The sequence below is a fragment of the Mariprofundus erugo genome (genome assembly GCF_005818865.1).
Taxonomy (GTDB): domain Bacteria; phylum Pseudomonadota; class Zetaproteobacteria; order Mariprofundales; family Mariprofundaceae; genus Mariprofundus; species Mariprofundus erugo.
In genome coordinates this window covers 1-57,671 of record NZ_VBRY01000008.1, presented here as the reverse complement: position 1 = coordinate 57,671, position 57,671 = coordinate 1, and the positions used below count along the sequence as shown (strand labels likewise).

At 54.7% G+C, this 57,671-nt stretch carries 52 protein-coding genes and 1 pseudogene (1 of these 53 running past the window's edge); 35 read left to right on the top strand and 18 right to left on the bottom strand.

Going from position 1 to position 57,671, the window contains the following annotated elements:
* The 4 genes in view from FEF65_RS09250 to FEF65_RS09235 are tightly spaced (at most 10 nt apart) and all read left to right on the top strand, a layout consistent with a single transcriptional unit that may run on beyond the window.
* Positions 1-422: the 3' portion of a FliA/WhiG family RNA polymerase sigma factor gene (locus FEF65_RS09250; RefSeq protein ID WP_138239529.1), read on the top strand. Its footprint begins 310 nt before the window's first position; 422 of the gene's 732 nt are visible here — the last part of the coding sequence; the start codon falls outside the window, past its left edge; its stop codon occupies positions 420-422.
* Between the two features lie 3 nt (positions 423-425).
* Positions 426-944, top strand: a complete 519-nt coding sequence (locus FEF65_RS09245) for a hypothetical protein (protein ID WP_138239528.1) — start codon at positions 426-428, stop codon at positions 942-944.
* A 10-nt stretch (positions 945-954) separates the two neighbouring features.
* A complete protein-coding gene (locus FEF65_RS09240) occupies positions 955-1,716 on the top strand; it encodes a hypothetical protein (protein ID WP_138239527.1) in 762 nt (253 codons plus the stop codon).
* A 1-nt stretch (position 1,717) separates the two neighbouring features.
* Positions 1,718-2,011: an EscU/YscU/HrcU family type III secretion system export apparatus switch protein gene (locus tag FEF65_RS09235; RefSeq protein WP_138239526.1), complete on the top strand. Its 294-nt coding sequence runs from the start codon at positions 1,718-1,720 to the stop codon at positions 2,009-2,011.
* Between the two features lie 80 nt (positions 2,012-2,091).
* Here the strand turns inward: FEF65_RS09235 and FEF65_RS09230 are convergent, their stop codons facing one another.
* From FEF65_RS09230 to FEF65_RS09200, 7 genes are all read right to left on the bottom strand, one after another.
* Entirely contained in the window at positions 2,092-4,110 is a 2,019-nt protein-coding gene (locus FEF65_RS09230; RefSeq protein WP_138239525.1) for a PAS domain S-box protein, read from the bottom strand.
* Between the two features lie 3 nt (positions 4,111-4,113).
* Positions 4,114-4,431, bottom strand: a complete 318-nt coding sequence (locus FEF65_RS09225; RefSeq protein ID WP_202978173.1) for a circadian clock KaiB family protein — start codon at positions 4,429-4,431, stop codon at positions 4,114-4,116.
* A complete protein-coding gene (kaiC, locus tag FEF65_RS09220; RefSeq protein ID WP_138239523.1) occupies positions 4,424-6,133 on the bottom strand; it encodes a circadian clock protein KaiC in 1,710 nt (569 codons plus the stop codon). Before kaiC ends, FEF65_RS09225 begins: the two co-directional genes overlap by 8 nt.
* Positions 6,134-6,292: 159 nt before the next feature.
* Positions 6,293-7,102 carry a 4-hydroxy-tetrahydrodipicolinate reductase gene (dapB, locus tag FEF65_RS09215; RefSeq protein WP_138239522.1) on the bottom strand — a complete coding sequence of 270 codons (810 nt, stop codon included), beginning with the start codon at positions 7,100-7,102 and terminating at the stop codon, positions 6,293-6,295.
* Positions 7,099-8,244, bottom strand: coding sequence for a molecular chaperone DnaJ (gene dnaJ / locus FEF65_RS09210; RefSeq protein WP_138239521.1), 1,146 nt, complete (start codon positions 8,242-8,244; stop codon positions 7,099-7,101). Before dnaJ ends, dapB begins: the two co-directional genes overlap by 4 nt.
* A gap of 234 nt (positions 8,245-8,478) precedes the next feature.
* The gene (dnaK, locus tag FEF65_RS09205; RefSeq protein ID WP_138239520.1) at positions 8,479-10,401 is read right to left on the bottom strand and encodes a molecular chaperone DnaK; all 1,923 of its coding nucleotides are present in this window, start codon (positions 10,399-10,401) and stop codon (positions 8,479-8,481) included.
* A 106-nt stretch (positions 10,402-10,507) separates the two neighbouring features.
* Positions 10,508-11,065 carry a nucleotide exchange factor GrpE gene (locus FEF65_RS09200; protein ID WP_138239519.1) on the bottom strand — a complete coding sequence of 186 codons (558 nt, stop codon included), beginning with the start codon at positions 11,063-11,065 and terminating at the stop codon, positions 10,508-10,510.
* A gap of 173 nt (positions 11,066-11,238) precedes the next feature.
* Here FEF65_RS09200 and FEF65_RS09195 point away from each other — a divergent pair, with 173 nt between their 5' ends.
* Positions 11,239-11,703 carry a L,D-transpeptidase gene (locus FEF65_RS09195; protein ID WP_138239518.1) on the top strand — a complete coding sequence of 155 codons (465 nt, stop codon included), beginning with the start codon at positions 11,239-11,241 and terminating at the stop codon, positions 11,701-11,703.
* Positions 11,704-11,741: 38 nt separating this feature from the next.
* Positions 11,742-14,618: a proline dehydrogenase family protein gene (locus tag FEF65_RS09190; RefSeq protein ID WP_138239517.1), complete on the top strand. Its 2,877-nt coding sequence runs from the start codon at positions 11,742-11,744 to the stop codon at positions 14,616-14,618.
* Positions 14,619-14,828: 210 nt separating this feature from the next.
* Here the strand turns inward: FEF65_RS09190 and FEF65_RS09185 are convergent, their stop codons facing one another.
* Positions 14,829-15,944 (bottom strand): S1C family serine protease, encoded by a 1,116-nt coding sequence (locus tag FEF65_RS09185; RefSeq protein WP_238701310.1) that lies wholly within the window; start codon positions 15,942-15,944, stop codon positions 14,829-14,831.
* Between the two features lie 515 nt (positions 15,945-16,459).
* On the opposite strand from FEF65_RS09185, the gene FEF65_RS09180 reads away from it, so the two are divergent.
* Both FEF65_RS09180 and oadA read left to right on the top strand, forming a co-directional pair.
* A complete protein-coding gene (locus FEF65_RS09180) occupies positions 16,460-17,878 on the top strand; it encodes an acetyl-CoA carboxylase biotin carboxylase subunit (RefSeq protein WP_138239515.1) in 1,419 nt (472 codons plus the stop codon).
* A gap of 70 nt (positions 17,879-17,948) precedes the next feature.
* A complete protein-coding gene (gene oadA / locus FEF65_RS09175) occupies positions 17,949-19,799 on the top strand; it encodes a sodium-extruding oxaloacetate decarboxylase subunit alpha (RefSeq protein ID WP_138239514.1) in 1,851 nt (616 codons plus the stop codon).
* A gap of 17 nt (positions 19,800-19,816) precedes the next feature.
* Here oadA and FEF65_RS13405 read toward each other — a convergent pair whose 3' ends face one another.
* The 6 genes from FEF65_RS13405 to FEF65_RS09150 all read right to left on the bottom strand — a co-directional run bounded on the left by FEF65_RS13405 (position 19,817) and on the right by FEF65_RS09150 (position 23,888).
* Positions 19,817-20,047, bottom strand: coding sequence for a hypothetical protein (locus FEF65_RS13405; RefSeq protein ID WP_161595217.1), 231 nt, complete (start codon positions 20,045-20,047; stop codon positions 19,817-19,819).
* A gap of 947 nt (positions 20,048-20,994) precedes the next feature.
* Positions 20,995-21,453: a response regulator gene (locus tag FEF65_RS09170; RefSeq protein WP_138239513.1), complete on the bottom strand. Its 459-nt coding sequence runs from the start codon at positions 21,451-21,453 to the stop codon at positions 20,995-20,997.
* Complete coding sequence (locus FEF65_RS09165; protein ID WP_138239512.1) at positions 21,450-21,890, bottom strand: DNA-binding transcriptional response regulator; 441 nt, start codon at positions 21,888-21,890, stop codon at positions 21,450-21,452. The genes FEF65_RS09170 and FEF65_RS09165 overlap by 4 nt, the downstream gene beginning before the upstream one ends.
* Before the next feature lie 253 nt (positions 21,891-22,143).
* Positions 22,144-22,410, bottom strand: a complete 267-nt coding sequence (locus FEF65_RS09160) for an ATP synthase subunit c family protein (protein ID WP_138239511.1) — start codon at positions 22,408-22,410, stop codon at positions 22,144-22,146.
* Between the two features lie 95 nt (positions 22,411-22,505).
* Positions 22,506-23,150: a response regulator gene (locus FEF65_RS09155; protein ID WP_138239510.1), complete on the bottom strand. Its 645-nt coding sequence runs from the start codon at positions 23,148-23,150 to the stop codon at positions 22,506-22,508.
* Positions 23,151-23,423: 273 nt separating this feature from the next.
* Entirely contained in the window at positions 23,424-23,888 is a 465-nt protein-coding gene (locus FEF65_RS09150; protein WP_138239509.1) for an aminoacyl-tRNA deacylase, read from the bottom strand.
* Positions 23,889-24,088: 200 nt separating this feature from the next.
* Here FEF65_RS09150 and FEF65_RS09145 point away from each other — a divergent pair, with 200 nt between their 5' ends.
* Positions 24,089-25,102, top strand: a complete 1,014-nt coding sequence (locus tag FEF65_RS09145) for an ABC transporter substrate-binding protein (protein ID WP_138239508.1) — start codon at positions 24,089-24,091, stop codon at positions 25,100-25,102.
* On the top strand, positions 25,103-27,661 hold the full coding sequence (locus tag FEF65_RS09140) for an ATP-binding protein (protein WP_138239507.1): 2,559 nt from the start codon (positions 25,103-25,105) through the stop codon (positions 27,659-27,661).
* Here FEF65_RS09140 and FEF65_RS09135 read toward each other — a convergent pair.
* Together FEF65_RS09135 and FEF65_RS09130 are read right to left on the bottom strand one after the other, a co-directional pair.
* Positions 27,644-28,876, bottom strand: coding sequence for a DNA polymerase IV (locus FEF65_RS09135; RefSeq protein ID WP_138239506.1), 1,233 nt, complete (start codon positions 28,874-28,876; stop codon positions 27,644-27,646). The genes FEF65_RS09140 and FEF65_RS09135 overlap by 18 nt on opposite strands.
* A gap of 44 nt (positions 28,877-28,920) precedes the next feature.
* A complete protein-coding gene (locus FEF65_RS09130; RefSeq protein WP_138239505.1) occupies positions 28,921-29,493 on the bottom strand; it encodes a LexA family protein in 573 nt (190 codons plus the stop codon).
* A gap of 240 nt (positions 29,494-29,733) precedes the next feature.
* On the opposite strand from FEF65_RS09130, the gene FEF65_RS09125 reads away from it, so the two are divergent.
* Genes FEF65_RS09125 through fliW form a run of 12 tightly spaced genes read left to right on the top strand, consistent with a single transcriptional unit; the run spans position 29,734 to position 38,282 of the window.
* On the top strand, positions 29,734-30,477 hold the full coding sequence (locus FEF65_RS09125) for a flagellar hook-basal body protein (RefSeq protein ID WP_138239504.1): 744 nt from the start codon (positions 29,734-29,736) through the stop codon (positions 30,475-30,477).
* Positions 30,478-30,522: 45 nt separating this feature from the next.
* Positions 30,523-31,311, top strand: a complete 789-nt coding sequence (gene flgG, locus FEF65_RS09120) for a flagellar basal-body rod protein FlgG (RefSeq protein WP_138239503.1) — start codon at positions 30,523-30,525, stop codon at positions 31,309-31,311.
* 3 nt (positions 31,312-31,314) lie between these two features.
* Positions 31,315-32,010 carry a flagellar basal body P-ring formation chaperone FlgA gene (gene flgA, locus FEF65_RS09115; RefSeq protein ID WP_138239502.1) on the top strand — a complete coding sequence of 232 codons (696 nt, stop codon included), beginning with the start codon at positions 31,315-31,317 and terminating at the stop codon, positions 32,008-32,010.
* Entirely contained in the window at positions 32,007-32,702 is a 696-nt protein-coding gene (locus FEF65_RS09110; RefSeq protein ID WP_138239501.1) for a flagellar basal body L-ring protein FlgH, read from the top strand. The genes flgA and FEF65_RS09110 overlap by 4 nt, the downstream gene beginning before the upstream one ends.
* Entirely contained in the window at positions 32,690-33,808 is a 1,119-nt protein-coding gene (locus tag FEF65_RS09105) for a flagellar basal body P-ring protein FlgI (RefSeq protein WP_138239500.1), read from the top strand. Before FEF65_RS09110 ends, FEF65_RS09105 begins: the two co-directional genes overlap by 13 nt.
* Positions 33,808-34,275 carry a rod-binding protein gene (locus tag FEF65_RS09100; protein ID WP_138239499.1) on the top strand — a complete coding sequence of 156 codons (468 nt, stop codon included), beginning with the start codon at positions 33,808-33,810 and terminating at the stop codon, positions 34,273-34,275. Before FEF65_RS09105 ends, FEF65_RS09100 begins: the two co-directional genes overlap by 1 nt.
* On the top strand, positions 34,262-34,549 hold the full coding sequence (flgM, locus tag FEF65_RS09095; RefSeq protein ID WP_138239498.1) for a flagellar biosynthesis anti-sigma factor FlgM: 288 nt from the start codon (positions 34,262-34,264) through the stop codon (positions 34,547-34,549). The genes FEF65_RS09100 and flgM overlap by 14 nt, the downstream gene beginning before the upstream one ends.
* Positions 34,540-34,998 carry a flagellar export chaperone FlgN gene (gene flgN / locus FEF65_RS09090; protein ID WP_170304436.1) on the top strand — a complete coding sequence of 153 codons (459 nt, stop codon included), beginning with the start codon at positions 34,540-34,542 and terminating at the stop codon, positions 34,996-34,998. The genes flgM and flgN overlap by 10 nt, the downstream gene beginning before the upstream one ends.
* Entirely contained in the window at positions 34,995-36,728 is a 1,734-nt protein-coding gene (gene flgK / locus FEF65_RS09085) for a flagellar hook-associated protein FlgK (RefSeq protein WP_138239497.1), read from the top strand. The genes flgN and flgK overlap by 4 nt, the downstream gene beginning before the upstream one ends.
* Positions 36,725-37,606 carry a flagellin N-terminal helical domain-containing protein gene (locus FEF65_RS09080; protein WP_138239496.1) on the top strand — a complete coding sequence of 294 codons (882 nt, stop codon included), beginning with the start codon at positions 36,725-36,727 and terminating at the stop codon, positions 37,604-37,606. Before flgK ends, FEF65_RS09080 begins: the two co-directional genes overlap by 4 nt.
* A 6-nt stretch (positions 37,607-37,612) precedes the next feature.
* A complete protein-coding gene (locus FEF65_RS09075; RefSeq protein WP_138239495.1) occupies positions 37,613-37,879 on the top strand; it encodes a carbon storage regulator in 267 nt (88 codons plus the stop codon).
* Entirely contained in the window at positions 37,839-38,282 is a 444-nt protein-coding gene (gene fliW, locus FEF65_RS09070) for a flagellar assembly protein FliW (protein ID WP_238701309.1), read from the top strand. Before FEF65_RS09075 ends, fliW begins: the two co-directional genes overlap by 41 nt.
* Before the next feature lie 58 nt (positions 38,283-38,340).
* Here the strand turns inward: fliW and FEF65_RS09065 are convergent, their stop codons facing one another.
* On the bottom strand, positions 38,341-38,976 hold the full coding sequence (locus tag FEF65_RS09065) for a class I SAM-dependent methyltransferase (protein ID WP_238701308.1): 636 nt from the start codon (positions 38,974-38,976) through the stop codon (positions 38,341-38,343).
* A gap of 135 nt (positions 38,977-39,111) precedes the next feature.
* Between FEF65_RS09065 and FEF65_RS09060 the strand changes: the two genes are divergently transcribed.
* The 3 genes from FEF65_RS09060 (at position 39,112) to FEF65_RS09050 (ending at position 42,478) form a co-directional block, all read left to right on the top strand.
* Positions 39,112-40,467 (top strand): YihY family inner membrane protein, encoded by a 1,356-nt coding sequence (locus tag FEF65_RS09060; RefSeq protein ID WP_238701307.1) that lies wholly within the window; start codon positions 39,112-39,114, stop codon positions 40,465-40,467.
* A 12-nt stretch (positions 40,468-40,479) separates the two neighbouring features.
* The gene (locus tag FEF65_RS09055) at positions 40,480-41,607 is read left to right on the top strand and encodes a M24 family metallopeptidase (RefSeq protein WP_138239493.1); all 1,128 of its coding nucleotides are present in this window, start codon (positions 40,480-40,482) and stop codon (positions 41,605-41,607) included.
* Positions 41,608-41,872: 265 nt separating this feature from the next.
* On the top strand, positions 41,873-42,478 hold the full coding sequence (locus FEF65_RS09050; protein ID WP_138239492.1) for a MarC family protein: 606 nt from the start codon (positions 41,873-41,875) through the stop codon (positions 42,476-42,478).
* A gap of 1,879 nt (positions 42,479-44,357) precedes the next feature.
* Here FEF65_RS09050 and carA read toward each other — a convergent pair.
* Entirely contained in the window at positions 44,358-45,473 is a 1,116-nt protein-coding gene (carA, locus tag FEF65_RS09040) for a glutamine-hydrolyzing carbamoyl-phosphate synthase small subunit (protein WP_138239490.1), read from the bottom strand.
* Positions 45,474-45,786: 313 nt separating this feature from the next.
* On the opposite strand from carA, the gene FEF65_RS09035 reads away from it, so the two are divergent.
* From FEF65_RS09035 to FEF65_RS08990, 10 genes and pseudogenes are all read left to right on the top strand, one after another.
* Positions 45,787-46,593, top strand: coding sequence for an inositol monophosphatase family protein (locus FEF65_RS09035; RefSeq protein ID WP_138239489.1), 807 nt, complete (start codon positions 45,787-45,789; stop codon positions 46,591-46,593).
* Between the two features lie 130 nt (positions 46,594-46,723).
* The gene (glpX, locus tag FEF65_RS09030; protein WP_138239488.1) at positions 46,724-47,677 is read left to right on the top strand and encodes a class II fructose-bisphosphatase; all 954 of its coding nucleotides are present in this window, start codon (positions 46,724-46,726) and stop codon (positions 47,675-47,677) included.
* A gap of 120 nt (positions 47,678-47,797) precedes the next feature.
* Positions 47,798-49,792, top strand: a complete 1,995-nt coding sequence (gene tkt, locus FEF65_RS09025; protein ID WP_138239487.1) for a transketolase — start codon at positions 47,798-47,800, stop codon at positions 49,790-49,792.
* Positions 49,793-49,819: 27 nt separating this feature from the next.
* Entirely contained in the window at positions 49,820-50,824 is a 1,005-nt protein-coding gene (gap, locus tag FEF65_RS09020; RefSeq protein WP_138239486.1) for a type I glyceraldehyde-3-phosphate dehydrogenase, read from the top strand.
* A gap of 164 nt (positions 50,825-50,988) precedes the next feature.
* On the top strand, positions 50,989-52,167 hold the full coding sequence (locus tag FEF65_RS09015) for a phosphoglycerate kinase (protein WP_138239485.1): 1,179 nt from the start codon (positions 50,989-50,991) through the stop codon (positions 52,165-52,167).
* A complete protein-coding gene (gene pyk, locus FEF65_RS09010) occupies positions 52,168-53,628 on the top strand; it encodes a pyruvate kinase (RefSeq protein WP_138239484.1) in 1,461 nt (486 codons plus the stop codon).
* 74 nt (positions 53,629-53,702) lie between these two features.
* Positions 53,703-54,740: a class II fructose-bisphosphate aldolase gene (fba, locus tag FEF65_RS09005; protein WP_138239483.1), complete on the top strand. Its 1,038-nt coding sequence runs from the start codon at positions 53,703-53,705 to the stop codon at positions 54,738-54,740.
* Positions 54,741-55,261: 521 nt separating this feature from the next.
* Positions 55,262-56,524 carry an AAA family ATPase gene (locus tag FEF65_RS09000; RefSeq protein ID WP_138239612.1) on the top strand — a complete coding sequence of 421 codons (1,263 nt, stop codon included), beginning with the start codon at positions 55,262-55,264 and terminating at the stop codon, positions 56,522-56,524.
* On the top strand, positions 56,518-57,171 hold the full coding sequence (locus FEF65_RS08995) for an RloB family protein (protein ID WP_138239482.1): 654 nt from the start codon (positions 56,518-56,520) through the stop codon (positions 57,169-57,171). Before FEF65_RS09000 ends, FEF65_RS08995 begins: the two co-directional genes overlap by 7 nt.
* Positions 57,172-57,501: 330 nt before the next feature.
* Positions 57,502-57,671, top strand: a pseudogene (locus tag FEF65_RS08990) (IS256 family transposase); the annotation flags it as partial.

The window sequence follows — 57,671 nt, the reverse complement described above, 5'->3', positions numbered from 1 at the left end:
TCTACGAGCTGGAGCAGCGCTACGGACGTCCGGCAGAAGAAGAGGAGATTGCCAGGCATCTCAATATTTCACTGGCCGAGTATCGCGAGCGTCTGAACCATGTGCGCAGCATGTCGGTTATTCACTTCGATGATTTGCCGGTGAACAATGACCATGAGGATGAAGTCAGTATTCTTGAAACTCTGGCCGGAGATCCGTCGGAAACACCCGAAGCACGCAACACACTCATTGAGTTCGTTGAGCAGTTGGCCGATGCCATCAGTAAACTGCCACCACGTGAACATATTCTGATCACCCTCTACTACTATGAGGAGCTGACGATGAAAGAGGTTGCGCTGATTCTCGGCCTGACCGAATCGCGTGTATCGCAGGTTCACTCGCAAATGGTCCTGCGCCTGCGCGGACTGATGGGACTGGAATAGGCGATGGAAGCACTCCTATCAAGGCTGCCGCAATCAGCCAGCGATCTGATCGGGCTGGCCGTCGACCTGGCCCTGATCATCGCCATCGGGCTGCTTTGGCTGACCTGGTATCGCAATGGCAAACGGCAACAGCGGCTGGAGCAGATGCTCGGCTCCGCCGCAGCACAACTGGAGGAGGCCACACGCCATCTGTCCGAAGCCACAGAAACCATGCAGCAGCTCAAGGCGGCGCAACAAGAAATGACACCCCCACCGCCCCGTCAGGCAGCGCGCGCATACGGACGGGAACCGGCAAGGAGTCCGGCTGCCAGCGAGCGCCCGGCTCCGCCGCCGGTCAGGGAAACACCACTTGCCCCGCCACCACAGCACAGCACCCAGGCAACCATGATTTTACGTATGCACCGTGAGGGTGAGACAGCAGAAACCATTGCTGAAAGGCTGAATATGCCGCTGGCGCAGGTGCGACTGATGCTTAAGTTACATACAGCATCGACCACAGCCGGCCAGCGAGCAGACGTATAACCCGCTTTCGATGAAGCTCCCCGCGATCGTCGCCCAGACTGTCAGCCAGAACATCCGGCCTGCCGGTCCAACCGGCGCCCTGCCATGGGCCAATGGCACCATCCTCAGCGGCCGCCTTGAACCCGGCCAGGGCGGCATGGCCACCCTGATCATTGCATCCCAGCGATTTCAGGCCACGCTCCCGTCAACCCTGCCAGCCAATATGCCGGCAGGGCAGATCTGGCTTGAACTGCTCAACCGGGATGAACCGGCACGCTTCCGTATTCTCAGCCGCCAGCAGGCGGTGTCGGAGATTGCCGAGAAACTGGCTGAGCTGGCTTCAAGCCGTTCAACAGATAGTGCCACCCCCGTGCAGAGACATCAGTCACAATCCTCATGGGCATGGCAGGATCATCACCCCCTGCATGGCTATGAGTCTGATAACGGACAACGTCTGATGCTGGATGAACGTGACAGCCATCAACCGCGTGGCATGATCGAGCGTCAAAATGACGAGCATGGCTTCGCGCTGCATGGCCGTATCGACCTTGAGCAGCTGGGAACCCTCTACTTCATGTTGCAACAGCAACAGGGGGGCGTGCCACAACTTAAACTGCGCGCCACCCGGAGTGACAGCTTCAACCTGCTGCGCCTGCCATTTGCCGAATGGATCGCATCACTGCAAACAGCCATCCATGCTGACCAGAACGGCCTGCGCCAACAGCTCAACAGTGAGCTCTCCCATGGCGATGAGCCCCTGCTGATGCCACGCATCGCCAACCGGCAGGCCTGATATGAAAAAAGCGCAACCGGACAGAAAGGCAGCTGTCGCACTCAGCTATGATCCCCTTTCCGGACAGGCGCCGAAGGTGCTGGCTTCCGGTTACGGTGTACTGGCGGAAAAAATACTGGAAATCGCCAGTGAGCATCATATTCATGTTCACCGCGATGATACCCTCAGTCAGCTGCTGGCCCGGGTTCCCGCCGGCACAGAGATTCCCGAAGAGGCCTACCAGCTGGTCGCAGAGCTGCTGGCTTTCCTCTATCAGACCGATCAGCGGCTGGCGAAAAAGGTGAAGCGCCCATAATCCTGTGCATCACCCGGTGCATCATCCGGCGCATATGGCATCATGCCGCCACCTGTAATATGGACCGGCATCCGGAAAAATCACACAGACGGCAATGAGCCGGCCAACACATCCCGGATCACCTGACTCAACCTGCTGGCAGAATAGGGCTTGCTGATGATGATATCGCTACTGCCGGAGTAGCCATTCACCAGGGCAGCGCTTTTATCGTAACCGGTGACAAGAATGACCTTAAGATCCGGATTTAACTGCCTCAATTCACGCACCAGCTCTCTGCCACCCAGTTTCGGCATCACCACATCGCTGATCAGCAGCACAATCTCACTCCTGTGGGCCTGAAACTGCTCAATCGCCTGTAGACCATCAGATGCCGTAACCACCTGATAGCGCAAACTTTCCAGCAACTCACACGCGACCGTCAACACCCGTTCATCATCATCCACCAGTAAAATGGTCTCTCCATTTCCCTTGCACACAGAAGTATCGACGCTATCCGGTGCCTTCACCGGAATCTGCGACAATGGCAGGAAAATACGCATCGTTGTTCCGGATGGCGCCGCCTGCGAGGTCAACACATCCACAAAGCCGCCATGGGTTTTAACCGCACCATACACCATCGCCAGCCCGAGTCCGGTTCCCTTTCCCTGCTCCTTGGTCGTAAAAAACGGTTCAAACAGATGCTCGACATGCTCCGCCGCGATACCGGTGCCGTTATCCGCAACGGCCAGACAGGCATATCGCCCCGGCTGACACCCCTCCCGCCCTTCGACGAAATCGGCATCGACATCGATACACTGCAATGAAACAGAAACAGCAGGGTTTGGAGCAGCCCGCACAGCATCAATCGCATTATTGACCAGGTTCATCAATACCTGCTGCAGCTGGTTCACATCACCCTTAACCTGTATCTCCTCATCACAGAGTTGCAAACTGAAATCAATATTTTCAGGCAGTGACACCTGCACAAGTTTGACGATCTCCTTCAAAAAGGGCACCACTGAGAACGGCACCATAGAAACAACCGCCTTACGTGAAAATGCAAGTAACTGCTTGATGGTGGCTGAAGCGGCATAGGCAAGTGTTTCCACACTTTCAAGACGGGCCACGACTCCGGGCATCATCCTTGCCTCTTTTCTTGCCAGATAAAGGTTGCCAATCATGGCCGCAAGTGAGTTATTGAAATCATGGGCGATACCACCGACCAGCGTACCAATCGCTTCCATTTTCTGTGCCTGACGAAGTTGATTCTGCAGCCCCTCAAACTCCTCCAGATTCTGCTGCAAACCGACAAAATGGCTGATATGTCCATCCCTGTTTCTGATCGGGGAAATAGTCAGCATGACAGGATAGGTTTTGCCGCTCTTTTTTCTGTTGATCAACTTTCCCTGCCAGTTTTCACCGGCGGTAATCGCTTGCCACATTTTGCGATAGAAACGGAGGTCCTGCGCCCCGCTTTTGAACATGCGTGGATTCTGCCCCACCACCTCATCTTCGCTATAGCCTGTAATATCGAGCAAGGCATTGTTCACATAGACAATCGTACCATCAGGGTCGGTAATGATCACCGACTCACCGGCCTGTTCAATGGCTTCAGAAAACAGCCGCAGCTTCTCCTCGGCACGGTGAACACGTGTCAGATCCGTGACCAGCAGTAACATAAAGTTCTGCTGCTGATAATGAACCGGCGCTTTCGACAATAATACGGTCACCCTGTCACCGTCTGTGCTGACCAGATGCAGTTCTGTCTCAGCAACCCCGTCACTGCTCAGAACAGCCGCAGCTTTCGCCTGCTCATCCGCACCGATCAGTGAGATAAAATTGCGTCCGCGCAACTGATCGGCAGAGATACCCACAAGCTCCGAAAAAAACGGATTACTGTGCATGATGCGACCGTCGTTATCACAGGTCAGGCCACCGCCATGCATCATCTCAAAAAAGGTCATATACGGCTCTTCCGCTCCCGGCAGGGCCATCACGGTATGATTACTCAGAATTGCATCCACACCGCCGCTTTTTAACGCATCCAGCGCACTCTTTGCCTGCTCAACCCATTGCCGGAGTTCGGCATTCTCCCGCTCCAGAGCCTCGATTTTCTTCACGAATTACTCCCTGGCTTTCAGCTGCAACCCGACCAGTACCTTACCGGTATCGGAAAGATCACCGACCACCTTGCGCACCGGCGTTGGCAACCGGCGCACGAGCGTCGGCACCGCGATGATTTCATCGCCTTCGGCCAGATGCGGATCGACCAGAAGATCCACCACCTCCAGCTCATAACATGGAGCAAGATGTGACTCGCATATCTCCCTGAGATTACTGATCGCAAGCACCGAGCGTGGCGATTGGCCAACCACATAAAGACGCAGCTTCCAGCCGGCGGTTGAGACCGGACAGGGCACATCAGCCTCAGATTCACTCATCATCACTGACTCCTGCACTACGCCGCTCCGAGACCTGATGAATTAACATCTCTGTTTCGCTGGACTGGATCGCCTCCAGCTGCCATTTACGCTCCAGTGACTGCTTCTCCGCCTCGAATTCCGCCATCAGTGCCGACACACGTGCCTGCATGGTTTTATAGCGACTCTCGAGCTCCAGTCGCTGCTGCTCCTCTGTCGTCTTGCGATCTTTTGCGGCCTGAGCCTGCCTGACCTGCATCAGATAGCGCTCCGAGCCTGTCACTACCTCTCCGGCAGCGTTCAGCATCACATCCTTCAGGGAGACGCCACCATGGGTAATCAGAAACTCCCTGATCTGGTTGGAGTTTCTCGCCCCGCGTGACTTGATGACATAGAGCCCACGGGAACGTTCACCGGACGACTCCATACTGCGCAGCTGGATCCAGGCATCCATCAGACTCGATATTGAAGAGGATGTCGTTTCCCCCGCCTCTTCCGAGGCCCATGTCAGCGTGGTAAACAGCATGGTGACACCGCGCGCTTTCAACTGATCAATTGTACGCTGCAACATCCGCTTCACCGCCAGGGATGAAGAGTCAATATGCAGGGCTGTAATCGGATCGATTACCACCAGTGCCGGTTCAAACAGGCGAACCTGGCGCATTAGCACCGCCATCTGCATCTCCAGTCCGTAGACTGAGGGGCGATTGGCCACAAAGGCCAGCAGACCGTGATCAAGCCACTGCTGCAGATCGATGTTCAGGGATTTAAGATTACGCATGATTTGCGCCGGTGATTCCTCCAGCGCAAGATAAAGGGTTTTCTCGCCACGGCCACAGGCCGCGTCGACAAACTGACCGGCTATCGTTGATTTGCCTGAACCACTGCCACCGGATACAAGTAAGGTAGAGCCATAATAGATACCGCCTCCGAGCATCTGGTCGAGCCTGGTAATACCGCTTGGAAACACTCTGTTACTGACCGGATAGTCCAGGCTGTACTGATTGATCGGCATGCAGACAATCCCCGTATCATCAATCAGAAACGGATATTCATCAGCGCCATGTCCCGAGCCTCTGTATTTGGTAATACGCAGCATCCGGGTTGCCACCTGATCGGTCACACGCAGGTCCAGCAACACAACACAGTCGGCCAGATACTCCTCGATCCCCCGACGGGTCAGGCTCTGCTCACCTTTTTCAGTGGTAATCACAGCCGTGATCCCCTGTTCTTTAAGCCAGCATAGCAATCGTTTGAATTCGGCTCTCAGAATCGACTGGTCCTGAAAAGCGGAAAACAGATTCTCCACTGCATCAAGTACAATGCGTTTGGCCGCGACCGCCTGAATGGCCGCGCCAATACGAATAAACAGTGGCTCCAGGTCATATTCGCCGGCTTCATGCAAGGTGTGAGCATCGATATCAATGGGCAGAATTTTCAGCTTACCGGCTGCCACCATCGGCTGCAGAGCAAGCCCGATCGAGGCAACATTGCCGATAATATCTTCACTGCGTTCTTCGAAACTGACAAACACCCCTGGCTCATGAAACAATTGAATACCATGAGCAAGAAATTCGATACCGAACAGTGATTTACCCGAACCGGCCGAGCCACAGATCAGAGTCGATCGCCCGGCAGGCAAGCCTCCGTCGGCGATACGGTCAAAACCGGTAATACCGGTTGGACATTTTTTTAACTGATTTACAGACGATAATTGATTCATGCAGCGCAAACTCCCGACAATGATGCCCCGTATCCGGGCCTGTCATCCTGTGCAGCAGCAATCAGCCAATGTATGTACGCAACCCGCCTGTACCCACACAACACTACTTAAATGCAACTCTGGCAATATTCAGCAAATCCAGTGCCAGAATCGTTACACTCAGTCGTTAAGTCCCAGCACGTCCTTCATATCATAGATGCCGGCAGACTGAGCCGTCAACCAGATCGCCGCACGTACGGCACCCCGGGCAAACACCATGCGGTCGGAGGCAATATGATTGATCTCGATGCGCTCCTCCTCGGCAATAAACATCGCCTTGTGCTCACCGACGATCGAACCACCGCGTGCGACTGAAAAACCGATCGTGCCGGCTTTGCGAGCCCCGGTAATGCCTTCCCGGGAAAGTACGGCCACATCATCAAGTGCCACCCCGCGACCGGCTGCAAGCGATTTGCCCATAGCCAGCGCCGTTCCACTCGGTGCATCCACCTTATGACGATGATGCGCCTCGAATATCTCGGCATCATAGGATTCATCCAGAACAGCTGCGGCCTTCTCGATCAGATTCAGCGCCAGCGTGACACCAACCGAGTAGTTCGCAGCCATGACAACCGGTGAATCCGCAAGCGTCTCATGCAGCTGCTGCAGCTGGGCTGCATCAAAACCGGTCGTTCCGATGACCATGCCCATACCACGGGCCGCCACAAATGCAGCATACGCAAGTGTTGCGGCCGGTGCGGTGAAATCGATCAGCAGATCGGCATCGGCACAGAGAGCGATATCATCGACAATCCTGACCCCCAGCGTTTCGATACCGGCCAGCTCGCCCGCATCACGCCCGATAAAAGGAGAACCGGCACGCTCGGTGGCACCGGCAAGCTCTGCCCCGGCGGCCTCGCTGACCGCCCTGACCAGCATCCGCCCCATACGGCCGGAAGCACCTACAATGACAATACGTACCGCACTCATGCTTTATTCTCGCCTGAGAGTTCATCCCAGAACTCCTTGACCTTGCCAAGGAATGAAGAGCGATCCGGATAGACCTCATCGCCCGCCTCGGAAGCAAACTGGCGCAGCAGCTCCTCCTGACGTCCGCTGAGTTTCTTCGGCACGGCAATATTCACCCGCACATAGAGATCACCCTTCTGACCCGATGCCCGGATGTCCGGCACACCGTGGCCACGCAGACGGAAGACACGCCCGCCTTCGGTGCCGGCAGGAATTCTGATCTTCACACGGCCGCCCAGTGTCGGTGCATCCACTTCGGCTCCGAGCGTCGCCTGAGGGAAGGTAACCGGCATGGTACAATAGAGATCGGCACCATCACGCTCAAAGATCGAGTGAGCCTTAAGTGCGATGACGATATAGAGATCGCCCGACGGCATTCCCTGCTTGCCAACCTCACCCTCACCGGTCACACGAACCTGAGCCCCTTCGTACACGCCGGCCGGAATCTTGACCTTGAGCTTTTTGTTTACCTTGACGCGACCGGCCCCACCGCAACTGATGCAGGGTGATTCAATACGGGTGCCACTGCCGTGACAGGTCGGACAGGTACGGCGAACGGCAAAAAAGCCCTGCTGCATCTGCACCTGGCCATGACCACCACAGGTCGAACACGGTACCGGGTTGGTACCCGGACGGGCACCACTGCCATGACAGGTGTCGCAGGTGGCATGCTTGGGAATATCAAGCTCAACCTCTTTGCCAGAAGCTGCCTCTTCAAGGGTCAGGTTCAGGTTGTAGCGCAGATCGGCACCACGGGATGAACGCTGCCCGCCACCGGAAAACACATCACCGAACACATCACCGAAAAGGTCACCGAAATCACGGAAGGCATGCGAATCCTGGAAGCCGCCACGACCCCAGAAGTCATGCATCTGATCATCAACACCGGCATGGCCATACTGATCGTAGCGCGCCCGTTTGGTCGCATCGGACAGCACTTCATAGGCCTCGGTCAGCTCACGGAATTTCTCCGCTGCCTGCTCATCATCCGGATTACGATCCGGGTGATACTTCATAGCCAGCTTGCGATATGCCCGCTTTATTGTGTTCTCATCGGTGCCCTTGGCTACACCAAGTACCTCATAATAATCGCGTTTCGACACTCTAGCTCCCAGTCATGCTTTCAAATCTTGTCTGCTCATCACCGCAAAGGGCGCGAAGGTACGCAAAACAAACGGATCATCCATCCACATGCAGATCAACATTCATCCTGCCCGGTGTAATCAACCCCTGCATTCCTTTCGCATCCTTTACGGCTCAAATGTTCTGCAAACAGCCATAAAGTAAAAAGAGCGGCGAGCTTACACCCGCCGCTCCCTTGATAACACCCTTACAACTTACTTTCTCTCTTTGTCGTCCACGACTTCAGCATCGACCACATCGGCGTCGCGCGCTGCATTACCACTGTCAGCAGCACCTGCTGCTGCCTCGGCGGCACCGCCCTCATCCTGCTGCATATGCTGATAGATCGCCTCACCCAGCTTCTGGGACTTCTCGGCCAGATTCTGCTCGGCTTTCTCGATCGCAGCAGCATCTTCGCTTTCGATCGCCGTCTTCAGCTCGCCCAGTGCATCCTCGATCTGCTTGCGGGTTGCCTCATCCACCTTGTCACCATGCTCCTTAAGGGAGCGCTCGGTTGAATAAACAAGGGCATCTGCACGGTTTTTAGCCTCGATCTGCTCACGCTTCTTCTTGTCTTCCTCGGCATGAGCCTCGGCATCGCGCTGCATCTTCTCAACCTCTTCCTTGGACAGACCGGAACCGGATTCGATACGAATCGAGGTCTCCTTACCGGTACCCTTATCCTTGGCATGCACATGCATGATGCCGTTGGAGTCCACATCGAAGGTCACCTCGATCTGCGGCATGCCACGTGGTGCCGGTGCAATACCTTCCAGATTGAACAGACCCAGCTGTTTGTTGGCCGAGAAGATATCGCGCTCGCCCTGTGCCACCTTGATGGTCACTGCAGTCTGATTGTCGGCAGCAGTGGTATAGGTCTGGCTCTTCTTGGTTGGAATCGTGGTGTTCTTTTCGATGATCTTGTTGAACAGACCACCTTCCACCTCGATACCGAGAGAGAGCGGGGTTACGTCCAGCAGCAGTACGTCGGTCACTTCACCGGTCAGTACAGCGCCCTGAATGGCAGCACCGATCGCAACCACTTCATCCGGATTCACACCCTTGTGCGGCTCGCGACCGAAGAAAGCCTGAACCTTCTCCTGCACCAGCGGCATACGGGTCTGACCACCGACCAGTACGACCTCATGAATGTCCGAGGCCTTGACGCCGGCATCCTTCAGAGCCTGACGGCAAGGAGCCAGCGAACGCTCAACCAGGTCACTGACCAGACTTTCAAACTTGGCACGGGTGACCTTGATCAACAGATGCTTCGGACCTGATGCGTCGGCGGTAATAAATGGCAGGTTCACTTCGGTCTGCTGGCTGGAAGAGAGCTCGATCTTGGCCTTTTCAGCCGCCTCTTTCAGACGCTGCAGCGCCAGCTTGTCGGCAGTCAGATCAACACCGTGCTCCTTCTGGAACTCACCGGCCAGATACTTGATCAGTACCTGATCGAAATCCTCACCACCGAGGAAGGTATCACCGTTGGTCGATTTCACTTCGAATACGCCGTCACCGATTTCCAGTACGGAGATATCGAATGTACCACCACCCAGATCGTATACGGCAATCAGGTGATTCTCTTCTGTTTTGTCGAGACCATAGGCCAGCGCGGAAGCGGTCGGCTCATTGACGATACGCAATACATTCAGACCGGCAATCGCACCGGCATCCTTGGTTGCCTGACGCTGTGAATCGTTAAAGTAGGCCGGCACGGTAATCACCGCATCGCGCACGGTCTCACCGAGATAATCCTCAGCCGTCTTCTTCATCTTCTGCAGTACGATCGCACTGATCTCCTGCGGACTCATCTTCTTGCCGTCCACCTCAACCCATGCATCACCGTTGTCTGCCTTGACGATTGGATAGGAAACAAGATCACGATGATGTTTGGTCTCGGATGCGTCGAATTTGCGACCGATCAGGCGCTTCACAGCATAAAAGGTCTTGTCAGGGTTGGTGACCATCTGACGCTTTGCCGGTGCACCGACCAGACGCTCGCCATCCTTGGTAAAAGCCACCACGGACGGAGTCGTGTTATCACCCTCACTATTAGGGATGACTTTCGCCTTGCCACCCTCCATCACCGAAACACATGAGTTAGTTGTGCCAAGGTCAATACCGATCACTTTAGCCATTGTATTCTATTCTCCTATACCCGACTGGGGAACTTTGAAAAAAATTTTCTGTGAAATCGTTTATGGGGTCAGCCGGTCAGGACTTCAACCCCGGTCTATCAACTGATTATTTGGCAGATCCGCTCGACACCAGTACACGGGCCGGCCTGATCAGACGACCATGCAGACTGTAGCCGGGCACATGCTGGGCAATCACCGTCCCCTCAGGCTCCTCACTCGGCATCTGTGAAAGTGCCTCGTGACGGTGCGGATCAAACTTTTCACCTACTGCATCGATTCGCTCAACATGAAAACGGCGCATCATGTCATGCCAGCTGTTCAGGGTCAGTTGCACCCCTTCACGCATACCTGCTTCGTTCCCCTCTTCCACACCCAGGGCACGCTCAAGATTATCCACCACATCAAGCAGACCGGTGGCAAATTTTTCAATACCGAACTTGTGTGCATCTTCGACCTGCCGTTCTCCCCGCTTGCGCAGGTTTTCCATCTCGGCATGGGTCCGCAACAGCTTGTCCTTCAGTTCGGCAATTTCCAGGGCCAGTTGCTCAACCACATCCACTTCGCTCTCCGCACCATTCACGGATTCAGCCGCCTGTGCTGCTTCAGCAACATCTGCCGGCACTTCGCCGCTCTCACTCTGCCGGCCCTTATTCTCTTCGCTCAAGATCATTGCCTCCTAAATGTACTCATAACCCGACAAGCCTTTTCATCACTCCCAATCGCAATCCGGCGACATAAGACCTGCAACGAAAGCCTGTATAGGGACAGCCATTTCGGCTTTCAAGGCCACACCATCAAACAGATGGCATCAGAGAGAGGGATAGCTACACTGCGGCCATGATCCAGATCTGTGTATCCGAACAGATGCTTTACCACCGTCGCCGCACAGGGGTCTGGTACAGTTACCCCGTATCGACCGCGGCCAATGGCACCGGCAACCGCAAAAACAGCCTGCAAACACCGCTCGGCCGCCATCGTATCGAGGCCAAAATCGGCGCTGGTATGCCCCCCCTTACCGCTTTCCGGGCACGAAAAGCATGTGGTATTTTCGATCCTTGCCGCGATGACCCGAAGCTCGACTGGATATTGTCGCGCATCATCCGGCTCGGAGGCTGTGAAACCGGTCGCAACCGGCGTGGCGCCGTTGATACCTTCTCGCGCTATATCTACATCCACGGCACCCATGATGAAGAGAGGCTGGGAACCCCTGCCTCGCACGGCTGCATCCGCATGGCCAACGACGATATCATCGAACTGTTTGAACATGTTGCACTTAAGGAGGCGGTCATCATCCGCGCCTGACCATTCCGGTCCGTATAAAATCCACCTACAATGGCAACATGTTACCGAGCCCCGAACAGGACCATTCTGCCGGCGGAGAGTTCCTCCACCGCCTTGAGACTGAGCCACCCCATGGCTCACGTGTGGAACAGCATCTGCTGCAACTGGCAGCTGCCGCCTGCCAGAACAGAGAGCTGCTGACAGCCATACTCCGTTTTGTCGATGTGTTGCCGGCCCTTGAGAGTAACAGGGCCATTGCGGAGCATCTGGGCCGCTACTTCGCCCATATCAGTACCCCTCTGCCCCCCCTGCTCAAACGGATACTGCGTCATGCCGATCATGGACTGCTTCCCCTGCTGACCGCTCCGCTCGTACGTACACTGGCCAGCCAACTCGGACAACGGTTTATCGCCTGCAGCAATGCGCAACAGGCTCTTGCCACCCTCACACGCCTGCACCAAAACGGCCGCCAGTGCTCACTGGACCTTTTGGGCGAGCAGGTACTCTCGGAGCAGGAGGCTGATCAGCATGCCGCACAATATCTGTCACTGATTCAAACACTGGCCCCTGAACTGACGCGCTCTGGTATACCACTGCACCTGTCGCTGAAAGTATCATCTTTCGATTCTCAACTGAGTCCCGAAGCCGCCAGCGCAAGTGTGGCCCGTATTGTCACCCGACTCACCCCGATTGTCGCTGCCGTGCGAGCCCATGGCGGTGTGCTCATCCTGGACATGGAGCACTACGAAACACGTGAAATCACACTGTCGGTGCTGCGTACCCTGCTGACCCAGTTCACCGGCTTTCACGGGCTTGGTATTGCCATGCAAGCCTACCTGATCGATTGTGAAGAAGAGCTGACCCGGCTGATTGACTGGGCCGAAACCGGCAATCACCGCCTGCATATCCGCCTTGTGCGCGGTGCCTACTGGGACAGGGAGGTCACGGTTGCCATACAAAACGGCTGGCCAATCCCCGTCTGGCCGGACAAGGCGCAGACAGATGCCAGCTTTGCCCGCTGCCTGAAACTGCTGATGAGCCGCCATCCGGTGGTGCACCCGGCCATTGCCACCCACAACCGCGCCAGTATCGCACTGGCGCTGGAGCTGATCCGCTCACACCACCTTGCCCGCGATGCTTATGAGTTTCAGATGCTCTATGGCATGGGGGAGCAGATTCAGCACGTACTTGTCGCCATGCAACAACCGCTGACGATTTATACGCCGGTCGGCGAAATTGTGCCGGGCATGGCCTATCTGGTTCGCCGGATTCTTGAAAACAGTGCCAATGAATCGCTGCTAAGCGATATATTGCGGACAGAAGAGAGCCCCCATAGAGAAACAGATACAGCTGCACCGAAAACAGGTCTGTTCGCACGACAGCCACCCTGGCGCTTCTGCAGCGAAAGCGAGCGCACCGGACTCGGAGAGGCCATCCGCAACCTGCACGCAGATGCAGGCTGGCACAGGCCGATGCTGATCGATGGCTGCGCAGTGCAGTCAGACAGGCAGATCGTTTCGCGCAACCCGTCCGCGCCGGATGAAATGATCGGTACGGTTGCTGCCGCCACTCTCCGGCACGCAGATCTTGCCGTGGAAGCTGCGACTGCAGCCCTGCCGGGCTGGTCGGCCGAAGGTGTTGAGGTACGAGCCGGCATACTGCGCCGCGCTGCCACCCTGTTTGCCGCACAACGCCTGCAACTGACAGCACTGGAGATACTTGAAGCGGGCAAAACCTGGCGTGAGGCCGATGCCGATGTCTGTGAAGCCATCGACTTTCTGCACTACTATGCCGACTGTGCCGAAAGCATGGCTGCCGGTCACTGTTTCGATGTCATCGGCGAGCGCAATCGCTACCAATATCGACCATGCGGTGTCGCCGCCATCATTCCCCCGTGGAACTTCCCGCTGGCGATTGCCACCGGCATGACTGCAGCAGCACTGGTGACCGGCAACACCGTTGTGCTCAAGCCGGCCAGCGATACCCCGCTGCTTGCAGGTGAACTGGTTCAGCTACTGCATCAGGCAGGTGTGCCGGGTGGCGCCCTTCACTACCTGCCCGGCCATGGCAGCGAAGTCGGTGAACACCTGGTCAAACACCCGGACATTCACCTGATCGCTTTCACCGGCTCCCTTGAAGTCGGCCTGCATATCAACCAGGTGGCAGCAGAACAGGCGGCCACCGGCGGTCATATCAAGCGCATCATCTGTGAGCTTGGCGGTAAAAACGCCATCATTGTGGATGATGACGCCGACATCGATGCTGCCATCGCCGGCATTATGGCCAGCGCCTTCGGCTATAGTGGTCAGAAATGCTCAGCCTGCTCACGCGTAATCATCGTCGGCCATCACTATGAACGTGTCATCGAACGACTGGCTCTGGCCACCGGATCACTGATCACAGGTGCGGCCGAACAACCGGAAACATCGCTCGGACCGGTTATATCCATCACCGCAGCCAACCGCATCCGGGCCGTGATTGAGGACGCACGCACACGCCTGCGCCCCGTTGTGATCAGGCAGCCCGCGCCTGGCCCCTGCTTTGTCGGCCCCGCGATTTTTGCCGATGTGCCGGCTGATGATCCGCTGGCGCAGGAGGAGATCTTCGGTCCGGTCCTGGCCATCACAGCAGCCGCCACATTCGCCGAAGCCATCCGGCTGGCCAATCACAGCCGCTATGCTCTCACCGGTGGTGTCTATTCACGCCACCCCGAACACCTTGCCATGGCTGAACGCGAGTTTGCGGCGGGCAACCTGTACCTCAATCGCACCATTACCGGTGCGCTTGTGGGCAGACAGCCATTCGGGGGATTCAAACTCAGCGGCACCGGCTACAAGGCTGGCGGTCCTGATTATCTGCTGCAGTATGTACAGGCCCGTCATATCAGTGAAAACACCACCCGTCATGGCTTTACACCCGCCAACCGGGATCACTGAGTTCAGGAGCATCTGCAAGTAACTACGTCCGGTCGTGATTCAGATGATCCTTTACTGATGACTTCGCAAGAAGTCATCAGTGCGCCCATGGACGGGCGCGCAAATCAGATACTTGCGATGCAAGCATCTGATTTGCAAGGAAAGTGAAAATCACACTTTTCGCTTTCCGTGGAGAAAAAAGGCCAGGATGGACTTTTTGCGAGACCATCTTTACTGCAGTACCGCATCCACATCCGTGATGTTACCACGACGCCAGATCTGCAAATGAACGCGTGCACCTCTTTCATAATCGCTCAACGCAGCCTGTAGTCCTGCCACCGATTTCACTGCCTTGCCATTGATCGACAGCAGAATATCACCGGGGATCAATTCACCCCGATCATTCCGTTCACTGCCGCGCAAACCGGCTTTTTCCGCCGCCGAGCCGGGCTCAATACCCAACACCACCACACCCTCTACCCCCAGCTGACGGGCAGCCAACCGGTTGATCCCGGGATCCATCATAATCCCCAGACCCGGAGGCTCATATTTTCCATGGGCAATCAGCTCCGGCACCACCCGGTTCACCGTATCGACCGGCACGGCAAATCCGATACCGGCATAGGCACCGGAGGGGCTGTAAATCGCCGTATTAATGCCGATCAGACGGCCGGCACTATCCAGCAACGGTCCGCCGGAGTTGCCCGGATTGATCGCTGCATCCGTCTGAATCAGGTGTTCGATGGTGGCTCCGTTCTCTTCGGAAAGCGATCGATCGAGTGCCGACACCAGCCCGCCGGTCAGCGTATAATCAAGGCCAAACGGGTTACCGATCGCAAACACCTTCTGCCCCACCTTCAGGTCATGGCTGCTACCGATCGGCACCGGTGGCGGACGATCAAACGGCACATTGATGCGCAGTACGGCCAAATCCTGTGAAGGGCTGGCACCGACCAGTACGGCATGGTAACTGCGACCGTCGTTGAGCCGGACAATCGCCTCCGAAGCCCCCTCAATCACATGGTTGTTGGTGACGATATGGCCAAGATCATCCCAGACAAATCCGGAGCCACTCCCTTTCGGCACCGTGAATATATTACGACTCCAGAAATCACGTACGCGCTTTTTGGTGGAGATAAACACAACGGCCGGACTGGTCTTTTCAAAAATTTCGATGGTCGCCTGTTCATCCTGCGCCAGCGCCCCGCGTGCCGTCACAGCTCTTGGCTCGGCTCCGAGACCTGCAACCCGGCTCTCAAGCAGTGGCAGAAACTGCCAGACCACCAGCACCAGGATCACGCACCCCGTCAGCCACTTTAATCGATGCAGGAGAGGATCTGTTGGCATGGTTTCACCTCCGGTCAACCGCATGGGCACCACCGCCTTCATAGCCGCTATTGCGGCCCATCCGGCCCGATAGCAGGACAGCCAGACATCCCCTGCCAGCATTTCATGCGGTGCTGTTACAAGGAACAAGTATTCATAGCGAATGCAGGAATCGCAAGAGCGATGGCTGATCAGGGCAGGTGCACACAAAACACCGCTACCTGCAGCGCAATATGATGGGAACGCAAAGGCAAATGCGCGGCCTGACCAGCACGAAATCGAAACATTCAGGTGCTCGATTTAACTCGCGACATCGTACGGCTCACCGGGAGGCGGCATAGCCGTCCAATCCGGCTATGCCGCCGGATTGTGGCATTAGTCCATGACCTGTATCGAAGCGATGAATTCATCAGCGCTTTCTCAAGCTTGCACCCGCCACCATCTGCCGCTGCCAGGGACGTCCAAAATGGCAGCCTGTTTGCCCAAACAGCCATCCGCCGCTATCATCCAGCCCCCAAACAGGAAGGAGCTCTGCCTTGTTCAAACGCGTTTTAGTAGCCAATCGTGGTGAGTGTGCCATTCGAATCATCCGTTCGTGCCGCGAACTGGGTATCGAATCTGTTGCCATCTATTCAGAAGCCGATGCGCATGCCCTGCATGTAAAAAAGGCCGACCGTGCCGTCATGATCGGCCCTGATCCGGTCAAGAGTTATCTGAACATCCATCGAATCGTCAATGTGGCGCTGGATTCCGGTTGTGACGCCGTTCACCCGGGATACGGTTTCCTGTCTGAAAACGAGGATTTTGCCCGCGCTGTCACCGAGGCAGGCATCACCTATATCGGCCCTTCCCCCGATGCGATCCGTGATATGGGCAGCAAAACCAAAGCCCGTGAAACAATGATTGCTGCCGGTGTGCCGGTCATCCCGGGTTCCGACGGTGAGCTGCAGAGCATTGAGCAGGCACTTGAGCTGGCTCATGGCATGGGCTACCCGGTGATGCTCAAGGCTGCAGCCGGTGGTGGTGGTCGCGGCATTCGTCGCTGTGATAATGATGAGCAGCTGCGTGAGTACTATATTGTCACCCAGCGCGAAGCGATGGCGGCCTTCGGCTCGGATGTACTGTTCATGGAAAAGTGCATCATTGAACCGCATCATATCGAGTTCCAGATTCTGGCTGACAGTCACGGCCATATCGTGCATCTGTTTGAACGTGACTGCTCCATCCAGCGCCGTAATCAGAAGCTGATCGAGATTGCTCCGAGCAACTTCCTGACCCCTGAACTGCGTCAGCAGATGGGCGAAGTCGCCATCAAGGCCGCCCGCGCTGTTAACTATGTCAATGCAGGCACGGTCGAGTTCCTCGTCGACAAGGATCGCAACTTCTGGTTCATGGAGATGAATACCCGTCTGCAGGTGGAGCACACCATCACCGAAACGATTACCGGTGTGGACATCGTCTCCCAGCAGATCGCTATTGCCGCAGGTGAACCGCTGCCATTCACCCAGGAAGAGCTGAGCTTCCGTGGTTTTGCCATTGAATTCCGTATCAATGCAGAAGATCCGAAAAACCAGTTCCTGCCCACCCCCGGTCGCATTACCCGCTACATTTCACCCGGCGGCATGGGCGTACGAGTGGATGGCTGCGTTTATGCCGGCTACGAAATCCCGCCCTATTATGATTCAATGTGCGCCAAACTGACGGTTTCCGGCCTCGACTGGAAAACCACCGTGATGCGTGCCCAGCGTGCACTCGGCGAGTACGATATTCGCGGCATGAAAACGACGCTGCCGTTTTATCGTACGATTGCCTCTTCCGAGGTCTTTATGACGGGAGAGTTTGATACAGGCTTTATGGACAAACACCCCGAACTGCTTGACTACAAGGCATATGAACGCCGTGAGGATATCGCTGCAGCCGTTGCCATGGCCATCGCGGTACATGCCGGCCTGTAACCATGCCCTCTCTTCACAGCACGCCAATCACACCTGATGCCAAAATGAGTTTTCTGGAAGGTATAACAATATGAATGCAAAGAAAAAACTGGCGATTACCGAACTGGCCCTGCGCGATGGTCATCAGTCGCTGCTGGCCACCCGCATGCGTCTGGATGACATGCTGCCGATTTGTGAAAAGCTGGATGCCATCGGCTACTGGTCCATTGAAGCATGGGGCGGCGCCACATTTGATACCTGTCTTCGTTACCTGAAAGAGGGCCCATGGGTACGTCTGCGTGAGCTGAACAAGGCACTGCCGAACACACCGATCCAGATGCTGCTGCGTGGCCAGAACCTGCTTGGCTATCGCCACTATGCTGATGACGTCGTGAAAAAGTTTGTCGATATGGCTGCAGCCAATGGTGTGGATGTATTCCGCGTATTCGATGCCATGAATGATCTGCGCAACGTGCGCACCGCCGTCAATCAGGTGAAGGCCAATAACAAGCATGCCGAAGGTACCATCTGCTACACCACCAGCCCTGTACATACGCTTGAGTACTTTGTTGACCTGGGCAAGGGCTTCGAGGACATGGGCTGTGATACGCTGGCCATCAAGGATATGGCCGGCCTGCTTACCCCGAGCGCGACCCGTGAACTGATCACCGCCCTTAAACAGGCAGTCTCCATCCCTCTGCATCTGCACTCCCATGCAACTGCAGGTGTCGCTGAAATCGTTCAGTGGGAAGCTGTGAAGGCCGGCTGTGATATTATCGACACGGCGATCAGCCCGCTTGCAGGCGGCACCAGCCACCCGCCAACGGAAGCAATGGTTGCGGCATTTGCCGGCACCGAATACGACACCGGTCTTAACCTCGTTGCCCTGCAGGAGGTTGCCGCCTACTTCAAGGAAGTGCGCAAGAAGTATGCCCGTTTTGAATCCGATGCCACCGGCGTCGACACCCGCGTATTTGTCAACCAGATCCCGGGCGGCATGATCTCCAATCTTGCCAACCAGCTGCGCGATCAGGGTGCACTTGAGCGGATGGATGAAGTACTGGACGAAATTCCGCGTGTACGCGAAGACTTCGGCTTCCCTCCACTGGTCACCCCGACCAGCCAGATCGTCGGCACCCAGGCAGTATTGAATGTGATCTCCGGCAAGAAATACAAGGTGATCACCAACGAGACACGCGACTACCTGAAAGGTCTTTATGGCCGTGCACTCGGCACCATCAATGAGGATGTACGCAAACTGGCGATTGGTGATGAAGAGCCGGTATGTATCCGCCCTGCCGATCTGCTCAAGCCTGAAATGGATGCGCTCACCCGTGAAATCGGCGACAAGGCCAAATCGGTCGAGGACGTCCTCTCCTATGCCCTCTTCCCGACCATCGCCATGGAATATTTCGATGAGCGGGCAAGCGGCGAGCTCAAGCCTGAACCGCTGAATGCGCCGGCCAGTGAAGGCACTGCACCGGAAGTCATTGCCGCTCCGACCCTCGCACCGACCGAGTTCAACATCACCATTCATGGCGAGAAGTACCACATCAAGATCGAGGGTTCCGGCCACAAGAGCGAAGATATCCGTCCATTCTATGTCAAGGTGGATAACATCCTTGAGGAAGTGACGGTTGAAACGCTGACCGAGGTTGTTCCTACCCATAACGGCAGCATCGATGTACGCAAGGCTTCCAAGGGCTCACGCCGTCCGAAAGCCACCCGCGATAACGATGTCACCACCCCGATGCCAGGGCGCATTGTGGCAGTGAATGTCGCTGTCGGTGATGCTGTCGAGGCGGGTCAGACCGTACTGACCGTTGAAGCCATGAAGATGGAAAATCAGGTACATGCACCGGTATCCGGCACCATTACCGCCATTCATGTGGCTGTCGGTGATAACGTCAATCCGGATGAGTGCCTGATCGAAATCAACTGATCGCGGAGGCTCTGCGATCATTCACTGACTAAAAAGCCCTCTTCATCTGAAGAGGGCTTTTTTTTTGGTGCATCGCGCATGAGCGGGCAATATGGCTGAAGCAGGTTTTTATACCCTGTCAGCGATACGATGCTTTTAAAGCGATACGACCCTACTCTGCCAAAGCAGAGCAGCCCCCTTTCTTTATCGGTAAAGAAAGGGGCGAAAGAAAGCCGCCCCCGATATCTTTGTCCTGCGGATTCCCTCATGCGAGCGATTCACTACAGCCGCTGCATCCGCAGCTTGTTTCTGTAGTGAATCACTCTGTTCGGCAAATCTATAAGGGGGAATGAAGCGGTTTTGCCGCCGCCCGGTGAGCTGCAGGATGCAGTGAGTCAAATCAGACACGCAGGCGTTTGATTTGCAGGCAAAGGCAAATACGCACACATCCAACCTTTGCCTTCTAATCATTGCCAGGAAGGCAATACATCAACATATCCCAAAAGCAGAGCAGCCCCTTTCTTTATCGGTAAAGAAAGGGGCGAAAGAAAGCCGCCCCCGATATCTTTGTCCTGCGGATTCCCTCATGCGAGCGATTCACTACAGCCGCTGCATCCGCAGCTTGTTTCTGTAGTGAATCACTCTGTTCGGCAAATCTATAAGGGGGGGAATCAAGCGGTTTTGCCGCCGCCCGGTGAGCTGCAGGATACAGTGAGTCAAATCAGACACGCAGGCGTTTGATTTGCAGGCAAAGGCAAGTACGTATATCCAACCTTTGCCTTCTGATCATTGCCAGGAAGGCAATACATCAACATCTCCCAAAAGCAGAGCAGCCCCTTTCTTTATCGGTAAAGAAAGGGGTAAAAGAAAGCCGCCCCCGATATTTTTGTCCTGCGGATTCCCTCATGCGAGCGATTCACTACAGCCGCTGCATCCGCAGCTTGCTTCTGTAGCGAATCACTCTGTTCGGCAAATCTATAAGGGGGAATGAGGCGGCATTCACCCATCGTTACCGGCACTGGTTTTCAGGCTTTCGAGATGAACCTTTTTTTATCACCAGCCCGTTTCAATACATGCATGCGCACCATGGTCCGATGCCACAATCCGGCAGGGTCACAAGCGCAGACCGCTTTGCCACCTTCAGCCCGGTTGCACGCATACAATCAGTTACATCGAACCCGTCCCCCCCTGCGGATGATTGCCTGCAGGCAATCCATCAGCGGTCTGCCACCGATGCCTTGTGCGAACTGATCGTACACATACTGGCGGAGGAGCTGGCACCACATTGCCGGGTAGCAGCCAGTGCCTCGACATGAGCCCGCATGGCCCGGACATTGATGGGTTTCTCAAACAATACTGCATCGCAGGCAGCAAGGGCGTGGACCAGCTCAGGCCCGGCATAACCACTGATTGCCACAATCGGCATACCAGGCCGGCGCCCAAGAATTGCACGAATCAGATCATCGCCGTTCATCTCCGGCATACAGATATCGGTAATCACAATATCAAATGCACCACCGGCATGATCAAACAGTTCCAGCGCCTTTTGACCGTTCTCGGCATAGGTGATATCGAATCCGATCGGCGCAAGAATCCGGCCCAGCAGCATTCGGCTTGCATGATCATCATCAGCGACAAGCACACGACCGGCACGCTCATGTATCGCAACACTCATGCCGCCACCTCTTCGGCCAACAACTGCGGCGTGCCATCCTGCCCGGCGGCTGAAGCATGAAACTCGGCATCTGCAGCAATCCGGCTCGCAGCATCCGTCATTTCATCCCGCTGAAAATAGAGAAACCCCTGACACCCGCACAGCTCCCTGGCCAGCCTTTTTCGCTCCGGATCATCGCCCTGCGCCAGCGCATAGGTGGTCATCTCAGGTACATTCTGATGGCAGTAGGCCAACAACGCCAGACCACCGAGATCAATTGCATCGATGTCTGCAACCACCACATCAAACTGGCGCCTGAGCATATGCTCATAGGCCTCGCGATCCTCGCAAACAAGCTGCATGCGCCAGCCATAACGATGCAGCAAAGAGGTCACAAGATCACCACTTGCCGTATCATCGACAAGCACAAGACATTTTCTCGGCTGTATTCTCACCATTGCGCGCCTCCTGATCCTGGGGAGCAGCCGGAAGACAAATAACCGACAGGCCACCTCAATGGTAATCACGGCAACTACCTGTCAATGCTCAGACTGCGCTCATCGCTTCAATATAGGCGGCAGCCATGACAAAAGGTATACGAATAATTCCTATTTAGGGCGGTGCTGAATCAGCCAGCGTATCCTCAGTCTTTTACGCAGCCGCACCATTCAGCAGGCATTTGTCCCGGCATACGCATGCCGGACAGATCGATTACCTCAGCAGATATTCAAGCAACGGATTATTAAACAGGACAATAAGCACAATCACCAGCACTGCCAGCGCCAGCACACCCACAATCGCAAGCCCGATAAACAACAGGCGCATGATGGATGGCTCCGCCTCAGGCCTGTGAGACACGGCATCCATCGCCCGGCTGATCATCCAGCCTGCGGCAATGGCAGGCCCTGTCACCCCCAGGGCGATGCCGAGCGCGACTGCCACGCTCGAAGCCATCATAAAATTGGAAAGATCATGCATCTGTAACTACTCCTGCGACAGGCGGAGCACTGAACCCCCGACTTCCGGACATAAGAATCGACCCGCTCAGGGCCGGTAAATACGGTAGCACTGCTTCAGCCGTTATAGGTAATTCCCATGCGGGAAGCCACCTGGGCCAACTCAATAATCGTCGAAACCCCGAGCTTGTCCATAATGTTGCGCCTGTGGCTATAGACGGTTTTCTCGCTCAAATGCAGTGCACCTGCAATTTCGGCAACCGATCGTCCGGCTGTCAGCAACATACACAGCTCGACTTCGCGCCTTGTCAGCGCAGAGGGTGACGCACCGGCGACCGATTCAACCTGCCGCTTCGAAGACTCCGCCTCAACCTCACTATCCAGGTAGCGCCCGCCCTGCATAATGGCCCGAACAGCCGGCAGCAACATATCCACACCACTGCTTTTGCAGATAAATCCACGGGCCCCGAGCTGCATGGCATGATCTGCCATCATGCCGGCATGCATGCTGAGCACAAGAATCCGTGCCTCGGGATCCTCCCTGAGAATTCGACGCATCACTTCCAGCCCGCTGATATCGGGCATCGAAATATCCATAATGACAATATCGGGCCTGTGTTGCTCATAGTCCCTGCACGCCTGTTTACCACTGGCGGATTCAGCAACGACCTGCATATCTCCGGCTGCCTCCAGAAGATAGCGAAACCCGATACGCACCACATCATGATCATCAACCAGCTGCACACGAACAGGTGCCGTCATACCCTAAACCCCCACATCATCATCGCTGCGCATTGACGGTTACTGAAAAAATACAATTGCTGATTTTCACCCTTTCAAACTCCATCATCGTTCTCAAGCAAACAAAGGCAGACCGCGATGCATCCTGCCGCTCACCGGGCGGCGGCAAAGCCGTCCAACCCGGCTATCCTGCCGGATTGTGGCGTCCGTCCATGGCGCGCATGCAAGCCAGAAGTGAATCAGGCCACCCTCAGCGCGACGCAAGCATGCCAAGCAACCTGATAAAAACAACGGTTAATAAGCAAAGCAGAGACGCCTGGCACCCCTTGAGAGGGTCTGAAAGTCGGTGCCGCCAACACGAACAAGATCAACGTGATCACCCGCTTCAAAGTAGATATCAGGTTCATCAAATAACGTTGCATCAAGTGCAACCTCAATCTGGTAGGCGCGCCCGACGGGCGGAATCGCCCCCCTGTCACAGTCCGGGAAAAGACGGGCGATCTCCTCTTCATCCACCAGCTCAAGGTTGCGATCGAGCTGCTCGTTCAACGCATCCAGTTCGACATGTAGCGGCGAAGGCAGCACAGCCAGCAGATAACCGATACCATCGGCCAGCAAAACCCCTTTGGCAAGCCTGCTCCCCGACACATGGGATACCTCTGCCGCCTGCTGGCTGCTACCGGCAAAAGGATGCGGCACTGTTTCATAAGCAATACATGCATCATCAAGATATTGCCTGAGTGTATTTGCAATCGTCATGACAGAACCTCCCGAAGTGACCCCTGTCCTCGCTGTAATTTTCAGTCTGAAATCAGGTGCCTTCACTATAGCACACCCATCCTGTCCGGATACAGCCTGTTTGTGATAAAACTGCCTGCCGGCAGGCACATTTCCACGTCACAACAGCCATTGAACCATGCCGCCCTCTTCGTCAGTATAGCCATTTCAAAGGAGCAGGGATGATCGGATATGCTGCAAACATCGTCACCACATACGGTCGTCAACGTCCCCTGTTTCGCCGGCTTGCCGCCTCTGTTGTCGCACTGGTTTCGCTGCTGATCCCTTTATCTGCCCCACATGCCGCAACATGTCTCTACATCTCCTCCTATCACAGCGGCTATGAGTGGAACGATGGGATTGAGCAGGGCCTTGAAAAATCACTTGCCGGAAAATGCCGGCTTGAGAAGTTTTATATGGATAGCAAACGCCATCAGAGTGATGACCACAGCAAAATGATGGCACTGCAGGCAAAGGCCTATATCGAAAAGTTATCGCCGGATATTCTGATCGCTGCCGATGACAATGCCTCCCGCTACCTGATTCAGCCCTTTTATAAAAACAGCTCGATACCGGTTGTCTTTTGCGGCATCAACTATTCGGTCGCGCCCTATGGCTATCCGTATGACAATGCCACCGGCATGATCGAAATCTCGCCCGTTCGCCCGCTTTATAAACAGATCAAAGCCATTCTCGGCAGTGTAAAACGGGGGGCATTTCTGGCCGCTGATGTAACCACCCAGCACCGCGAGTACGATCTCAACAAAGAGGTCTACAGCAGCCACGGCATCGAGCTTGCCCCGGTTTTTGTCAAAACCATGGCCGAGTGGAGTAAACAGTTCAAACGCCTGCAGTCTCAGGGCGACTTTCTTGTCATCGGCAACAATGCCGGCATCAGCGACTGGAGTGAGGAGCAGGCAACCGCTGTCAGCCGGGCTGAAACCCGGATACTGACGGTGACCAACTATGACTGGATGCGCTGGTATGCGCTGCTATCGATCACCAAGCTGGCTGAGGAGCAGGGTGAATGGGCCGGTGATGTTGCACTGGCGGTACTGGGTGGCGCCGACATCAGCAAGATCCCTGTCGTAGCCAACCGCCACTGGAACATCTATGTCAATCCGGAACTGCTGGAAACCAGCGGCATCAAACTGCCGCAAACAATCATGCTCAAGGCGATCAGGGTAAGCCGGTAAATGTTTTTTTCCACCCCCCGCCCGGTCCTGCTTGCCGGCGTACTTGGCCTGCTGATCACGGCGGTGATGAGCGGACTGAGTTATAACCGCCTGATCAATGACGAGCGGCATACCTTCGACAATCAGGTACAGAATATCAGGGAAGATCTGTCGATACAGAGCAGAAAAGCAATAGAGGCACTTGATAACATATCCTCTCTGTTCAAGGCATCGGAATCGGTGGATATCGATGAGTTTCATATCCTGGCCAGCGAGCAGGTGGAACGTTACCCATTTATCCGCACCATTTACTATGCACCCTATGTCTTGCACTCGGAACGCAGCGATGTCGAAAACGCCATGCATGAGCTTGGCTTTATCGGCTTTACCATTCATGCAGCGGACGACAGTACCGCCGGCTCATTCCCGATCAAATATATCGAGCCTTTTTCTCCGTTATATATCCTGAGACTCGGCTACGACCTGCTGCTCACCCCCTCCTTTACCAATGCGGTCAACCGTGCAGTTGATACCGCAGCCATTACTTCGGCCAAATCCGATATTACCAGCAAGCAGAGCATCACCCTGTTCAAGGCCCTTTATGCCGGCAGGCTTTCGTTGCAGGAGCGCGCAATCTATCCGGCGATGAAGAATGGCATGCTGGCGCTGGATATAGACCCTCAAATCCTGCTGCAGGAAGTTGACCGGATTCCGCAGTTATCGGTCACCCTGCTCTATCGCAACCAGCCACTGACGGATAAAAATGCCACCACATCGACTGCGCCTGAACTTGTTCACTTTGACAAACAGGTCACCATCGGCAAGGAGGGGATGCAGCTCTCGCTGTATTGTGATAAATCCGTCTCCTGGCACCAGGCTGACCTGACCCTGCTGCTGCTCTCATCAGGCATGGGGATCACCATTACCATCCTGCTGATCGTCATTGCCCGCACCTTCCATTCCCGCTCCCGCCTGCTGCTGCAGCGCAATGAAGAGGTGCAGGCTCTGGTGGATGAAAAGACGAAAGAGCTGCAAAAACTTTCATCTGCAGTTGAATATGCCGGTGAGGCCATCACCCTGATGGATGCCAGCGGTATCATCGAGTATATCAATCCGGCATTTACCCGAATCATGGGCTATCAGCCGGAGCACATTGTCGGTCAAAATGCCATCATGCTTGGCCTGTCTGAACAGGGAAGCGAAAACTTTGACGAAATATGGCAAACCGTAGTGGCCGGAGAATCATGGACCGGCCGCCAGATGAGTCGCCATCAGGATGGCACACTGATTCCCACCCGCCTGTCGATGGCCCCCATCCACAATAGCAACAGTCAGCTGGTTCATGTTGTCGCCATTCACCAGGACCTTTCCGAGCAGGAGGTAATTGAGGAGAGGCTCAGGCAATCACAAAAAATGGAGGCAGTCGGCACCCTCGTTGGCGGCATTGCCCATGATTTCAATAATATGCTGGCAGCCATCCAGGGGAACGTCTATCTGGCCGACATCAACATGGATCACCCTGCCACCGTACGGGAAAAACTTGGTAAAATCGAAACACTCACCAGCAGGGCAAGCACGATGGTGCAACAACTGCTCAGCTTTGCCCGCAAGGACAGGGTCAAGCTCAGCAGCCTGTCGCTGAATTCGATGCTGAAAGAGTCGTTTAAACTGTCGGAAACGGTGGTCCCGGAAAATATTGACCTGATATATGATATTTGTGAGGAAGAGCTCATCGTCAAGGCCGATGTCACCCAGCTGCAACAGATCATCATGAACCTGCTCTCCAATGCCTGTGATGCCCTCAAACAGGCCGACAAACCGAATATCACCTGCCGCCTGAGCGCAGATGACATGGAACCGTCATTCATGCAGGCCCACCCGGAACTTAAATCTTCGCGTGTTGCCCACCTTTCGGTGGCCGACAATGGCAGCGGCATTGCCAAATCGGACCTGGACAAAATCTTCGAACCGTTTTTCACCACCAAGGACGTGGGCGAAGGGACAGGGCTGGGGTTGTCCATGGTGTTCGGTGCCATCCAGCGCATTCAGGGTGCGATCACCGTTGAAAGCACCAGGCACAAGGGAACCACCTTTCATCTTTACCTGCCCCGTATTGAACAGGCCGCAGTGATTTCTGCAAACGACGAACAGAGTGATGTCATCGTTCAGGGCATGGGTGAAACAGTGCTGCTGGTCGATGATGCGCACGATGTTCGCGATGCCATCAGCGAAGTACTCAGCGGCATCGGCTACAGGGTACTGACAGCCAGTGATGGCAAGGATGCCCTGCATCAGTTCAGCATGCATGAGCAGGACATTAAAGCGGTAATCTCGGATGTCGTCATGCCACATATGGGGGGCAAGGAGCTGTTCCGTCTGCTGCGCCAGCGCAATCCCCGGCTGCCGTTTCTGATGATCACAGGTTATGACAGCCTCAAAGCAGCCGGCATATCCGCAGACGGGGATGATTGTGTGCTGATCAACAAGCCATTCTCGGTTTCAAGCCTCTCCCGGCAGCTGCATGATATGATTCATCATACACAGCCGACCGATTCATCACACTCAACGGGCAATCAGTAGCGGATAACAGAAACGGGGCAGCACCTGCCTTGGCCGGATGCCCTGCACACGCGCCAGTGAGAGTGTACGGTCGCCGTATTTCCTGTTGATCTGATTCACCGTCTGCATCAATGTGGTCTGGCGACAGTCGGCCTGCATCAGACCGAAAAGGTCCGCTGTAGCAGATCGCTGCTGACTGATACGGGTGGCAACCACGCCACAACCACGATAACGCTCCCCTGCCCGGAATAACCGCATCAACCCCTCTTTTACCACCCCCATGATCCGTTTCAGGCTATTGCTCGGTACCTCAAGTACCATATCCACCCTGTTCGTTTCGCCCGAGGCAAGGGTAAGAAAAATATCGATACGCTGCGCCAGCAGGCTTTTGGCAACCAGCTCCGACACCAGCCGCGTGGCATGCCAGCTCAGATGGGCAGCCAGCAGACTGCGCTGACCGCTGACCTCGCCCATGGAGGCCGTTCGGGCAATGCTTTGCGGTAGTGATGGTATCGTCTCCAGTGGCAGCACCGGATGGCCGTTCAGCTCATATTTGAGGGTTACACCCTGCCGGCCAAGCAGCTGCCGTATCAGAGCCTCATCCATACAGGCGAACTGACTGGCGGTATGAATATGCAACGTGCGCAGCAATGCCGTGCGGTTACGCCCCATCCCCGGAATCGCAGCAACCGCCTGATGATACAAAAAACGGTCGATATGACTGGCCGGCAACACCAGGATGCCATCGGGTTTATTCGCTTCCGAAGCCATCTTGGCCAGTGTACGGGTCGGCGCAATACCCACCGACGCAGTCAGACCGGTCTCACTGCGGATAGCAAGACGGATATCATCGGCCAGCTGCAAAAATGACCTTCTCCAAAGCGAGCGGACCCCGTTCATATCCAGAAACCCCTCATCAATCGAGTAGATTTCAATCTCCGGACTATAACGCCGCAAAATAGAGAACACCTTGCCTGACATCAGACCATAATAGCGGAAATCGGCAGCCAGAAATGCTGCCTGTGGTGCAATTTTACGAGCCTCCCAAACAGGCATGCCGGTGGTGATGCCCAGCGCTCTGGCATCGTAGCTTTTTGCCACCACAATAGCATGATGACTGGAGAGCACACATACGGGCCGCCCTTTCAGTTGCGGATAACGGACCAACTCACAAGAGGCGTAAAATGCATCGCAATCAACATGTGCAATCACATTCGACCAGTCACTATCTTTCATCACCGCAACCTTTTCTGCTGCCAGCTCAAAAGGCAGCCATCACCTTAAAACTTGCGAAACTGCCCCACCACTTCGCCATAAATATCAAGTGACTGTTCGGGATAGATGCACGGGTAATCAACATTGGCCGGCTCCAGATACATCCCTCGCGGTCCTGTACGCAGATATTTGATGGTAAAGTCACCATCGACAATTGCCACCACAATCCGGCCGATCGAGGGATTGGTATTGCGCTCGACAATCAGAAAATCACCATCATGAATACCGGCATCAATCATGGAGTGACCACTGACCGCCACCAGCACTGTTTTGGACGGATGCTCAACCAGATAGTCATCAATGGTGATCGCATCGCCCAGCACCTCGGTCGCCGGACTGGCAAACCCGGCCGGGGCCTGCCCCACGTGCGGACGGGCAAAAAACATATTGGCCGGACTCAGTCGCCCGCCCGGCGCCTTCTGCAGGTAGCCGGCAAAAATCATCCGGTCGACAAATTTGACCGCCCCCTGCTTGCTGACACCAATCAGAGCCGCAATATCGGCATACGATGGAATCAGCCGGTAAAGGGCATAATAGTCCTGCAAGCGACCGAGATAGAGATGATCCTTATTCACCATGGCCACAGTATGGTGGTCGTTCGTACACTTGGCAAGCCTGACAGATGGAAAAATGCACACACTGCCACAGGCGTCTTATGGCAAAATCTCCCTGTGAGTACGGGAAAAAATTGCCCCATGCCATCATCCGGAAAATAACTGCAACCGTAACTAGCTGTAATCAAAGGAGTTCACCCAAGTGAAAAGTTGGCCGCTTTTTTGCGACAGGGCGGGTAAGGAATCCAATGGCAGGAGTTGCATATGAATCTCGGTTTCTACATCTCAGGCGTCGCAGGACAGATGGCCCAGAATAAGCTGGATGGCATCGCCAACAACCTGGCCAACGTCAACACCGTCGGCTACATGCAGGACCGCACCGCCTTTTCATCGATGTTCTCCAACCAGATGGGCCGCACCGGTGCACCGGATTCCACCTCGGCAGCTTACCTGTCGACCAACACCCAGTATATCAGCACCGAGTCCGGCAATATCCGCCAGACCGGTGGCGACCTCGATTTCGCCATCAACGGCAAGGGATATTTCAGGGTACAGATGCAGGATGGCAGCGAAGCCCTGACACGTGCCGGTAACTTCAAGACAGATGGTGAAGGCACGCTGATGACCCAGAGCGGACTGAAAATCCTCGACAAGAATGGCGCGCCCGTTCAGTTGCCAATCGGCAAAGTCAGCACCACCGAAAATGGCAGTATCTACGTCAACGGGCAACCGGTTGCCGACCTCGGCATCTCCATGATCACCGATCCGAAACAGATGGAAAAAATTGGCGGCGTACTGATCAAAACCCCGCAGGCAAACACCACGCCGGCCGATAACACGATCAGCGTACATCAGGGCAGCCTTGAGGACGCCAATGTCAATTCCGTTCTCGCCATGACCCAGATTGTCGACACGATGCGCAGCTACCAGTCGATGATGAAGGTCGTTGAGCAGTACAACCAGATTGCCTCCCAGCTGAGCGACCGCGTCGGCATGGTGCAGGGTTAAATTGAATAACAAAAGAACAGAGATAAAGGAAAAGGGAGTTTTATTATGATGCGAGCACTATGGACAGCGGCCACCGGTATGGCAGCACAGAACCTCAACGTCGACGTGATCTCCAACAATATTGCCAACGTCAACACCAACGGCTTCAAACGCGGCCGTGCCAACTTCCAGGATCTGATGTACCAACAGATCAAGTCACCCGGCTCGGAAGCGAGTTCTGCCGGCACACAGCTGCCGAACGGTATTCAGGTCGGTCTTGGTGTGCGCACAGCAAGTGTCGACAGCGTCTTCTCCGAAGGCAGCTTCCAGCAAACCAACAACCCGCTCGATATGGCCGTTCAGGGACGTGGCTTTTTCCAGGTTCAGCTGGCCAACGGCGAAACCGCCTACACCCGTGCCGGCTCCTTCAGTCTCGATGCCACCGGCCAGATCGTCACCCAGAACGGCGACCTGCTGCAGCCAGGCATTACCATCCCGGCCGATGCACAGTCGATTCATGTAGCAGCAGATGGCACTGTCTCCGTGGTACAGCCTAATGCCACCCAGACCGTGCTCGGCCAGATCCAGATCGCCGACTTTCTCAACCCGGCAGGTTTGACCAAGCTTGGCGGCAATATGTTCCAGCCAAGCAACTCATCCGGACAGCCTGTCATCGGCAATCCGACCAGCAACGGACTTGGTTCAATCGGCCAGGGCGCACTGGAGATGTCCAATGTCAGCATGGTGGAAGAGATGGTCAATCTGATTGCCGGTCAGCGCGCTTATGAAATGAACTCCAAAGCGATTCAGGCATCCGACGAAATGCTGCAGACCGCCAATAACGTCAAGAAGTAAGCCATGCGCCGCCTGACCATTAACGCCCTGCTCCTCGCTCTCTGCCTGCCACTGCTGACCATACAGCTACAGGCAGCAGAGGTGGACAAAGCGATGCAACAATCACTGTCTGCGTTTTTTAACCGCGGCGTGGTGGTGCAGGGAGCAACGGCAGAACTGGCAGGTGTTGATCACTGGCCGGAAGCCCGCGGAAGCATGCACTGGTCGCTGCCGCTGTCGCTGCATGGCCATCCGGGACGCTTTTCACTGATTGCCGAGCAGGGAGCCCGTCGCTGGTATGTATCGGTACGTGTGCGCTGGATGGCAGAGGCCATTGTCACCCGCAAAAACATTCCGGCACGAACCTTGCTGACAATGGATATGATGACAAAAAGCCGTACCGATATTTCCGGCCATAGCGGAAACTGGTGGAGCGATGCCAGAGAGCTTGCCGGCATGCGCCTGAACCGCCCGCTCGCTGCCGGTGCCGTTATTCAGAGCAATCAGGTCACCATGCCACCGCTGGTCAAACGCGGTGATACCGTCACCATTATTCTGGAGGCTGGCGGCCTGCATATTCGCGCTGAAGGCACTGCATTGCGTTCGGCCATTGCCGGTGAACGCATCATGGTCAGAAACATGCGCAGCAAAGAGATCATTCAGGCCGTTGTTGAAAAAGCCGGACTGGTACGCGTATCATTGAATGGAGGTCAGGGATGAACATCAAAACCGCGCTCTCGCTGCTTACGCTCGCCTCCATCGTACTTGGCGGCTGTATGCCACGGGTCGACAAAGAGGCCGAGACACAGCAAAAACAGCTGGTTGACCAGGCATTGAACACCCCGATCCCGGACACGGCAAACAATGGTTCCCTGTGGGCCAGTGGTGGCGCCGGACTGCTGAGTGACTCCAAGGCCTCGCGGGTCGGTGATCTGATTACCGTACTGGTCTCCGAAACAGCCAAGGCCACACGCTCACTCGGCAGCAAACAGAGTAAAAAATCCGCCCGTGACACTGCCCTCAATGCCACCATTAATTACGGCGGCGCCCTGCAAAATGCCAATGTAAATCCGAACGGCAGTGTCGGCATGACCAACTCGAAGAGCTTTGATGGTGCAGGCTCCACCAACAACTCCGATACCCTGACCGCCAGCGTCACCTCGGTGGTTACCGAAGTCTATCCCAACGGCAATATGCGCATCGTTGGCAAGCGTCAGCTCATTATCAACCATGAGCCACAGGAGATTACCTTCGCGGGCATCATCCGCCCGGTCGATATTGCCCCGGATAATACCATTCCATCCTCCAAGGTCGCCCAGGCCAACATCAGCTATGGTGGCACAGGTTCACTGGCCAATACGGCTCACGAAGGGTGGATGTCCAAAACACTGGATGTGATATGGCCATTCTAACCCCCACCCGTTTTGCCACCCTGTTGCTGGCCACCCTGTGGCTGCTGCTGGCACCGCTCGCCGCCCAGGCCGAGCGCATCAAGGATCTGGCCGATATTGAAGGCGTGCGCGGCAATGCCCTGATCGGCTATGGCCTGGTCGTCGGCCTGAACGGCACCGGCGATTCCGGCACCTCCTCTCCGTTCACCATCAACAGCATTACCGCCCTGCTGGAACGGCTTGGCGTCAACGTGCGGGCGGATATCACCAAGATGAAGCCGAAAAATATCGCAGCCGTGATGGTGACTGCAGACCTGCCTCCGTTTGCCCGTCCCGGTTCACAGCTGGATGTCACCGTTTCAAGTATCGGTGATGCCAAGGATCTGCGTGGCGGCACCCTGCTGGTCACCCCTCTGCTGGGCGGTGACGGCCGTCCGTATGCTGTCGCCCAGGGCGGTCTCTCCACCGGTGGTTTCAGCGTCAGCGGCAAGAGCGCCAGCACCACCAAGGGGCACCCGACCGCAGCCCGTATTCCCAACGGTGCCCGTGTCGAACGCGCAGCCCCGCACGGCCTGTCGGCTGATCAGGAAAAGGTCACCCTAAGCCTGCGTAACCCCGATTTCACCACCGCCAAACATATGCAGGATGCGATCAATGCCGCCCTTGGCAAAGGCATGGCCCGGGCTGTGGATTCAGGCACCGTACAGGTCTGGAATCCCGACAGCAATGCCGTCGAACTGATTGCCAGACTTGAGCAGATCGATATCTCCCTGGATCATCCGGCTATCGTCATGGTGGATGAACGCACCGGCACCATCGTCATGGGTCAGGAAGTGCGGATCGACACCGTTGCGGTTGCCCACGGCAATATCAGCGTCAGCATCACCGAAAGCCCGCAGGTATCACAACCCAATGCCTTCGGTGGCGGCCAGACCACGACCGTCGATCGCACCAAGGTCAATGTCGATGAAGCAGAGGCCAAACTGGTCGTGCTGCCGAAACAGGTCTCTCTCTCTCAACTGGTCACCGCACTGAATGCCGTCGGTGCAACACCGAGTGACCTGATTGCCGTTCTGCAGGCCATCAAGGCTGCCGGTGCCCTGCATGCCGAACTGAGGACGATGTAATGCGCGATGTAGTCGAAACCGTCATCAGCGGCATCATGCAAAAAGAGCGGATGCAGCAGAGCCAGCAGGCAGCAGGCAGCCGCCCTACAGCGCCCCGTCTCCCCCTGCACAGTATCGGACCACAGGTACCGGTATCCGACAGTAAACCCAAAGATCCCGCCCTGTGGAAGGCCAGTGTCCAGTTTGAAGCCATCTTTATGCAGCAGATGATGAGCGAGATGCGCAGCACCGTCACCAAGTCCGACTTCATGCCACATGGCTTTGCCGAAGATGTGCATGCCTCGATGATGGATGAAGCCATTGCCCAGGCGGCGACCAAACACAATAGCATCGGTATCGCCAATGCCGTCTATCGACAGCTGGAGGCATCCAGCCACCCTCAAGCTCAAGCTATTAGCCAAACTGCCGATAAGTTGAAAATGAGCAGTGATTTGACCCTGGAGGTAACCGGCAATGCGCATCAATAACTCGGGCGGAGCAACCGGCATCCACAAGAGCAGTGGCAGCAAGGCAGCCAGCAAAAAGCCGGCGGCCGGCAAAAGCCGCGACTCGGTTCAGGTAGCCGATTCAGCCAGTCTGCGTGAAAAGGCACAGATTATGCTGGCAGATATATCAGACGTACGCATGGAGCGTATTGAAGAGATCCGCGATGCGCTTGAAAAGGGTACGTTTAAAACAGACAGCCGCAAGGTGGCAACACAGATCGTTGCCAACGCGCTGGCGGAGCACCCATGGTCCTGACCCAATTACCTGCGAAAACCCTGACCGATATCCGTGATTTCCTTAATAAAATGGATGCCTGTGCGCGTGAGCTGGAGATCGTGGCCGGTAAGGAGTATGAAGCGATCCGCATGGTGGATGGTGAGCAGATTCTGGCCCTGACAGAGCAGCGTATTGTCATTCATCAGTGCATGGCCCGGCTCGAGCAGGAGGGAAAAGGATTGCTTGCCCGCGCCGGTGTACCGGCAGAAATGTCCCTTGAAGTACTGATTGATATGGTCGCAGGGGAAAAAACTGCCGAGTTCCAGGCTCTGCGCCGGAAACTCTATGAGCGCATGATTCGCATTGACCGCCAGAGTCAGGAAAACAGCCTGCGCCTGCGCGCAGCCTATAATGTTTCAACCACGATTCTTCAGCACCTGGGTCTTGTTCAGAAAGAGCAGACCTATGGCCGGAACATGTCCCGATGATCTTCGATAGCCTCAAGATCGCCGCGTCCAGCCTGCAGGCGCAGCAAAAAGCCATGAATGTGGTGTCGAATAATATTTCCAACGCCAACACCCCTGGCTACTCCAAGCAGACAGCGACGCTTGCCACCATGACGCCTGATACCATCGCCGGCCTCAGCTTTGGCAGAGGCGTCAACGTGGCCAGCGTCAACCGGATCGTTGATCCGGTGATCAATAATGCCCTGCTCGATAATGGTGCCCAGAAAGGTTACTGGACCACCGTGAACAACGGTTTGAATGCTGTACAGAATGTCTTTGGCAGCCTGCAAAATACCGGCCTTGCTGCTTCGCTGAATGACTTCTTCCTCTCCTGGCAGCAACTGGCCAACAACCCGCTTGATAATGGCCAGAAATTTAACGTACTGGCAAAAAGTGATACGCTGGCAACCAATCTGATCAACATGAACAGCCAGCTGACCACAGCACAGACCAGTGCCAACACCCAGATCGACACCCAGATTCAGCAGGCCAACCTGTATATCGATACGATTGCCCTGCAAACCACCCAGATCAGCCAGCTTGAGAGCGGCCAGCAAGGTGCGGTCGGTGCCGCCAACGACCTGCGCGATCAGCGCGATCAGACGGTCCGCAACCTCTCGGCCCTGATCCCGGTCAAACAGATTGCCACCCAGGATGGCGGCCTTTTACTGCAGACGGCCAGCGGTGATCTGCTTGCCCAGGATGGTGTGGCCAACCATATTGCCCGCGGCACTGCTGCAGCCAATGGCTTTGGCGGACTGGTCATTGCCAACACCGGCCAGCCGATCAAAGACCCCGGTCAGGGCGGTGGCAGTATTGGCGGCCTGATCCAGCTGCGCGATAACAACCTTGGCTCATATCTCCAGCAGATCAACAGCATTGCCGCCAACCTCGCCTTCTCGGTCAACCAGATCCATGCCAGCGCGACCTCAGGCACGGCAAAAGCAGCCATGACGGCAGGTCAGACGGTCAATGCCACACTCCCCCTGAATGATCCGGGACAAGTCGCACCATTTGCAGCCAAGATTCAGACGGGCAGCTTCCAGATTCATGTGTATGATGCAACGGGTGCAGCCACCCCTGCCGGCGGCACCTCGATCCCTGTCACCGCCGGTGTGACCACCATGAACGATATCGTCACCAGCCTGAATGCGGTCGCCGGTGTAACAGCCAGCATTGATGCAACCGGCCACCTGAATATTACCGCCGCTGCCGGCAATACGATTGCCATGTCAAACGACACCAGCAACGTACTTGCCGCCTATGAGGTCAATACCTTTTTTACCGGTTCAACAGCAGCAACGATCGGTGTTGCGGCCGATATCAAGGCTAATCCGGCCAGCATTGCCACCGGCCGGGTCGATCCGCTGACATCAGCCCTCTCCACCGCCGATAACAGTGCCTCTATTGCCATCATGCAGCTACAGAATCAGGCCATTTCGGTCGATGGCAGCACCAGCGCCAGCCTGAATGACCGCAGCACCAATGTATCCACCCAGTATGGCAGCGATGTGGCAACATCACTCCAGCAATTGCAGTACCGCACTGCTGAGTCTGACTCTCTCACCGCCCAGCAGCAGGCCATCTCCGGTGTCAATACCGATGAAGAGCTTGTGGCAATGATTCAGTTCCAGCGTGCCTATGAGGCATCGGCCAAGGTCATCACGACCACAAACACGATGCTCGATTCATTGATGGGGCTGATCCGATGAGAGTAACTACCGCACAGATGTATAACACCCTGCTGAGCGGGGTGAAACGACAGCAGGATCTGCAGAATCAGGGCAATGCCCAGGTCTCCTCCGGCACCCGCTTCCAGACCCCTGCGCAATCAGGTATGGACTACAAGATATCGCTGGATCTTCGTCATACCCAGGTCACCCTGCAGGGTGATCTGAATGCCGTCACCACTGCAGAATCTCGACTAAACAGCAGTATGACCATGCTCAATGATATGGGTAATGTACTCAAGCGCGCACAGACGGTTGCCGTTCAGCTTGGCACCACCGGTGCCGGCGCCACAGAACGCCTGAGTGCGGCTCAGGAGGCCACCCAGCTGCTCAATCAGCTGATCAGCGATGCCAACCAGAAATGGCAGGGACAATCACTGTTTGCCGGTACCGCCGTCGACAAACAGGCCTTTGTCACCGATGCTCTGGGTAACACCGTATACAACGGTAATGCCCAGGACCGCAGCGTAATCACCAATAATGGCGTACAGATTGTCAGTAATGTACGAGGCGACGATCCGGCCTTTGCCAGCTCCATCGCCGCACTGGAGGGGCTGCGTACCGCCCTGCAGAATAATGACACCGCCGGTATTCAGAATGCCATCGGTACACTGACCACGGCAGGCGATGCTATTGTTAACCTGACCAGTGATGTCGGCGCCCGCCTCAATGGTGTTCAGTTGAACAAAACTGCGATTACAGACATGCAGGCCAACCTTCAGCAACAGATTACGACACACGAAGCAGCCGATATCCCGGCAGTGATTGCCCAGATCCAGCAGTCCAACCTTGCCCTGCAGGCATCATACAACCTGGTAAATCAGCTAAAATCTCTCAGCCTCACCAACTTTCTGAGGTAACGCATTATGCTGGTATTACGCAGAAAAATAGGTCAATCCATCCGCATTAACGACAATATCCGCATTGTGATTCAGGACATACAAAATGAGCATATTGTCCGTATCGGTATCGAAGCACCACCTGAAATACCGGTGCACCGCATGGAGATATACAATCTGATTCAACAGGAAAACAAGGCCGCAGCCAGCGCCAGGGCGCTGATATGGCTGAAGGGCGTCAAAGGAGTTGTTCATGAGCAGCGCGCAGATGGCACAAACCATGAGCCTGAATGACAGCATGCCACAGGCTGATGACAGGGCGATCCACTTTCCGCAAGGGATCGCCGGCTTCAGTGATGCCCATGATTTCGGCCTGATCTATGAAGGTGTCGGTGATATTGCCTGCCTTCAGTCCATTGATCAGCCCGAAGCGGCATTTCTGCTAACCCCGTGGAACGAGAGCCGTCTGGGCCCAAGGCCGGGGCTTAATCAGGAGCAATGCCAATGCATTGATGCAGACACATCCACCGATGTGGCATGGATGCTCGTCCTTAACCCGTTTGCCGACAGCCAGTGGGTCACCGCCAACCTGAAGGCTCCGATTGCCATCAATATGGAAAAACGCATTGCACTGCAATGCATCCGCCCCGAACCTGAGCTGCCACTGCGTTATCACTGGATGCCTCAGCCGGCATAACCCGTCTCTTTCGGCAGCAGTGCGTCTGTGATCGACTCACCCGCTGCCGAGACCATCGTTATCGTTTCAGCATGTAAATGGTGAAATCATCGGGAAGATAGTCGGTGCGACAGTGACAGTCCGGTGATAAGCGGCGACAAAATGAGAGCACATCATCCGGCTCATATGCCCTCATCTCACCCAGCAGCTCTGCATCGATCTTTCTGGCATCGAGCATATTGAAGGCGACACCATGGCGGCATAATGCATACATACGACTGACCAACCGGCGCATATAGGCCCCGTCATCATGTAGCTGCCAGTTCAGGGTACCGGAGAGAAGCAACCAGTCGAACGATGCCTGCGGCCAGTCAAAATCGAACAGTTCACCACACAGGAGATTCAAGCCCGGATTCATACGCATGCCGATCTCCAGAATATCGGGAGAGATATCAATACCGGTATACTCCACCGTCAATTTTCTGCCTCGCAACCAGCTGTAGAGATCACCGAAACCACAGCCGACATCCAGCACCGAATCTCCGGCAGCAACACCCACCTCCGCCAGCACCGTAAACAACTGCTTTTGTAGCCCCCGGGATGTCCAGAACAGTGCATCCGTTGAGTAGCCATGCACACGTGCACTGTCACGATGGCGTGCAACCATACGCTGGCGCTCATGCGCATTCATGCACTGCAAACCATCCTGCTCCATATCATTGATCCCCTTTCACTGTTGCCCGTCATCCGCCCCGTCATGCAGAAGAGAGCTGCAACAGCCCTCTTTCCACAATCACCCGTTGCATCTACAGTATCATTGCAGCAGTCCGCCATCGTCAAGGAGCCATACTTGAGTAAACAGCTGAGGAACTCATGGGCAAAAGAGCTGTCCCGCCTGCTGGAGATGGATGTCGCCGATATTGCCAGCCTGCCGGCACTCTACCGCCATGCCACGCACCTGTTGCGCTTTTCCTACCGCGTCATTGAGCGCTTTATCGCAGACAAATGCATTCAGCGTGCATCCGCCCTGGCTTATGCCTCGCTGCTGGCGATTGTACCGATGGTCGTACTGGGCTTTTCAATTTTCACCAGTTTTCAGGCATTTGACGCTGTTTCCGGCCATGTCCGCGATCTGCTGCTGGAGTACCTGATTCCCGCCAGTCAAAAAGCCGTTGAGGATTACCTCTCCACCATTACCGATCAATCGGCCGCCATCTCGATCTTCGGTGTCATCGGCCTGCTATTTACCGCCACAGCGCTGCTCAACACCGTCGAAGAGGCCTTCAACAGTATCTGGCGCATTACCCGCGCGCGCGGCTGGCTGTCAAAATTCATCACGTTCTGGTCAACCCTGACACTCGCTCCGATACTGATCGGTGCCTCGCTGACCATCACCTCCTACTTTGCCGCCATGCCACTGCTGCGACATGTGGCCGAAGGAGCAGGCTATCTTGGCCAGCTGCCATTTCTGCTCCCCTGGCTGATGTCATCGCTGGCGCTGGCAACCCTGTACACGGTCCTGCCTAATACCACCGTCCCCTTCCGCTATGCACTGGTCGGCGGACTGGCTGGCGGCGCCCTGTTTGAATGGACGAAGATCGGTTTTGCTTTTTACATCACCGAGATCGCCAATTATGAAAAGCTCTACGGGGCCCTCTCCACCCTGCCGATCTTCCTGGTCTGGTTATACCTCGCCTGGGTGGTGGTCCTGCTCGGCTCCGAGATCACCTTTTGCCTGCAGCATCCTGAACAATCCAACAGACACCGTAATCGATTTATCCATCCCGGCCTGCGCCAGTTTTATTCCCACCTGATTCTGCTGCGTGCAGCACAGGCACTGGAGCATGGTCAAACGCTGTCGATGGACAGACTGCTGGCAGAGACCGATGTACCGGAAAATATTCTGCAGGAGTGGCTTGACCGGCTAACCGAGCTCGAACTGCTGCGCCGCACCGACATCCAGGGCAAACAGGCGTGGGTGCTGGCACGCGACTCCGACCGCATTGAATTGATGACCATCTTTCAAAACCTGAATGATATCCCGATGCAGATACCGGAAGAGTGGAAAGATACCACCCTCGGACGACAGCTTGCCGGCCTCTATTTTCGTATGCAGCGCGAGCATGCCGATATCCTTACACCAATCAGCCTCAAACAGTTGCTGGCACGCACTGAAGAAGAGGAAGACGCCGGCTTCTCCGGCTGACATCATACGACCATGAAAAATGCCCGCCTGATCATTGCCGATTCCGAACATGATGCCGATATGCTTTATGCCAGCGGCATGTTTGTCCCTGACCCCTTTATTGCCATTGAGCTGGATGGAGCATGGCATGGCCTGTTCTCCCCGCTTGAGGTGGATCGGGCCAGAAAAGCCTCCCGCTTTGCACACATTCACCTGGACAGTGACTGGCGCGTAATCGCCGAAAACAAAGGCTGGTCGGGGCTTGCCGGTTGTGCAGCAGCGTTTCTCGATGCCGGCGGAGCCCGTGAAATCAGGGTACCCGCCTCATTTCCCCTGCTCCATGCCGACCGGCTGCGCAGCTGGGGCTTTACCGTTTCGGCATCGCCAGACGGATTTTTCCCCGACAGGGCGATCAAATCGGAAACGGAAATCGGTCACCTTGCTCAGGCGGAACGGCTGACCCGCCAGTCGATGCAGCAGGGAGAGCATTATCTCGCCCGCTGCAGCATCGGCGATGATGGTATTTTACGTGATCCGGACAGTGGCAAAAAAGTAAAATCCGATGATGTGCGACGGGTGATTGAAACCTTCCTGATCGGCAAGGGGGCGATGCCTGCCCATACCATCGTTGCCTGCGGACGCGAAGGAGCCGACCCCCACAATACCGGCAGTGGCTATATCCGTGCCGGTGAACTGATTATTATCGATATTTTCCCGCGCGTACTGACCACCGGCTACTGGGGCGACATGACCCGCACCTATGTCAAAGGCAAGGCAAGCACGGCCCAGAAAAAAATGTATCAGGCCGTACGTGAAGGTCAGGCCATCGGCCTCTCCATGGTCGCGGCCGGCGTAGATGGTTCCGCCATTCATCAGGCCATCACCGATCACTTTCATGCTGCAGGCTTTACCACCGGCATTGTCAAAGGCAAACAGACCGGCTTTTTCCACGGCACCGGCCACGGCGTCGGCCTGCAGATTCATGAGGCGCCGCGCATCTCCATTCGCAGCGATATCCTGCAGGCGGGTCAGGCGGTGACGGTTGAGCCGGGCCTCTACTATCCGGGCGTTGGCGGCGTCCGGCTTGAAGATCTGGTCGTCGTTCGCGACGGCGGATGCGACAACCTCACCCGCTACAAATGTACGCTGGAAATTCCGTAATCTTCATCGCGCCACACTGAAGGATGCTGCAAGTCAGATCAGACACGTAAGGGTTTGATGGGTAAGTAAAGGCAAAATGACTCGGACATCATGCCCTCGCCCTGCGGGCGGCCGTTGGCCGTCCAATCGGCTTCCTGCCTCTCTGTCACGCTTTTGTCTTTGCGAACTGATTTTTGCCAGGAGGGCAATAAATCAGCATATCCATAGAGAATAAGCCCCTGTTTTCATTGCTTTCCCGGGCAATACATGGTTGGGTGACCGTGCTATGGATCCATTCATCAAGTCACTGGCACTCTTTCTGGTGCTGTTCAATCCATTTCTGATGAGCATCTATTTGCAGGATCTGATTCAGGAGCTCGATCGGCCTACGTTTTTACGCGTACTGCTGCGCGCCTGCATGATCAGTGGCTTCGTATTCCTTATGTTCGCCTGGGGCGGTGAAGCAATTTTCACCGATATCCTGCAGGTCGAGTTCGCCTCTTTTCTGATTTTCGGCGGGCTGGTGATTTTTCTGATCGCCATGCAGATGCTGTTTATCGGCAGCGATGCCATCAAACGCATGCGCGGAGGTAATCCCGAACATATTTCCGGCTCCATTGCCATGCCATTCATGATTGGTCCGGGGACGATCAGCGCCAGCGTGATGGCGGGCTCCACGCTGAGTTACCCTGTCGCAGCCGGTAATATTGTACTGGCCCTTACCCTGACCGTCATCATGCTGATGATGCTGAAATATGCTTTCGACATCATCAAGGTACGCAATGCCAGCCTGCTTGAGCGCTATATCGACATTGCCGGCCGGGCCGGTGCATTACTGACCGGCACCATTGGCGTACAAATGATTTTGCAAGGCATACGCCACGTCATCTGATCCTGCAGCCAGCCAACCGCCAGCAGAAATAATGCGGACCACACCCTCTGCATCACTTCAGATGCGTACATACAGCCATACGGGTTTGCGCATTACTGTTGCAGGTGAGACGAGCATGGAGTCCGGGAAAAAATCAGAGCTATTGGAGCGCCAGGCGCGCAGTGTCATGACGTTAAACAGAGGTGCGCCTCTAACGTACGAAAGCCCGAAAACCGGTACTGGTAAAGAGGAGTGGATGCCGCTTGATTCCCCCCTTATAGATTTGCCGAACAGAGTGATTCTCTACAGAAACAAGCTGCGGATGCAGCGGCTGTAGTGAATCGCTCGCATGAGGGAATCCGCAGGACAAAAATATCGGGGGCGGCTTTCTTTCACCCCTTTCTTTACCGATAAAGAAAGGGGGATGCTCTGCTTTAGCAGAGTAGAGTCGTGTCGTTTTAAATGCATCTTATCGCTGACAGGGTATAAAAACCTGCTTCAGCCATCTTACCCGCTCATGCGCGATGAACAAACAAAGCTTCATCGCGAAAGCCCGAAAACCGGTGCCGGTAAAGATGAGTGGATGCCGCTTGAGTCCCCCCTTATAGATTTGCCGAACAGAGTGATTCACTACAGAAGCAAGCTGCGGATGCAGCGGCTGTAGTGAATCGCTCGCATGAGGGAATCCGCAGGACAAAAATATCGGGGGCGGCTTTCTTTCGCCCCTTTCTTTACCGATAAAGAAAGGGGCTGCTCTGCTTTGGCAGAGTAGCCGTGTCGCTTTAAAAGCTTCGTATCGCTGACAGGGTATAAAAACCTGCTTCAGCCATATTACCCGCTCATGCGCGATGACCCAAAAAAGGTTCATCGCGAAAGCCCTGCAACCAGTGCCGGTAAAGAGGAGTGGATGCCACTTGATTCCCCCCTTATAGATTTGCCGAACAGAGTGATTCACTACAGAAACAAGCTGCGGATGCAGCGGCTGTAGTGAATCGCTCGTATGAGGGAATCCGCAGGACAAATATATCGGGGGCGGCTTTCTTTCACCCCTTTCTTTACCGATAAAGAAAGGGGGATGCTCTGCTTTAGCAGAGTAGTCGCGTAGTTTTAAATGCATCTTATCGCTGACAGGATATTAAAAACCTGCTTAAGCCATATTGCCCGCTCATGCGCGATGAACAAACAAAGCTTCATCGCGAAAGCCCGAAAACCGGTGCTGGTAACGATGGGTGAATGCCGCTTGATTCCCCCCTTATAGATTTGCCGAACAGAGTGATTCACTACAGAAACAAGCTGCGGATGCAGCGGCTGTAGTGAATCGATCGTATGAGGGAATCCGCAGGACAAATATATCGGGGGCGGCTTTCTTTCACCCCTTTCTTTACCGATAAAGAAAGGGGGATGCTCTGCTTTAGCAGAGTAGTCGCTTAGCTTTAAATGCATCTTATCGCTGACAGGGTATAAAAACCTGCTTCAGCCATATTGCCTGTTCATGCGCGATGAACCAAAAAAGGTTCATCGCGAAAGCCCGAAAACCAGTGCCGGTAACGATGGGTGGATGCCGCTTGATTCCCCCTTATAGATTTGCCGAACAGAGTGATTCACTACAGAAACAAGCTGCGGATGCAGCGGCTGTAGTGAATCGCTCGCATGAGGGAATCCGCAGGACAAAAATATCGGGGGCGGCTTTCTTTCACCCCTTTCTTTACCGATAAAGAAAGGGGGATGCTCTGCTTTAGCAGAGTAGTCGCGTAGTTTTAAATGCATCTTATCGCTGACAGGGTATAAAAAACTGCTTCAGCCATATTGCCCGCTCATGCGCGATGCACATAAAAAAAACCGCCACGCCCTGCCCTGTTGAGAATCAGGAGCAGACTGTGGCGGCCTTACAATCAGATAATCAGGCTTTTACCAGGCCGGCAAAACGATCAAACAGATAATCGGCATCATGCGGACCCGGACTTGCTTCCGGATGATACTGTACGGAGAAAATTGGTTTCCCTTTCACCTGCAGCCCCTCAACGGTGCCGTCAAACAGGGAGCGATGGGTAATTTCCACACTCTCAGGAATCTCGGCATCGGCCACAGCAAAGCCATGGTTCTGGCTGGTGATTTCAATCTTGCCGGTGGTCTCATCCTTGACCGGATGATTACCGCCACGATGGCCGAACTTCAGCTTGAAGGTTGAGAGGCCCAGGGCCTGGCTGAGCAGCTGGTGCCCCATGCAGATACCGAAGATCGGAACATTGCTGTCGAGCAACTCGCGAATGGTATTGACTGCATAACCAACGGCTGCCGGATCGCCAGGGCCATTGGACAGGAAAATGCCATCCGGCTGCAGAGCCAGCACATCGGCAGCACTGGTCGTTGCCGGCACAATGCTCACCTTCATGCCACGATCAGAGAGTTTACGGAAGATATTGCGTTTGCAGCCATAATCGAATGCGACCACATGAGATGCCATGGCCGGAGCCTGATAACCGGGCTGCTCCAGATTATAGGTACCCTGCGACCATTCGGAGATCTCTTTACAACTGACCTGACCGACAAGATCGCGCCCTTCCAGACCTTCCCAGCCACGCGCCATCGCTACAGCATCCGCATCACTCATACCATCGGAGGCAATCACACCATTCTGCGCGCCGTGGTCACGCAGATGACGCACCAGTGCACGGGTATCAATGCCGGAGAGGCCGACGATGCCCTGCTTTTCCAACCATGCTGCGAGATCACCTTCGGCACGGTAGTTAGAGGTCTTGCGTGCCGGCACCCTGACGATACAGCCGCGAACAGCCACATCGGCTGACTCCATATCATCCTCGTTGATGCCGACGTTACCAATGTGTGGATAGGTAAAGGTCATGATCTGATCGGTATAGGAGGGATCGGTCAGAATCTCCTGATAACCCGTCATGGAGGTATTAAAACAGACTTCACCTACTGTATGTCCAAGGGCGCCAAAAGCATGCCCCCGGAAAATTCGTCCATCAGCCAATGCCAATATCGCTTCTGCCATCGCCACGCGCACCTCTCTGTTTTAGCGGCCCGCAGATTACGAAATAAGACCCTTAAAGTCGAGTTTCAAAACCGCAGGGCGCGTGGAAACACCCCGCAACAGAGGCAAAATCAGCTGTAAAAACTTCGCATTAATGAACTCTTCCCGTGAAGAGAACGGCCTGCCTCCATCCCCGCAATATAAACATCCATGACAACAGATCGCACCCGTCCCTGCCCCTGAAAGTATCGAGTTCCCTTTCCACCCGCGTGGTTACATGTTCAGATGATTTGGCGCAGAGTATGGCAACACCGCCGCAGTAAAAGGAGCAGATATGGCCGGGATCGATATAAAAGTGGTTAGCTCAATTCTGGAAGAGGCAGGCCGTGAGGTGATCATGCCGGCATTTTCCCGTACGGTGCACAGCCACAGCAAGGATGACGGCTCCATCGTCACCGAAACCGACCTTGCCTGCCAGCGCTTCATTGAAAGCAAATTATCACAACACTACCCCGCCATTGCCATGCTCGGTGAGGAGATGGATGAGCAGGAGCAACGGGCCCTGCTGACATCGGAAAATAAACAGCTCTGGTGCCTGGACCCGCTCGATGGCACCACCAACTTTGCCACCAACCTGCCGGCCATCGCCATTTCACTGGCACTGATTGAGGATGGCATGCCAGTGCTTGCCTGTATTCACGACCCGGTCAGCGGTGAAACGTTTACGGCCGAAGCCGGTAACGGAGCCTTCCTCAACCATCATCCGATCCGGGCCTTTGGGCAGTGTCAGCTTGCCGACAGCGTCGGCTTCATCGATTACAAACGACTCTCCCCCTCCATTGCCACCGACCTTGCCGGCAAACAGCGATACCGCAGCCAGCGCAACATCGGCTCATGTGCACTGGAATGGGCCTGGCTTGCAGCCGGGCGTGCCCAGTTCATCATTCATGGCGGCGAAAAGATCTGGGACTTTGCCGCTGGCAGCCTGATCGCAGCGGAAGCCGGATGCACAGTCGGCTCGTTTACCGGCGCACCGCTATTTCCTGCCCGCCACCTCTCTTCCTCGGTACTCGCCTCTGCAAGCAAGGCTCTTCATAGTCAGCTTTGCACCCTTCTTGAGACAGCAAGCATTGAAAAATAAAGATATTTTTCTCAACCTCATGTTCAGGGTCGATTTCTTCCCGCAAAACCGCTAGTGTGCGGCAGCAACAAGATTCATACAGGCATTTTTTGTCCGTCTTTTTAACTAAACAAGTGGGGGGATCAGGCGCATGGGTAGCGTTAGCAATCTTAAGATTGATCTGGTTGAAGTATGTGAGGCTGCGGCACGCGCTTGTGCGCCATTTGTCGGCTCAGGTCAGAAAGATGAAGGCGATGGACTGGCTGTTGATGCCATGCGTTCACGCATCAATAAGGTCAAAATGAATGGCACCATCGTCATTGGTGAAGGCGCCAAGGACGAAGCACCTGCACTTTATGATGGTGAAAAGGTTGGAACCGGCGAGGGTATCGGCGTTGATATCGCTGTTGATCCGATCGAAGGCACCAACCTGTTTGCAAAAGATATGCCCGGCTCGATTGTGACACTGGCAGCTGCTCCTGCAGGCTCCATGTACCAGCCTGGCTCCTGCTTCTACATGGACAAGCAGGTTTATCCAAAGGCCGCCCGTGGCAAGATTGATCCGGAGGCACCGATTGCCGACCGTCTGAAACAGCTTGCTGCAGCACTGGGCAAGGACGTTGCCGAGCTGAAGATCTTCATCCTCGACAAGCCACGTCACCATGCCATGATGAAAGAGGTTTATGCTGCCGGTGCCAAGATCCGTCTGGCCACCGATGGCGACGTAAACGGCGCAATTCAGGCCGTGCTGAACATGGGTTCCGATGCACTTTTCGGCATTGGCGGCACCCCTGAGGGTATCGTGACTGCCTGTGCAGCACGCGCCATGGGCGCTGAAATGTTCGGCCGCATGGCTCCTCAGAAGGACTTTGAGATCGAGCTGTGCAAGAAAGAAGGCATCGATACCACTCGCATTCTCACCCGCGATGAACTGATCACTTCTGATGACTGCCTGTTTATTGCTACCGGTCTGACCTCCGGCGCCTATGTTCGCCACGTCAAAACCGGCCATGACACCTATGGCAAGTTCATGACCACCGATACCGTCGTACTTGATGGCGGCATTGGTAACATCCGTCACGTTCAGACAACCATTCACGTTTGACCTTCTGCGTCTCTGACGCATAAGAGCAACTGATAACTTTTATAATCACTCGTGATTAGATTTTATACATACAACAAGTAGGGTTCATCGGGACCACTCACTGAAAAGGGGAAAACGCATATGAGCAACAATCGCAGACATCTGGCCAACGCAGTTCGTGCTCTGTCCATGGATGCCGTACAGAAGGCCAACTCCGGCCATCCGGGCGCACCAATGGGCATGGCAGATATTGCCGAGGTATTGTGGAACGACTACATGAAACACAATCCGGCCAACACCAAGTGGGCTGACCGTGACCGTTTCATTCTGTCGAATGGCCATGGCTCGATGCTGATCTACTCCCTGCTTCACCTGACCGGTTACGATCTTCCTATGGATGAGATCAAGCAGTTCCGTCAGCTGCACTCCCGTACCCCTGGTCACCCTGAATACGGTTATGCTCCTGGCGTTGAAACCACGACCGGCCCCCTCGGTCAGGGCATCACCAACGGCGTCGGCATGGCAATCGCTGAAGCGATGCTGGCTGGCCAGTTCAACCGTCCGGGCCACACCATTGTGGACCACAACACCTATGTATTCCTCGGCGACGGCTGCATGATGGAAGGCATTTCACACGAAGCATGCTCACTGGCCGGCACCCTCGGCCTCGGCAAGCTGATTGCTTTCTATGACGACAACGGCATCTCCATCGACGGCCATGTTGAAGGCTGGTTCACCGATGACACCCCTGCCCGTTTTGAAGCATACGGCTGGCAGGTCATCCGCAATGTCAACGGCCATGATGCAGATGAGATCAAGGCTGCCATCGAAACCGCCCGTGCCAACAGCGATCAGCCAACCATGATCTGCTGCAAGACCATCATCGGCTTCGGCTCTCCGAACATGGCCGGTTCACATGACTGCCATGGTGCAGCACTGGGCCACGAAGAAATCGCACTCGTCCGCAAGGAACTCGGCTGGGAGTACGAGCCTTTCGTCATTCCTGAAGACGTATATGCAGGCTGGGATGCCAAGGCCAAGGGCGCGGCTGCCGAGTCCGACTGGAATGCCCGTTTTGAAGCCTATCGTGCAGAGCACCCTGAGCTCGCTGCAGAGTTCGAGCGCCGTCAGGCTGCTGAACTGCCAGCCAACTGGGCAGAAGGTGCGAAGGCATGGATCGACAAGCTGCGTGCTGACAAGCCGGGCTGGGCTACCCGTGTAGCATCAGGCAAGACCATCGGCGCATTCGCAGCCCTGCTGCCAGAACTCGTTGGCGGCTCTGCTGACCTTGCACCATCCAACAACACCAAGTGGCCTGAAGCTGTTGCCTTCTCCAAGGAAAACCCGTCCGGCAACTACATGCACTACGGTGTACGTGAGTTCGGTATGTCCCACGCCATGAACGGCATGGTTCTGCATGGCGGCGTGATTCCATTCGGCGGCACCTTCCTGATGTTCTCCGAGTATGCACGTAACGCACTGCGTATGTCTGCTCTGATGAAGATCGGCACCATTTTCGTATACACCCACGACTCTATCGGCCTGGGCGAAGATGGCCCTACCCATCAGCCTGTTGAGCAGATCGCAACCCTGCGCATGATCCCTCGCATGAACACCTGGCGTCCGTGTGACGCGGTTGAGTCTGCTGTTGCGTGGAAGGTTGCCATTGAGCGCCGTGACTCACCATCCACCCTGATCTTCACCCGTCAGGGCCTGCCTTGCAACGACTATACCGACAGCCAGATCGCTGACATCGAGCGCGGCGGTTATGTACTGAGCGACTGTGCCGGCACCCCTGATGTCATCATCATCGCAACCGGTTCTGAAGTTCAGCTGGCACTGGCTGCACAGAAAGCACTGGCCGGCCAGAAGAATGTACGCGTTGTTTCCATGCCTTGTACCGAGCGTTTCGATGCACAGGATGCCGCATACAAAGAGGCTGTTCTGCCATCATCAGTCACTGCACGTGTTGCAGTAGAAGCAGGCGTGACCGGTTTCTGGGCCAAGTATGTCGGCCTCAATGGCAAGGTCATCGGCATTGACACCTTCGGCGAGTCTGCACCTGCAGATCAGCTGTTCAAACTGTTCGGTATTACGACAGAAGCTGTTGTTGCTGCCGTGAACGAAGTTGCCTGATCATTTAAAAGGAGAGAGGAGAATATAATGACAATTAAAGTTGGTATTAATGGATTTGGCCGTATCGGCCGCATGGCTTTCCGCGCTGTTGCAAAAGATTTCACTGATATGGAAATCGTTGGCATTAACGATCTGCTGGACCCTGAGTACCTCGCTTATATGCTGAAATACGACTCCGTACATGGCCGCTTCGATGGTGATGTAAGTGTTGTTGACGGTAACCTGGTTGTTGATGGCAAAACCATCCGCATTACTGCCGAGCGCGACCCTGCAAACCTGAAGTGGGATGAAGTGGGCGCTGACGTTGTTCTCGAGTGCACCGGCTTCTTCCTGACCGAAGAGACCTGCCAGAAGCACATCGATGCAGGTGCCAAGAAGGTTGTACAGTCTGCTCCATCCAAGGACGCAACCCCGATGTTCGTATACGGCGTAAACCATGAGACCTACGCTGGTCAGGCCATCGTTTCTGCTGCTTCCTGCACCACCAACTGCCTGGCTCCGCTGGCCAAGGTGATCAACGACAAGTTCGGCATCAAGCGCGGTCTGATGACCACCGTTCATGCTGCAACTGCTACCCAGAAGACCGTTGACGGCCCATCCATGAAGGATTGGCGCGGCGGCCGTGGCATCCTGGAGAACATCATTCCGTCCTCCACCGGTGCTGCCAAGGCAGTGGGCGTTGTTATTCCTGAGCTGAAGGGCAAGCTGACCGGTATGGCTTTCCGCGTTCCAACCTCTGACGTTTCCGTGGTTGACCTGACTGTTGAGCTGAACACCGAAGCTTCTTATGCAGACATCTGCGCAGCAGTGAAGGAAGCATCCGAGAGCGCAGGCATCGGCGAGACCCTCGCTTATACCAATGAGAAGGTCGTTTCTACCGACTTCCGCGGTTGCGGATTCTCATCGATCTTCGACTCCGAAGCCGGTATCGCGATCGACTCAACCTTCGTCAAGCTGGTTGCCTGGTATGACAACGAGTATGGCTACACCGCAAACATGATGCGCTTTGTCCGTCATGTAGCAAACAACTAAGAAACAATGGACGTGGGAGCTTTAAGCTCCCACGTTTGTCCGTGTCGGTTTGGCAACAAGCCCTCAAGGACAAGCGTTTTATGTCCTAAAACCGCTGTAACACTGCGACCGCAGTCCGCTTCCAGCCCGGGCGTCATTGCGGCCTCACCAAAAGGAGCATGTCCATGGCATTTATCAAAATGACTGATCTCGATCTCAAGGGAAAGCGCGTATTCATCCGTGCAGACCTCAATGTGCCTGTCAAAGACGGCAAAGTAACCTCTGATGCACGTATCACTGCATCCATGCCGACCATTGAATTCGCCATCAAAGCCGGCGCAAAAGTAATGGTAACCTCCCACCTTGGCCGTCCTACCGAAGGCGAGTGGTCTGAAGAAGTTTCTCTGCAGCCGGTCGCAGATGTCATGAGCGCAAAACTCGGCACCACTGTTCGCCTGGTCAAAGACTGGGTCGCTGGCGGCTTCGATGTGGCTGAAGGTGAAGTGGTTCTGCTGGAAAACTGCCGTATCAACAAGGGCGAGAAGAAGAACGACGATGCGACTGCAAAAGCCTATGCAGCGCTGTGCGACGTATTTGTCATGGACGCGTTCGGCACCGCTCACCGCGCTGAAGCCTCTACCTACGGTGTTGGCATGCATGCACCGGTTGCTGCAGCCGGTATGCTGCTGAGCGAAGAGCTGGATGCACTCGGCAAGGCTCTCGCAGCCCCTGCCCGCCCGATGGTTGCCATCGTGGGCGGTTCCAAGGTTTCCACCAAACTGACCGTGCTTGAAGCACTGGCAGGCAAATGTGACCAGCTCGTGGTTGGTGGCGGCATCGCCAACACCTTCCTGAAGGCTGCCGGTAACAACGTCGGCAAGTCACTGTGTGAAGATGATCTCGTACCAACTGCCCAGAAGCTGATGAAGGACATGACCGCTCGTGGCGCAACCATTCCGGTTGCTGTTGACGTTGTTTGCGGCAAGAAGTTTGCTCCGGATGCTGAGGCAACCCTGAAAGATGCAGGCGATGTGGCCGATGATGATATGATCTTCGATATCGGACCTAAATCTGCAGCTGAGCTGGCAGAGATCATCATGAGTGCAGGTACTGTCGTCTGGAACGGTCCGGTCGGCGTATTTGAGTTCGATCAGTTCGGCGAAGGCACCAAAGCCATCGCTGAAGCGATTGCCAACACCAATGCATTCACCCTGGCAGGCGGCGGTGACACCATCGCAGCTATCCAGAAGTATGACATTTTCGACAAGGTTTCTTATATCTCAACAGCCGGTGGCGCATTCCTCGAATACCTCGAGGGCAAGCAGCTTCCAGCTGTTGCAATGCTTGAGGAGAGAGCAGCTTAAGTGTCTTCCATTATTCGCAGAACCAAAATTGTAGCAACACTCGGTCCGGCTTCGGAATCCCCTGCCGTACTTGATAAGCTGGTTGGCGCCGGTGTTAACGTCGTACGTCTGAACTTTTCGCACGGCACACCGGAAGAGCACCAGCAGAGAGCCGAGAATGTCCGCGCGGCAGCACGCAAACACGGTGTTGTCGTCGGTATTCTCGCTGACATGCAGGGACCGAAGATCCGTATCGGTAAATATGTTAACGGCAAGACTTACCTCGAGCCCGGCCAGAAATACATCATTGATGCAGATCTGGATCTGAACGCAGGTAATGACGAGCGTGTAGGTATCACCTACAAGGAGCTGATCACCGATGTAAAACCTGGTGATCGTCTGCTGCTCAATGACGGCCTGATTGTGATGGATGCAGATGCCATTATCGGTCGCGAAATCCACTGTACGGTTGTACTTGGTGGCGAGCTTTCCAACAACAAGGGCATCAACAAGGCCGGTGGCGGTCTCTCTGCTGAAGCCCTGACCGAGAAAGACAAGGAAGATATCAAGACTGCCTGCGCCATCGGTGCAGACTACATTGCCATCTCCTTCCCGCGTCACGGTGCAGATATGGAATATGCCCGCAAGCTTGTTCGTGAAGCTGGTGGTCATGCCGGTCTGGTAGCCAAGGTTGAGCGTGCAGAAGCGGTGGAAGATGAAAATCTGAAATCGATTATGGAAGCGTCCGATGCCGTCATGGTTGCCCGTGGTGATCTCGGCGTGGAAATCGGTGATGCAGCCGTTCCGCCTGTGCAGAAGAAAATTCTTCGCATGGCTCCGAAGTATAACTGCCCGGTGATTGTTGCGACCCAGATGATGGAGTCGATGTGCAACCATCCGATCCCGACCCGTGCTGAAGTGAATGACGTGGCTAACGCCGTCCTCGACGGTGCAGATGCTGTCATGTTGTCTGGCGAGTCTGCAGCAGGTAAATACCCTGTTGAAGCGGTTGCTGCCATGCACAGAACCTGTGTTGAGACCGAGAAGCAGCGTGTGCTCCCCTCTTCATCCACACGGGACCCTCGTTATCCGCCTCACTCTGTCGATGAGTGCATTGCACGCCAGGCCATGGAGACAGCGCACTCCATGCCGATCCGTGCCATTGCGGCATTCACAGACTCCGGCAATACCGTTCTCTATATGTCCCGTCACCTGGGCGATGTGCCGATCTATGCACTGACACCGCGCGCTACCACGCTCGGACGCGTCACGCTGTTCCGCAACGTCACCCCTCTGTGCATGGATGTTGATTACGGTCCGACCGAGGCTCCAAAAGCCACCGTTGATCTGAAGAACCGTATGCTCGATGATGGGCTGGCAGAAAAAGATGATCTGATTGTCATGACATTCGGTACCCCGATGGGTCACTCCGGTGGCACCAATGCCATGAAGATTATTCGTATTGGCGATAACCTCGAATAATTCGGGGCTTTCGTCACAAAGGTTTTGATACAACATACAGGGTATAAACCTTGTAAATCTTAAGGAGGAAGGAAATGGCACTCATTTCAATGCGACAACTGCTGGATCACGCAGCCGAACACGGCTACGGCATGCCGGCATTCAACGTTAACAATCTGGAGCAGGTTCAGGCCATCATGGAAGCGGCCAATGAAACCAACTCCCCTGTGATCATGCAGGGTTCCGCCGGCGCACGTAACTATGCCGGTGAGCCATTCCTGCGCCACCTGATCATTGCTGCAATCGAGCAGTATCCGCACATTCCTGTCTGTATGCACCAGGACCATGGTTCCGAGCCGGCTGTCTGCCTGCGCTCAATCCAGTCCGGCTTTTCATCTGTGATGATGGACGGCTCCCTGATGGCTGACGCCAAGACCCCGTCCTCTTATGAGTACAACGTCAACGTCACCAGGACCGTGGTTGATATGGCTCATGCCGGCGGCGTGTCTGTTGAAGGCGAGCTCGGCTGCCTGGGTTCACTGGAAACCGGTATGATGGGTGAAGAAGACGGCCACGGCGCAGAAGGCGTTCTGGATCACTCTTCCCTGCTGACCGATCCTGAAGAAGCTGCTGACTTCGTTGAGAAGACCGGCGTGGACGCACTGGCAATCGCTATCGGTACCTCTCATGGCGCTTACAAGTTCACCAAGCCGCCAACGGGCGACATCCTCTCCATCGACACCGTGAAGAAGATTCACGCTCGTATTCCGAACACCCACCTGGTCATGCACGGTTCTTCTTCCGTACCGCAGGACTGGCTGACCGTGATCAACGAGTTCGGTGGCGAAATGGGCGTAACCTATGGCGTACCGGTTGAAGAGATCGTTGAAGGCATCAAGCACGGCGTGCGTAAGGTCAACATCGACACCGACCTGCGTATGGCATCTACCGGTGCAATCCGCCGTCACCTGGCACAGAACCCATCGAACTTCGACCCACGCAAGTTCTACAAGGTTGCCAAGGATGCAATGAAGCAGATCTGTATCGATCGTTACGTTGCTTTCGGTTCTGCCGGCCATGCCGACAAGATCGTACCAAAATCACTGGAATCCATGATCGGCTTCTACAAGTAAGAAGATTTATCTTCGTGAAGAGGCGGGCCGTAAGGTCCGCCTTTTTTCTTTCCCTGCCCCGCTCCCCACAGATCCGGCTCAATATACAAAATACCGCCACCTGACTTACGCACTGTCGCATGGCTCGTGCTGCCGGCACTGTATGCACGTGGTATCGGCTGAAGGCGGAATATAGCTTCCGCCCCATGGTTACTGCCTCGATATTGAATGTCCGCATTGGATATATCGATAACTGACATCAGGCGTTTTAAAGCTAATCAGTACCATCTTTGTTCGGGCGATTTGACTATGCCTGGCCTGGAACAACTTCCTGCACGGCTGACGCCAACCTTTTCAAATACCCGGATGTCAAGCCTGACCCGGTTAATTAAATCCGCCGATGAAAATGCGCGAAACGAGTCCTGCCCCCCTATGGCCTGGTAGTAGCTTTGCACTGTTGGCAGGGAGTGTTGACAAAATAAACTTGAATGTTGCGCAATAAGTGCAATAGTATCCATTATATTTAATGGACGGTGAAGGAAATGCTGCTTGAATTCTCTGTTGAAAATTTCAGATCAATTCGCGAAAAGCAAACGCTAAGTATGATTGCTGCTCCGACGAATAAAGAACATTTCGATACCCATGTCATAAATACAGGAATTCGAGGTGCTGTAAGCGTACTTAAGTCGGCGGTGATCTATGGCGCAAATGCGAGTGGAAAGTCCAATCTGATTCTGGCAATGAATTACATGCGCTCAGTTGTTGCTGAGTCTGCATCTATTAAGCCCGGACATAAGTTCAATATGAAACCATTTCTGCTCAATGAATCTTCCGCATCCCATGAAGTTCCGACAAGCTATGAAGTAAGTTTTATTGTTAACGATGTGCGTTACCAATATGGGTTTTCTATGAATCTTGATCGAATCCTTGAGGAGTGGTTGTTGGCTTACCCATCGCCAAAACCTCAAACGTGGTTTTATAGAAAATATGATTTGCAGACTGAAGAGTATGTTTATGAATTCAGTTCGTATTTTACTGGTCAAAAGAAGCTTTGGCTTGAGTCCACTCGAGAAAATGTGTTGTTTTTATCGATTGCTACTCAACTGAATAGCGAGCAGCTCACTCCGATATTTAACTGGTTGGCGAATGACTTGGTCGTTTCTTCATCTGGTGGGTTCACTTCGTTTGATTTTACCACTTCGCTGTTGGATGATGTATCCAAAAAGAAGTCGATCCAGAACTTTTTAGTTTCTGCTGATATTAGTATTTCAGATATCTCCACAGTCCAGAGAAAAGGGTTTCGTCAAACCATCAACTTAAATAGTGATGGTAAGGTCGATTCAAGTGCTGCTGAACATGAGATGTTGCTTCCTCAATTCACGCATAAGACAGCTTCAGGAACTGCTACTTTTGAACTTGGAGATGAATCCTTTGGTACTCAGAAGCTTTTTTCGTTAGCGGGACCATTGCTTGATATCTTGGAAAAAGGGCGTGTTTTTGTGGTTGATGAGCTTCACAATAGCTTGCACCCGCTTCTCGTAAAACATTTGGTTGAGGTGTTTCATAACAAAGACACAAACCCACACAATGCTCAGTTGATTTTTTCTACCCATGACACATCGCTTTTGAATTCAAAAACCTTCCGAAGGGATCAAATTTGGTTTGTTGAAAAGGATAAAGATCAAGCAACAGAGCTCTTTCCTCTTACTGACTTTAGCCCTAGGAAAGGGGAAGCTCTTGAGAAAGGTTATTTGTCAGGACGTTATGGTGCGCTACCATTTTTTGATGATACCTTGTCATGGTAAGAGATAACCATCCAAAGTTTCGTCAAGCCAAAAGGCTTGAAAGAAAAAAACCGACACGCCCAACGCATGATAGAATCCTCATCATTTGCGAGGGGGCGAAAACAGAACCGAATTACTTTAATGAAATCCGATCCAAGTATCGCATTCATTCAGCACATGTTGGTATTTATAACAGTGCGTATGGAACTAATCCAAAACAAGTGGTCGAGTTTGCAAAGGATAAGTTTCATGAAACTCGAGAATGGGAAAAGGTGTTTTGTGTTTTTGATAGGGATGATCATGAATACTTTGATGATGCGATCAGGATGTGCGAAGCATTCGATAAAGCTTTTCGTAATGACATAAAGCAATTTGCAAGATTTATTCCGATTCCTTCAATACCTTGTTTTGAGCTGTGGTTGTTGCTGCATTTCGAATGTGCGACTAAAGAAATACATCGGAATCAAGTGTATGCGGTGTTGAATAAGCATCTCAAGGGTTACAGAAAAGGGGGTGTTGGGTATTTCGCAGCCACTTGTGAACGACTTCCGTCAGCCTTGGAAAATGCGCAGAGACTACGTGATGAACGGCAGAGGCATGGTAGAAAGAATCCATTTACAGAAATAGATAGACTGGTCATGACCCTTCTTGATTTGAAGGGTATATAGATCACGAAGGAGGAGGGGCTCATGAATTCGGAGCAATGGGAGTCAGGACTTGTTTTGCGCATTTGTCATCGGCGAGCAGTCTGTCGGACTTGACTCATAGTGAGGGTGTAAGAATTTTTGTGTAAACGGAGTTTGGTTCAATGCCGTGGCATCCTGTCGTCAAATTGAATGCTAAAACGGTTGAGTGCTGATTTCCAATCCCGGATTGGTGGAAGCGCGGGGCCAGTTCTTTACTTTATAGTTAAGAAACTGCGCTGGGGGGAGGGTGTCCTGAATTTTGTGTAAACGGTCAATCTGGCGGAGTCTTCCGCCTCACCCAAAGGAGCGAGTATGACCGTTTCAAAATTATCCACTGAACTGCTGGATCAGCTGTTATCCGACTATAAAAAGCCGGAAGACCTGATTGGCGAAAATGGACTTCTCAAACAACTGACGAAGGCATTGGTTGAGCGTGCCCTTGAAGCTGAGATGGAGCACCACCTGGGGCATGCCCGGCATGA

What these genes read in the sequence shown, in the direction of transcription:
- FEF65_RS09245 (WP_138239528.1), top strand. Translation starts at nt 426, where the DNA reads ATGGAAGCACTCCTATCAAGGCTGCCGCAATCAGCCAGCGATCTGATC.
- FEF65_RS09240 (WP_138239527.1), top strand. Translation starts at nt 955, where the DNA reads ATGAAGCTCCCCGCGATCGTCGCCCAGACTGTCAGCCAGAACATCCGG.
- FEF65_RS09235 (WP_138239526.1), top strand. Translation starts at nt 1,718, where the DNA reads ATGAAAAAAGCGCAACCGGACAGAAAGGCAGCTGTCGCACTCAGCTAT.
- FEF65_RS09225 (WP_202978173.1), bottom strand. Translation starts at nt 4,431, where the DNA reads ATGAGTGAATCTGAGGCTGATGTGCCCTGTCCGGTCTCAACCGCCGGC.
- kaiC (WP_138239523.1), bottom strand. Translation starts at nt 6,133, where the DNA reads ATGAATCAATTATCGTCTGTAAATCAGTTAAAAAAATGTCCAACCGGT.
- dapB (WP_138239522.1), bottom strand. Translation starts at nt 7,102, where the DNA reads ATGAGTGCGGTACGTATTGTCATTGTAGGTGCTTCCGGCCGTATGGGG.
- dnaK (WP_138239520.1), bottom strand. Translation starts at nt 10,401, where the DNA reads ATGGCTAAAGTGATCGGTATTGACCTTGGCACAACTAACTCATGTGTT.
- FEF65_RS09195 (WP_138239518.1), top strand. Translation starts at nt 11,239, where the DNA reads ATGATCCAGATCTGTGTATCCGAACAGATGCTTTACCACCGTCGCCGC.
- FEF65_RS09190 (WP_138239517.1), top strand. Translation starts at nt 11,742, where the DNA reads ATGTTACCGAGCCCCGAACAGGACCATTCTGCCGGCGGAGAGTTCCTC.
- FEF65_RS09185 (WP_238701310.1), bottom strand. Translation starts at nt 15,944, where the DNA reads ATGCCAACAGATCCTCTCCTGCATCGATTAAAGTGGCTGACGGGGTGC.
- oadA (WP_138239514.1), top strand. Translation starts at nt 17,949, where the DNA reads ATGAATGCAAAGAAAAAACTGGCGATTACCGAACTGGCCCTGCGCGAT.
- FEF65_RS13405 (WP_161595217.1), bottom strand. Translation starts at nt 20,047, where the DNA reads ATGAGGGAATCCGCAGGACAAAGATATCGGGGGCGGCTTTCTTTCGCC.
- FEF65_RS09170 (WP_138239513.1), bottom strand. Translation starts at nt 21,453, where the DNA reads ATGAGTGTTGCGATACATGAGCGTGCCGGTCGTGTGCTTGTCGCTGAT.
- FEF65_RS09165 (WP_138239512.1), bottom strand. Translation starts at nt 21,890, where the DNA reads ATGGTGAGAATACAGCCGAGAAAATGTCTTGTGCTTGTCGATGATACG.
- FEF65_RS09160 (WP_138239511.1), bottom strand. Translation starts at nt 22,410, where the DNA reads ATGCATGATCTTTCCAATTTTATGATGGCTTCGAGCGTGGCAGTCGCG.
- FEF65_RS09155 (WP_138239510.1), bottom strand. Translation starts at nt 23,150, where the DNA reads ATGACGGCACCTGTTCGTGTGCAGCTGGTTGATGATCATGATGTGGTG.
- FEF65_RS09150 (WP_138239509.1), bottom strand. Translation starts at nt 23,888, where the DNA reads ATGACGATTGCAAATACACTCAGGCAATATCTTGATGATGCATGTATT.
- FEF65_RS09145 (WP_138239508.1), top strand. Translation starts at nt 24,089, where the DNA reads ATGATCGGATATGCTGCAAACATCGTCACCACATACGGTCGTCAACGT.
- FEF65_RS09140 (WP_138239507.1), top strand. Translation starts at nt 25,103, where the DNA reads ATGTTTTTTTCCACCCCCCGCCCGGTCCTGCTTGCCGGCGTACTTGGC.
- FEF65_RS09135 (WP_138239506.1), bottom strand. Translation starts at nt 28,876, where the DNA reads ATGAAAGATAGTGACTGGTCGAATGTGATTGCACATGTTGATTGCGAT.
- FEF65_RS09130 (WP_138239505.1), bottom strand. Translation starts at nt 29,493, where the DNA reads ATGGTGAATAAGGATCATCTCTATCTCGGTCGCTTGCAGGACTATTAT.
- FEF65_RS09125 (WP_138239504.1), top strand. Translation starts at nt 29,734, where the DNA reads ATGAATCTCGGTTTCTACATCTCAGGCGTCGCAGGACAGATGGCCCAG.
- flgG (WP_138239503.1), top strand. Translation starts at nt 30,523, where the DNA reads ATGATGCGAGCACTATGGACAGCGGCCACCGGTATGGCAGCACAGAAC.
- flgA (WP_138239502.1), top strand. Translation starts at nt 31,315, where the DNA reads ATGCGCCGCCTGACCATTAACGCCCTGCTCCTCGCTCTCTGCCTGCCA.
- FEF65_RS09110 (WP_138239501.1), top strand. Translation starts at nt 32,007, where the DNA reads ATGAACATCAAAACCGCGCTCTCGCTGCTTACGCTCGCCTCCATCGTA.
- FEF65_RS09105 (WP_138239500.1), top strand. Translation starts at nt 32,690, where the DNA reads ATGGCCATTCTAACCCCCACCCGTTTTGCCACCCTGTTGCTGGCCACC.
- FEF65_RS09100 (WP_138239499.1), top strand. Translation starts at nt 33,808, where the DNA reads ATGCGCGATGTAGTCGAAACCGTCATCAGCGGCATCATGCAAAAAGAG.
- flgM (WP_138239498.1), top strand. Translation starts at nt 34,262, where the DNA reads ATGCGCATCAATAACTCGGGCGGAGCAACCGGCATCCACAAGAGCAGT.
- flgN (WP_170304436.1), top strand. Translation starts at nt 34,540, where the DNA reads ATGGTCCTGACCCAATTACCTGCGAAAACCCTGACCGATATCCGTGAT.
- flgK (WP_138239497.1), top strand. Translation starts at nt 34,995, where the DNA reads ATGATCTTCGATAGCCTCAAGATCGCCGCGTCCAGCCTGCAGGCGCAG.
- FEF65_RS09080 (WP_138239496.1), top strand. Translation starts at nt 36,725, where the DNA reads ATGAGAGTAACTACCGCACAGATGTATAACACCCTGCTGAGCGGGGTG.
- FEF65_RS09075 (WP_138239495.1), top strand. Translation starts at nt 37,613, where the DNA reads ATGCTGGTATTACGCAGAAAAATAGGTCAATCCATCCGCATTAACGAC.
- fliW (WP_238701309.1), top strand. Translation starts at nt 37,839, where the DNA reads ATGAGCAGCGCGCAGATGGCACAAACCATGAGCCTGAATGACAGCATG.
- FEF65_RS09065 (WP_238701308.1), bottom strand. Translation starts at nt 38,976, where the DNA reads ATGGAGCAGGATGGTTTGCAGTGCATGAATGCGCATGAGCGCCAGCGT.
- FEF65_RS09055 (WP_138239493.1), top strand. Translation starts at nt 40,480, where the DNA reads ATGAAAAATGCCCGCCTGATCATTGCCGATTCCGAACATGATGCCGAT.
- FEF65_RS09050 (WP_138239492.1), top strand. Translation starts at nt 41,873, where the DNA reads ATGGATCCATTCATCAAGTCACTGGCACTCTTTCTGGTGCTGTTCAAT.
- carA (WP_138239490.1), bottom strand. Translation starts at nt 45,473, where the DNA reads ATGGCAGAAGCGATATTGGCATTGGCTGATGGACGAATTTTCCGGGGG.
- FEF65_RS09035 (WP_138239489.1), top strand. Translation starts at nt 45,787, where the DNA reads ATGGCCGGGATCGATATAAAAGTGGTTAGCTCAATTCTGGAAGAGGCA.
- glpX (WP_138239488.1), top strand. Translation starts at nt 46,724, where the DNA reads ATGGGTAGCGTTAGCAATCTTAAGATTGATCTGGTTGAAGTATGTGAG.
- tkt (WP_138239487.1), top strand. Translation starts at nt 47,798, where the DNA reads ATGAGCAACAATCGCAGACATCTGGCCAACGCAGTTCGTGCTCTGTCC.
- gap (WP_138239486.1), top strand. Translation starts at nt 49,820, where the DNA reads ATGACAATTAAAGTTGGTATTAATGGATTTGGCCGTATCGGCCGCATG.
- FEF65_RS09015 (WP_138239485.1), top strand. Translation starts at nt 50,989, where the DNA reads ATGGCATTTATCAAAATGACTGATCTCGATCTCAAGGGAAAGCGCGTA.
- fba (WP_138239483.1), top strand. Translation starts at nt 53,703, where the DNA reads ATGGCACTCATTTCAATGCGACAACTGCTGGATCACGCAGCCGAACAC.
- FEF65_RS09000 (WP_138239612.1), top strand. Translation starts at nt 55,262, where the DNA reads ATGCTGCTTGAATTCTCTGTTGAAAATTTCAGATCAATTCGCGAAAAG.
- FEF65_RS08995 (WP_138239482.1), top strand. Translation starts at nt 56,518, where the DNA reads ATGGTAAGAGATAACCATCCAAAGTTTCGTCAAGCCAAAAGGCTTGAA.